This is a genomic window from Bacillus sp. Marseille-Q1617 (assembly GCF_903645295.1).
In the GTDB taxonomy this organism is placed as follows: Bacteria; Bacillota; Bacilli; order Bacillales; family Bacillaceae_B; genus Rossellomorea.
The window spans coordinates 575852-632326 of sequence record NZ_CAHJXM010000001.1; the positions used below are offsets into that span (position 1 = coordinate 575852).

General features: G+C 47.1%; 60 protein-coding genes and 1 riboswitch (1 of these 61 running past the window's edge). Of the genes, 43 read left to right on the plus strand and 17 right to left on the minus strand.

Translation table 11 applies throughout. The annotated features are described in order from the left end of the window. The 4 genes from HWX64_RS02860 to HWX64_RS02875 all read left to right on the plus strand — a co-directional run. Positions 1-1374, plus strand: partial view of an RND family transporter gene (locus tag HWX64_RS02860; RefSeq protein ID WP_175987089.1) — the 3' portion only. It extends 684 nt beyond the left edge of the window; 1374 of the gene's 2058 nt are visible here — the last part of the coding sequence; the start codon falls outside the window, past its left edge; its stop codon occupies positions 1372-1374. Between the two features lie 2 nt (positions 1375-1376). Next, entirely contained in the window at positions 1377-3167 is a 1791-nt protein-coding gene (locus HWX64_RS02865) for a YhgE/Pip domain-containing protein (RefSeq protein WP_254871023.1), read from the plus strand. A 748-nt stretch (positions 3168-3915) separates the two neighbouring features. Beyond that, complete coding sequence (locus HWX64_RS02870; protein ID WP_254871024.1) at positions 3916-4239, plus strand: helix-turn-helix transcriptional regulator; 324 nt, start codon at positions 3916-3918, stop codon at positions 4237-4239. A 12-nt stretch (positions 4240-4251) separates the two neighbouring features. Next, a complete protein-coding gene (locus tag HWX64_RS02875) occupies positions 4252-6852 on the plus strand; it encodes a heavy metal translocating P-type ATPase (RefSeq protein WP_175987093.1) in 2601 nt (866 codons plus the stop codon). 53 nt (positions 6853-6905) lie between these two features. On the opposite strand, the gene HWX64_RS02880 is transcribed toward HWX64_RS02875, so the two are convergent. Next, positions 6906-7463, minus strand: a complete 558-nt coding sequence (locus HWX64_RS02880) for a CBO0543 family protein (RefSeq protein ID WP_175987095.1) — start codon at positions 7461-7463, stop codon at positions 6906-6908. Positions 7464-7727: 264 nt separating this feature from the next. On the opposite strand from HWX64_RS02880, the gene HWX64_RS02885 reads away from it, so the two are divergent. The 7 genes from HWX64_RS02885 (at position 7728) to HWX64_RS02915 (ending at position 14009) form a co-directional block, all read left to right on the plus strand. Further along, positions 7728-7991 (plus strand): hypothetical protein, encoded by a 264-nt coding sequence (locus tag HWX64_RS02885; protein ID WP_175987097.1) that lies wholly within the window; start codon positions 7728-7730, stop codon positions 7989-7991. 214 nt (positions 7992-8205) lie between these two features. Further along, complete coding sequence (locus HWX64_RS02890) at positions 8206-8646, plus strand: cell wall hydrolase (protein ID WP_175987099.1); 441 nt, start codon at positions 8206-8208, stop codon at positions 8644-8646. Between the two features lie 204 nt (positions 8647-8850). Beyond that, the gene (locus HWX64_RS02895; RefSeq protein WP_175987101.1) at positions 8851-9156 is read left to right on the plus strand and encodes a PadR family transcriptional regulator; all 306 of its coding nucleotides are present in this window, start codon (positions 8851-8853) and stop codon (positions 9154-9156) included. Positions 9157-9173: 17 nt separating this feature from the next. Further along, complete coding sequence (gene chrA, locus HWX64_RS02900; protein WP_175987102.1) at positions 9174-10376, plus strand: chromate efflux transporter; 1203 nt, start codon at positions 9174-9176, stop codon at positions 10374-10376. A 572-nt stretch (positions 10377-10948) separates the two neighbouring features. Next, complete coding sequence (locus HWX64_RS02905; protein ID WP_175987104.1) at positions 10949-11347, plus strand: DoxX family protein; 399 nt, start codon at positions 10949-10951, stop codon at positions 11345-11347. 45 nt (positions 11348-11392) lie between these two features. After that, positions 11393-12331 (plus strand): ring-cleaving dioxygenase, encoded by a 939-nt coding sequence (locus HWX64_RS02910; protein ID WP_175987106.1) that lies wholly within the window; start codon positions 11393-11395, stop codon positions 12329-12331. Between the two features lie 556 nt (positions 12332-12887). Beyond that, on the plus strand, positions 12888-14009 hold the full coding sequence (locus HWX64_RS02915) for an NADH-dependent flavin oxidoreductase (RefSeq protein ID WP_175987108.1): 1122 nt from the start codon (positions 12888-12890) through the stop codon (positions 14007-14009). A gap of 68 nt (positions 14010-14077) precedes the next feature. Here HWX64_RS02915 and HWX64_RS02920 read toward each other — a convergent pair whose 3' ends face one another. Beyond that, entirely contained in the window at positions 14078-14854 is a 777-nt protein-coding gene (locus HWX64_RS02920) for a TerC family protein (protein WP_175987110.1), read from the minus strand. 596 nt (positions 14855-15450) lie between these two features. On the opposite strand from HWX64_RS02920, the gene abc-f reads away from it, so the two are divergent. Further along, positions 15451-17088 (plus strand): ribosomal protection-like ABC-F family protein, encoded by a 1638-nt coding sequence (gene abc-f, locus HWX64_RS02925; RefSeq protein ID WP_175987112.1) that lies wholly within the window; start codon positions 15451-15453, stop codon positions 17086-17088. Positions 17089-17250: 162 nt separating this feature from the next. Here abc-f and HWX64_RS02930 read toward each other — a convergent pair whose 3' ends face one another. Next, a complete protein-coding gene (locus HWX64_RS02930; RefSeq protein WP_175987114.1) occupies positions 17251-17958 on the minus strand; it encodes a DNA alkylation repair protein in 708 nt (235 codons plus the stop codon). 331 nt (positions 17959-18289) lie between these two features. Continuing rightward, positions 18290-19255: a YafY family protein gene (locus tag HWX64_RS02935; protein ID WP_175987116.1), complete on the minus strand. Its 966-nt coding sequence runs from the start codon at positions 19253-19255 to the stop codon at positions 18290-18292. Between the two features lie 95 nt (positions 19256-19350). Between HWX64_RS02935 and HWX64_RS02940 the strand changes: the two genes are divergently transcribed. The 5 genes from HWX64_RS02940 to HWX64_RS02960 all read left to right on the plus strand — a co-directional run bounded on the left by HWX64_RS02940 (position 19351) and on the right by HWX64_RS02960 (position 23976). Next, complete coding sequence (locus HWX64_RS02940; protein ID WP_254871026.1) at positions 19351-20202, plus strand: SDR family oxidoreductase; 852 nt, start codon at positions 19351-19353, stop codon at positions 20200-20202. 447 nt (positions 20203-20649) lie between these two features. Continuing rightward, entirely contained in the window at positions 20650-21078 is a 429-nt protein-coding gene (locus HWX64_RS02945) for a DUF6526 family protein (protein ID WP_175987118.1), read from the plus strand. 59 nt (positions 21079-21137) lie between these two features. Then, a complete protein-coding gene (locus tag HWX64_RS02950; protein ID WP_175987120.1) occupies positions 21138-22064 on the plus strand; it encodes an ABC transporter ATP-binding protein in 927 nt (308 codons plus the stop codon). Further along, on the plus strand, positions 22061-23152 hold the full coding sequence (locus HWX64_RS02955) for an ABC transporter permease (protein WP_175987122.1): 1092 nt from the start codon (positions 22061-22063) through the stop codon (positions 23150-23152). The genes HWX64_RS02950 and HWX64_RS02955 overlap by 4 nt, the downstream gene beginning before the upstream one ends. A 146-nt stretch (positions 23153-23298) precedes the next feature. Beyond that, positions 23299-23976 (plus strand): YdeI/OmpD-associated family protein, encoded by a 678-nt coding sequence (locus tag HWX64_RS02960; protein WP_175987123.1) that lies wholly within the window; start codon positions 23299-23301, stop codon positions 23974-23976. A gap of 379 nt (positions 23977-24355) precedes the next feature. Here HWX64_RS02960 and HWX64_RS02965 read toward each other — a convergent pair whose 3' ends face one another. The 4 genes from HWX64_RS02965 to ahpC form a co-directional block, all read right to left on the minus strand. Next, positions 24356-25489: a zinc-dependent alcohol dehydrogenase gene (locus HWX64_RS02965; protein ID WP_175987125.1), complete on the minus strand. Its 1134-nt coding sequence runs from the start codon at positions 25487-25489 to the stop codon at positions 24356-24358. Between the two features lie 104 nt (positions 25490-25593). Then, positions 25594-26217 carry a DUF421 domain-containing protein gene (locus HWX64_RS02970; protein ID WP_175987127.1) on the minus strand — a complete coding sequence of 208 codons (624 nt, stop codon included), beginning with the start codon at positions 26215-26217 and terminating at the stop codon, positions 25594-25596. Positions 26218-26471: 254 nt separating this feature from the next. Further along, the gene (ahpF, locus tag HWX64_RS02975; protein WP_175989609.1) at positions 26472-28004 is read right to left on the minus strand and encodes an alkyl hydroperoxide reductase subunit F; all 1533 of its coding nucleotides are present in this window, start codon (positions 28002-28004) and stop codon (positions 26472-26474) included. A 12-nt stretch (positions 28005-28016) separates the two neighbouring features. Next, positions 28017-28580 carry an alkyl hydroperoxide reductase subunit C gene (gene ahpC, locus HWX64_RS02980; protein ID WP_175987129.1) on the minus strand — a complete coding sequence of 188 codons (564 nt, stop codon included), beginning with the start codon at positions 28578-28580 and terminating at the stop codon, positions 28017-28019. 419 nt (positions 28581-28999) lie between these two features. On the opposite strand from ahpC, the gene HWX64_RS02985 reads away from it, so the two are divergent. After that, positions 29000-29188: a hypothetical protein gene (locus HWX64_RS02985; protein ID WP_175987131.1), complete on the plus strand. Its 189-nt coding sequence runs from the start codon at positions 29000-29002 to the stop codon at positions 29186-29188. Between the two features lie 60 nt (positions 29189-29248). Beyond that, a riboswitch (Lysine riboswitch) is annotated at positions 29249-29424 on the plus strand. Positions 29425-29542: 118 nt separating this feature from the next. After that, the gene (gene lysA, locus HWX64_RS02990) at positions 29543-30829 is read left to right on the plus strand and encodes a diaminopimelate decarboxylase (RefSeq protein ID WP_175989610.1); all 1287 of its coding nucleotides are present in this window, start codon (positions 29543-29545) and stop codon (positions 30827-30829) included. A 53-nt stretch (positions 30830-30882) separates the two neighbouring features. Here lysA and HWX64_RS02995 read toward each other — a convergent pair whose 3' ends face one another. The 3 genes from HWX64_RS02995 to HWX64_RS03005 form a co-directional block, all read right to left on the minus strand. Next, positions 30883-31344 (minus strand): GNAT family N-acetyltransferase, encoded by a 462-nt coding sequence (locus HWX64_RS02995; RefSeq protein ID WP_175987133.1) that lies wholly within the window; start codon positions 31342-31344, stop codon positions 30883-30885. Between the two features lie 302 nt (positions 31345-31646). After that, complete coding sequence (locus HWX64_RS03000; protein ID WP_175987135.1) at positions 31647-32138, minus strand: hypothetical protein; 492 nt, start codon at positions 32136-32138, stop codon at positions 31647-31649. After that, positions 32139-32513: a hypothetical protein gene (locus tag HWX64_RS03005; RefSeq protein WP_175987137.1), complete on the minus strand. Its 375-nt coding sequence runs from the start codon at positions 32511-32513 to the stop codon at positions 32139-32141. A 208-nt stretch (positions 32514-32721) separates the two neighbouring features. Between HWX64_RS03005 and HWX64_RS03010 the strand changes: the two genes are divergently transcribed. Both HWX64_RS03010 and HWX64_RS03015 read left to right on the plus strand, forming a co-directional pair. Further along, the gene (locus HWX64_RS03010) at positions 32722-33117 is read left to right on the plus strand and encodes a VOC family protein (RefSeq protein ID WP_175987139.1); all 396 of its coding nucleotides are present in this window, start codon (positions 32722-32724) and stop codon (positions 33115-33117) included. Between the two features lie 147 nt (positions 33118-33264). Further along, positions 33265-33876, plus strand: coding sequence for a LysE family translocator (locus tag HWX64_RS03015; protein ID WP_175987140.1), 612 nt, complete (start codon positions 33265-33267; stop codon positions 33874-33876). Between the two features lie 542 nt (positions 33877-34418). On the opposite strand, the gene HWX64_RS03020 is transcribed toward HWX64_RS03015, so the two are convergent. Beyond that, complete coding sequence (locus HWX64_RS03020; protein WP_175987142.1) at positions 34419-34634, minus strand: hypothetical protein; 216 nt, start codon at positions 34632-34634, stop codon at positions 34419-34421. Between the two features lie 151 nt (positions 34635-34785). Here HWX64_RS03020 and HWX64_RS03025 point away from each other — a divergent pair, with 151 nt between their 5' ends. The 11 genes from HWX64_RS03025 to HWX64_RS03075 all read left to right on the plus strand — a co-directional run bounded on the left by HWX64_RS03025 (position 34786) and on the right by HWX64_RS03075 (position 43316). After that, positions 34786-36033: a M24 family metallopeptidase gene (locus HWX64_RS03025; protein ID WP_175987144.1), complete on the plus strand. Its 1248-nt coding sequence runs from the start codon at positions 34786-34788 to the stop codon at positions 36031-36033. Between the two features lie 204 nt (positions 36034-36237). Beyond that, complete coding sequence (locus tag HWX64_RS03030) at positions 36238-37182, plus strand: cation diffusion facilitator family transporter (RefSeq protein WP_175987147.1); 945 nt, start codon at positions 36238-36240, stop codon at positions 37180-37182. A gap of 158 nt (positions 37183-37340) precedes the next feature. Continuing rightward, positions 37341-37709, plus strand: coding sequence for a YkvA family protein (locus HWX64_RS03035; RefSeq protein WP_175987149.1), 369 nt, complete (start codon positions 37341-37343; stop codon positions 37707-37709). Between the two features lie 150 nt (positions 37710-37859). Continuing rightward, positions 37860-38288: a DMT family transporter gene (locus HWX64_RS03040; RefSeq protein ID WP_254871027.1), complete on the plus strand. Its 429-nt coding sequence runs from the start codon at positions 37860-37862 to the stop codon at positions 38286-38288. 18 nt (positions 38289-38306) lie between these two features. Next, on the plus strand, positions 38307-39002 hold the full coding sequence (locus HWX64_RS03045) for a Crp/Fnr family transcriptional regulator (RefSeq protein ID WP_175987151.1): 696 nt from the start codon (positions 38307-38309) through the stop codon (positions 39000-39002). A 12-nt stretch (positions 39003-39014) separates the two neighbouring features. Next, a complete protein-coding gene (locus HWX64_RS03050; protein WP_175987153.1) occupies positions 39015-39497 on the plus strand; it encodes a DMT family transporter in 483 nt (160 codons plus the stop codon). 172 nt (positions 39498-39669) lie between these two features. Next, positions 39670-40875, plus strand: coding sequence for an IS4 family transposase (locus HWX64_RS03055; protein WP_175986849.1), 1206 nt, complete (start codon positions 39670-39672; stop codon positions 40873-40875). A 280-nt stretch (positions 40876-41155) separates the two neighbouring features. Then, entirely contained in the window at positions 41156-41479 is a 324-nt protein-coding gene (locus HWX64_RS03060; protein ID WP_175987155.1) for a DnaD domain protein, read from the plus strand. A 257-nt stretch (positions 41480-41736) separates the two neighbouring features. Beyond that, positions 41737-42216, plus strand: a complete 480-nt coding sequence (locus HWX64_RS03065) for a DUF2975 domain-containing protein (RefSeq protein ID WP_175989612.1) — start codon at positions 41737-41739, stop codon at positions 42214-42216. A 10-nt stretch (positions 42217-42226) separates the two neighbouring features. Further along, positions 42227-42442 (plus strand): helix-turn-helix transcriptional regulator, encoded by a 216-nt coding sequence (locus tag HWX64_RS03070; protein WP_175987157.1) that lies wholly within the window; start codon positions 42227-42229, stop codon positions 42440-42442. 58 nt (positions 42443-42500) lie between these two features. Next, positions 42501-43316 carry a DUF817 domain-containing protein gene (locus tag HWX64_RS03075; RefSeq protein WP_175987158.1) on the plus strand — a complete coding sequence of 272 codons (816 nt, stop codon included), beginning with the start codon at positions 42501-42503 and terminating at the stop codon, positions 43314-43316. Positions 43317-43332: 16 nt separating this feature from the next. On the opposite strand, the gene HWX64_RS03080 is transcribed toward HWX64_RS03075, so the two are convergent. Then, positions 43333-44094 (minus strand): DUF3891 family protein, encoded by a 762-nt coding sequence (locus HWX64_RS03080; protein ID WP_175987160.1) that lies wholly within the window; start codon positions 44092-44094, stop codon positions 43333-43335. 327 nt (positions 44095-44421) lie between these two features. On the opposite strand from HWX64_RS03080, the gene HWX64_RS03085 reads away from it, so the two are divergent. Then, positions 44422-45597, plus strand: a complete 1176-nt coding sequence (locus tag HWX64_RS03085) for an IS256 family transposase (RefSeq protein WP_175987162.1) — start codon at positions 44422-44424, stop codon at positions 45595-45597. A 355-nt stretch (positions 45598-45952) separates the two neighbouring features. Here the strand turns inward: HWX64_RS03085 and HWX64_RS03090 are convergent, their stop codons facing one another. Next, positions 45953-46447 carry a DUF4367 domain-containing protein gene (locus tag HWX64_RS03090; protein ID WP_175987164.1) on the minus strand — a complete coding sequence of 165 codons (495 nt, stop codon included), beginning with the start codon at positions 46445-46447 and terminating at the stop codon, positions 45953-45955. Between the two features lie 303 nt (positions 46448-46750). Between HWX64_RS03090 and HWX64_RS03095 the strand changes: the two genes are divergently transcribed. The 5 genes from HWX64_RS03095 (at position 46751) to HWX64_RS22050 (ending at position 50153) form a co-directional block, all read left to right on the plus strand. Further along, the gene (locus HWX64_RS03095) at positions 46751-46966 is read left to right on the plus strand and encodes a hypothetical protein (protein WP_175987166.1); all 216 of its coding nucleotides are present in this window, start codon (positions 46751-46753) and stop codon (positions 46964-46966) included. Positions 46967-47066: 100 nt separating this feature from the next. Further along, entirely contained in the window at positions 47067-47750 is a 684-nt protein-coding gene (locus HWX64_RS03100; RefSeq protein WP_175987168.1) for an adenine nucleotide alpha hydrolase, read from the plus strand. Between the two features lie 185 nt (positions 47751-47935). Further along, positions 47936-48982 (plus strand): lactonase family protein, encoded by a 1047-nt coding sequence (locus HWX64_RS03105; protein ID WP_175987170.1) that lies wholly within the window; start codon positions 47936-47938, stop codon positions 48980-48982. Positions 48983-49132: 150 nt separating this feature from the next. Continuing rightward, entirely contained in the window at positions 49133-49972 is an 840-nt protein-coding gene (locus HWX64_RS03110; protein ID WP_175987172.1) for an MBL fold metallo-hydrolase, read from the plus strand. Positions 49973-50024: 52 nt separating this feature from the next. Further along, positions 50025-50153 carry a hypothetical protein gene (locus tag HWX64_RS22050; protein ID WP_303049454.1) on the plus strand — a complete coding sequence of 43 codons (129 nt, stop codon included), beginning with the start codon at positions 50025-50027 and terminating at the stop codon, positions 50151-50153. Between the two features lies 1 nt (position 50154). Here the strand turns inward: HWX64_RS22050 and HWX64_RS03115 are convergent, their stop codons facing one another. The 3 genes from HWX64_RS03115 to katG all read right to left on the minus strand — a co-directional run bounded on the left by HWX64_RS03115 (position 50155) and on the right by katG (position 53553). Next, positions 50155-50670, minus strand: coding sequence for a DUF3231 family protein (locus HWX64_RS03115; protein WP_175987174.1), 516 nt, complete (start codon positions 50668-50670; stop codon positions 50155-50157). A 270-nt stretch (positions 50671-50940) separates the two neighbouring features. Beyond that, the gene (locus HWX64_RS03120) at positions 50941-51189 is read right to left on the minus strand and encodes a hypothetical protein (RefSeq protein ID WP_175987176.1); all 249 of its coding nucleotides are present in this window, start codon (positions 51187-51189) and stop codon (positions 50941-50943) included. A gap of 141 nt (positions 51190-51330) precedes the next feature. Beyond that, complete coding sequence (gene katG / locus HWX64_RS03125) at positions 51331-53553, minus strand: catalase/peroxidase HPI (protein ID WP_175987178.1); 2223 nt, start codon at positions 53551-53553, stop codon at positions 51331-51333. A gap of 182 nt (positions 53554-53735) precedes the next feature. Here katG and HWX64_RS03130 point away from each other — a divergent pair, with 182 nt between their 5' ends. From HWX64_RS03130 to HWX64_RS03150, 5 genes are all read left to right on the plus strand, one after another. After that, the gene (locus tag HWX64_RS03130; RefSeq protein ID WP_368495562.1) at positions 53736-54227 is read left to right on the plus strand and encodes an SRPBCC family protein; all 492 of its coding nucleotides are present in this window, start codon (positions 53736-53738) and stop codon (positions 54225-54227) included. A 51-nt stretch (positions 54228-54278) separates the two neighbouring features. Beyond that, positions 54279-54803 (plus strand): DinB family protein, encoded by a 525-nt coding sequence (locus HWX64_RS03135; RefSeq protein ID WP_175987180.1) that lies wholly within the window; start codon positions 54279-54281, stop codon positions 54801-54803. A 43-nt stretch (positions 54804-54846) separates the two neighbouring features. After that, positions 54847-55323, plus strand: a complete 477-nt coding sequence (locus tag HWX64_RS03140) for a GNAT family N-acetyltransferase (RefSeq protein ID WP_175987182.1) — start codon at positions 54847-54849, stop codon at positions 55321-55323. Positions 55324-55429: 106 nt separating this feature from the next. Then, positions 55430-55852, plus strand: a complete 423-nt coding sequence (locus tag HWX64_RS03145; RefSeq protein ID WP_175987184.1) for a hypothetical protein — start codon at positions 55430-55432, stop codon at positions 55850-55852. 63 nt (positions 55853-55915) lie between these two features. Beyond that, positions 55916-56416, plus strand: a complete 501-nt coding sequence (locus tag HWX64_RS03150) for a DUF1648 domain-containing protein (RefSeq protein ID WP_175987186.1) — start codon at positions 55916-55918, stop codon at positions 56414-56416. The last annotated feature ends 59 nt before the right edge of the window (positions 56417-56475 follow it).

Genomic DNA, 56475 nt, shown 5'->3' on the forward strand with positions numbered 1-56475 from the left:
CCGATTCTGCAGCTGGCGGTGTCGCTCGATTATGCGGTGTTCCTGCTGCACAGCTTTCAGGATTACCGGAAGGAGACCGATGATCCGGAGGAAGCGATGAAGCTTGCGATGAAGAAGTCTTTCCCGGCGATTACGGCGAGTGCAGCGACGACGTTCTTCGGCTTCATCGCGCTGACGTTCATGGAGTTCCAAATCGGGTCGGATCTCGGTGTGAACCTCGTGAAAGGGATCGTCCTGAGTTTCATCAGCGTGATGGTGTTCCTGCCGGCGTTGACGCTTGTTTTTTATAAATGGATGGATAAGACGAAGCATAGGAGCTTTGTACCGGACTTCAAGGGGATCGGCAACAAGGTCGTCAAATTGAAGATCCCGAGCCTGATTTTGGTGTTCGCGATCATTGTGCCGGCTTTTCTGGGGCAGACGAACACGAAGTTCATCTACGGTTCGGGTGAAGCGCCTGAGAACACCCGTGTCGGCAGTGACTTTAAGAAAGTCGAAGAGACGTTTGGGGAAACGACTCCAATCGTGCTGCTGGTCCCTAAAGGGGATATGGCGAAAGAGAAAGAGCTGGTTGAGGATATTGAGAATCTCGACTATGTGACTGGCGTTATGGCCTATGTAAACCAGGTAGGGACCGAAATCCCTCCTGACTATCTCGACAAGTCGATCACGGATGAATTCTACTCTGAGAATTACAGCCGGATCGTCATCAACACGAATCAGGGTACAGAAGGAGAGGTCCCTTTTTCTATAGTAGAAAAGGTAAAAAAAGCGGCCTCGGATTATTACGGGGATGAGGCCCTTGCGCTCGGGGAAAGCGTGACGCTGTATGATATTAAAACTACAGTCAATAAGGATAACGTGGTTGTGAATGTGCTGACGGTCGTGACGATTGCACTCGTGCTCCTGTTCAGCTTCCGGTCGATTACGATTCCGGTCATCCTGCTCATCACGATCGAAGCAGCGGTCTGGATCAATCTGTCGATCCCGTACTTTACGAATACGCCGCTCGTGTTCGTCGGCTATTTGATCATCAGTACGGTGCAGCTGGCCGCGACGGTCGACTATGGAATCCTGTTCACGGAAGCGTACACCCATTACCGGAAGGAGATGCCTGCGAAAGCGGCCATCGTGAAGACGCTTGATGAAAAGACGTTCTCGATCTCAATTTCAGCGGCGATCCTCTCGAGTGTCGGATTTATTTTATGGATCACGTCGTCCAATCCGATTGTCGGATCCATCGGGCTCTTGATGGGAAGAGGGGCGCTCCTGGCGTTCCTCATGGTATTGTTTGTGCTGCCGGCGATGCTTCTGGTATTTGATAAATTCAATAAGAAAACAACCTATAAAGCAAATTATTATGAGGAGAAATGATGATGAGAAAAAAAAGACTGACATACAGCGCTCTCGCTTTGATGCTGTTCTTGCCTTCATTTCTGAGTGTGCCCGCCCAGGCGGCGACGGAAGGAAAGGTGTCGTCAAAGGATGAAGTGGTTTACGCGACATTGAATGCGGAGGGGAACCTCAATCATATCTACATCGTGAATACATTCGATGTGGCCAGTGCCGGGAAGATCCTCGATTTCGGGCAGTACAGCAGTGTGAAAAACCTGACCGACCTGAAGGAGCTTGAGCAGGAGGGGCAAAAGGTTGAGATGGATGCCCCTGAAGGAAAGTTCACCTATCAAGGGAATATGAGTGAAGAGACGGAGCTGCCGTGGGATGTGAAGGTTTCGTATAGGCTTGATGGGCAGAAAGTGGATCCATCCAAGCTTGCCGGAAAGAGCGGTCATCTTGAAATAAACATCGATACTGCTGAAAATACGAGCGGCGACTCGGATTTTTACGAGAATTATTTATTGCAGGTGTCGATGAGCCTGCCGAATACGTATGAAAATATCGAAGCGGCTGACGGCATGGTGGCGAATGCCGGGAAGAATAAGCAGATCACGTTTACCGTCATGCCCGGAAAAGAGAAGAAGCTGACGGTGGAAGCGGATGTGAAGGACTTCGAATTTAAGGGAGTCGAGATCGCCGCGGTCCCGTCCACACTTCCGATCGATACGACGGGAACGGAAGGTATGACAGGTGATATGTCCGAGCTTTCGAATGCCATCGGGAAGTTGAATGATGGTGTGGCTGAGCTTGAGACGGGCGTGTCCCAGCTGAATAATGGGGCAGCAAGTCTGCGTGACGGTTCTGCTCAATATAAAAATGGACTCGGGGAATTGAACGGATCGTCGTCTCAATTGGTCGGTGCGTCCGGTTCGATCCGTGATGCGCTGGCGACGATCAATGGGTCCCTTTCCGGGCAGTCGGCTGAAGTGGACTTGTCGAGTTTGAATGAACTTCCTGCTGGACTCAATCAGCTGGCGGGCGGACTGAATGAAACGGCAGCCGGGATGACGAAGTTGAAGGATAATTATTCGCAGGCGTATGCTGCGCTTGATGCGGCAATCAAGGGGATTCCGGCCAGTCAGGTTTCTGAAGAAGATATTGCCGCTTTGCGTGAGAGTGCGGCAAATCCGGAAGTCGTTGATAAGCTGGCAGCGTCCCATGCAGCTGCACAAAAGGTGAAAGGGACGTATGACAGCGTGAACCAAGCTTTTGCAGCAGTCGAGCCGTCACTTAATCAAATGAACGGTGCGGTGACGGAAATCAGCGGACAGCTGACGTCGATCTCAAGCAATCTGTCTTCGTCTTTGAAGGAAACGGATATGAGCGGTCTGGCGGAACTTCAAAAAGGATTGAGTGAACTGTCAGCCAAATATGGTGATTTCCACTCTGGACTCGTGAGTTATACAGAAGGTGTGGGGCAGCTGTCCTCGAATTATGGAAAGCTTCATTCAGGGATTACTGAACTTGCCGGCGGAACTAGTGAACTGTCCGGCGGGGTGAACGAGCTTCATGACGGAACGTCTGAATTGCACCAGGAAACAAAAAACCTTCCTGAAAAGATGCAGGCGGAGATCAATAAGATGATGGACGAATACGATAAGTCCGATTTCAAACCTGTTTCGTTCGTTTCTGAGAAAAATGAAAAGGTTTCTTCCGTCCAGTTCGTGATCAAGACGGAGAGCATCGAGAAGGAAAAAAAGGAAGAGAAAAAAGCGGAACCTGAGAAGGAGAAAGGGTTCTGGGAGTTGTTTTTGGATTTGTTTAGGTAATAGAGGTGGTTGTGACTTCAGTGGTTTGTGCCAGGCACAAATTGAATGTTTTGTGCCAGGAACAATCAGGGTATTTTGTGCCTGGCACAATTTAAAAGGGTTGAGCCAGGCACCATAAAAAGAATTAAAAAATTTAAAAAGGACAGATACCGTGATTTCGTTGAAACCACAGTATCTGTCCTTTTTTACAGCCAATCTATCATCTGAATTTGCAGGTAAGCTGATAAACATATTTTTTTGTAACAAAAGGAAAGGCGGAAAGCTTTCTTGATAGATTAAATAAGGTGTTAGTGGGGCCTGGCCACGGTATGCTGATGATCTAGTGTACCGGGGGTCAGGCCTTTTTCTCTTTACCGGAAGTTTTTTCTTAAATAAAGCAGTAATTCTATTGAAATTCAACGTTTTTTCCAAAAGCAGACGATTTTATTTAGATTGGTGGAGACAAATGAATGGTTTTAGTTCATCAAGCCCCTTTTTAAACTAAAATAGTTTGTCTTTTTTGAGTTGATGGAATTTTATTATCGAAATCAATAGATTTTATTATCTGAAAAAACGATTTTATTATCGAAAAAGCGGAATCTATTATCGAAATCCAAGTCCATGGAGTATTTATTTTCAAATGGATAGGAATATGATCGATTACAGTATTTTCTTATCGATCTGAACTGTTTTGACACACATATTAGAAATTGCTAATATGTTAATCATAAACGTATTAGAAATACCTAATATGATGGAGGGGCACAAATTGGCTGAAACAATTGATTTAGATACCAAGGTAAAATTCCTGCAGGGATTTGCACATAAAATAAGGATTCAAATTTTGGAGTGTATTATAGAAGAAGAAAAGACGGTTTCCGAGATCATCAAGGACCTGGATGGGAACCAGTCAAATATATCCCAGCATCTGGCGTGCTTGAGGGGATGCGGCCTGATTGTCGGAAGGCAGGAAGGGAAGTACACATTCTATAGTCTAAGTAATCAGCACGTGCGGGACTTATTGGAGACGTTCGATGTGGTGCTGGGTGAAGTACAAAGTGACGTTGCATGCTGTAAAAATCATATCGTTTAGGGGGTGGAAGAGATGGCAGATTCATGGTGCAGTTCGAATAAAGGAGAACAACATGAGAGCCATGTTAAATCAACTTGCTGCGGTACTAAAGAAGAGCAGCAATTGGTTATAGCGAAAACAAGCTGCTGCAGCGGGGATGCGGAAGTTGAAAGAATGCCTGAAGCTGGGAAGTCCCAAGGATGCTGCAGCGGAAATGAGGAAGTTGTTTCAATGCCTGAAGCCGGCGATTCCAAGAGCTGCAGCAGTCAGACGGCCGTTGAAACGAGGGATGCAGCTGCTCAATCATGCTGCAGCAGTGAAACAGACTCTCCTAAAGGGGAGGAGGCCGAATACCGGATACACGGTATGGATTGCCCATCGTGTGCCCTATCCATCGAAAAAGGGCTGAGCAAGTTAGAGAATATAGCGGAAGCCAAGGTAAACTATAATTCTGCAAAACTGAAGGTCACGGGGAGCGATTTTGAACAAGTAGAATCTGAGGTTCAAAAGCTCGGGTTTAAAATCGAGCCCTTGAAACAAAACAAGAATATGAGGGTGTATTCTGTCGAAGGGATGGATTGCGGCAGCTGTGCGAAAAGCATCGAGAACCATTTGAATACAATTCCGGCAGTCAACCATGTAAGTGTCAATTTTTCAACAGGGAAAATGAAAGTGGAGCATGAGAACAGTGTGGAAGAAATCGTAACCGAAGTATCGAAAATCGGTTTTAAAGCGTCTCTGCTTTCGAAACAGAAGCCTTCAACAGAAGAAACACAAAAAGAAGGGTATGGCGGGATCATTACTTCAGGGATCTTGATTGCATTAGGATTCGCTGGATCTTTTACTGGTATTTCCACTTTGATAACCACATTCTTGTACGCATCGGCAATGGTCATCAGCGGGTATAAGCCGGTAAAAAGCGCCTACTACTCTATTAAAAGCCGTTCATTGGACATGAATGTATTGATGTCAGCGGCGGCCATCGGTGCAGCCTTGATCGGTGAATGGCTGGAAGGGGCAACGGTTGTCTGGCTGTTTGCGCTTGGAACGGCCCTTCAGACGATGTCGATTGAGAAGACGAGAAATTCCATCCGCAATCTGATGAATTTGGCACCGTCGGAGGCATGGATTATAGTAGGCTCGCAGTTAACGAAAAGACATGTTGAAGAAGTGGCTGTGGGTGACATCCTGGTTGTGAAACCTGGAGATCGGATTCCGCTGGATGGTGAAATCTTAAAAGGTGAATCAAGTATCAATCAGGCGCCGATCACAGGTGAGTCCATCCCGGTGGATAAGGAAGCCGGGGACACTGTTTATGCGGGGACGATCAACGAGAACGGGTCCCTTGAAATAAGGGTCACAAAGCTCGCTGAAGATACAACCATTGCGAAGATCATCCACCTGGTGGAGGAAGCCCAGGAACAGAAAGCACCCACTCAGGCGTTCATCGATAAGTTCGCGGCTGTTTATACGCCGATCGTGTTCGTTCTGGCATTGGTTGTGATGGTCCTCCCGCCTTTAATAGGATTTGGAACATGGGGTGAATGGTTTTATAAAGGTCTTGAATTGTTAGTCGTTGCCTGCCCTTGTGCGCTGGTCATTTCGACTCCTGTTGCGATTGTTTCCGCAATCGGCAATGCCGCAAGGAACGGGGTGCTGATCAAAGGAGGTACGTTCCTTGAAAAAGCAGGGGCGATTACGGCCATTGCATTTGATAAGACCGGTACCCTGACCGAAGGAAAGCCAAAGGTTTCCGAAATCAAGGCTTTCAACGTGTCAGAAGAAGAGGTATTATCCATCGCTCGGACGTTGGAGGAATATTCGACCCACCCGATCGCACGAACCGTCGTGGGGTTTGCGAAGGAAAAAGGCATTGAGCCAAAAGACGGCGAGTTATTTAAAAGCATAGTGGGGAAAGGCGTGCAGGCTGAGATTGACGGGGCCGTCCACTATGCAGGGAATGCAAGGCTTTTTGAAGAAAAGAACCTTCCTTTAGGCGAGGCTGAAACAGTCGTTCAAGCGCTTCAGAGCAAAGGAATGACCGTTGTGATCATTGGTACAAAACAGAAGGTCCTTGGAGTCATCTCTGTTGCTGACTCGATCCGGACCACGACCGTACATGCATTGGATGGCTTGAAGAAAGTCGGAATCGGCCAGGTCGTGATGCTCACCGGCGACAATGAAGGCACAGCCAGGATGATCTCAAAGGAAGCAAGTGTGAGTCGTTATTTTGCTGACCTTTTACCAGAAGATAAAGTGGATGCCATCAAGAAACTGCAAAGCGAAGGCCATAAAGTGGCCATGGTCGGGGATGGAATCAATGATGCACCTGCCCTGGCCACAGCGGATCTGGGGATCGCGATGGGCGGGGCTGGAACGGATACAGCAATGGAAACGGCAGATGTAGTATTGATGGCGGATAATCTTGAAAAACTGCCGTACACGATAAATTTAAGCAGAAAAGCGCTTAAAATCATCAAACAGAACATTTGGTTTTCATTGATTGTGAAGTTCGCGGCATTGGCATTGATCTTTCCGGGCTGGCTCACGCTATGGTTGGCAGTCTTGAGCGATACGGGGGCTGCTATCATCGTGATATTGAATGCTCTGCGTCTATTAAAGGTGAATCGTTAAAAGTGAACAATCAGAGGTCCTGCCCCCCGTTTTTATACTTAGGGGTCAGGCCCTTATTTTTCGCTGCTTTCATGCAGGCTGTTAAAGTGTGTTCTTGTGCTCAGAAAATGGGAGATTAAGTACATCACTAAATAAATCGGGAAAGAATAGATGTATTCCCAATTTGTATAGACAACAAAGTTACTCCAGACAAAAAAGGGTTCTGCAATGAAGGAGATGAAGCCTGCATAGATGATCCCTTTTAAAAAAGGATTTGCCACGGGTTTGACTTGAATGAATACAATCGTCAGGACAGGAATCAGGGTAATATCCCACGGTTTATACGACGGAGAAAATGGCAGGACCTCATAGTTATAGTGCCATAAGTCCAACTGCACCCCAAGGCTGTCGAGCCAGATTGCGACGACCATTACAAAAAAAGCGATATATAATAACCGGTGGGTGCTTCGCCGCGGATGAAATTTGGCCCATATGATCCATGGAAGTAACGTAAGCAATACCCCGAACCACCACTGCCACCCGAATACAATTTCCTGCTGCCATAGTTCAAATTTATCTAAATAGGCATGATGCATATCCTCATATATTTTTTCCATCTTTTGTTCTAACATGATGTATTCCTCCTGATTCGTGGCATTCACATGCCCCAATCTGCTTGCTTATTGTATAGTTTCTGTATTTATACTCGTACCACCGAACTGGTTTATCTTTTTAGTTTAAGAAAAAAATGGGGTTTTATTCAGGGCACATTTTTTCGTGATTTAATGGAATGGAGATTTAAACCAGATTGCAAGGAAAATTCTAAAGGCTTATAGTGCATTTTGTTCCGTGCATTGGGTATAAACTAACTTATACTAGCATTGAGGAGTGAGGCCATGAACATGCAGGGGTCCATCATCACAGGCGAATTTGATTCAGCCATGAATGAGTTTTCATTACAGAAAGTGAAGAATTTTGAAACAGAATCGGTCCTCAATAAAATTCAGATCGATCATATTTACCAATATTTAAAAAGACATCAGCATGAAGAGGATGGACAGATCATTACGTTATACGATCAAATGCCGTTGAGGTTATCACAGGCTGAAATCGATCAATTAATTCGTGATGTAGAGAAAGTGATGTCTATGTATCACTAGACAGGCGAGTTCACATACTCAGTGAAAATAGGTGAGAAGTTTAGGTCAGATCCCCGGAATGCACCGGGGGTCTGACCTTTTTGGAGGAATGCACGGATCACTCGCGGAAAGCGATGTCTTGCAAGGAATCCGGAAGAGGCATTTTTATAACCAAATTTGTAAATTACGACATCAATGAATTCTTTTTTCATACACTATTTCTGAGGTGAGAAATATGCCAAGAGTGAAATATAAGGATTCGGATGTTGCCTTGATGGCAAGGATGATGCGTGCTGAAGCAGAAGGTGAAGGAAAGCAGGGTATGCTGTATGTAGGGAATGTCATCGTCAACCGGGCTGTGGCGGATTGTTTGGACTTTAAGAAAGTAAGGACCATTTATGATGTTATTTTCCAAGTGCAGGGCGGCAACTATTCGTTTGAAGCGGTTCAAAAGGGAAATTTATTTTATAACAGAGCAAGATCGGTTGAGAAAAGGCTGGCTAAAAAGAATTTGACTTACTGGAGACAGCACCCGGCGAAATATGCTCTATGGTATTTCAATCCATACGCTCCATGTCCTCCAACATGGTACAATCAGCCATTTGCGGGGCAATTTAAAAATCATTGTTATTACGAACCGGCAGCGGGATCTTGTGACAGTGTGTATATCGGTTAATCAAAAGGGAACTTCCTGGTCTTTGGCAGGTGTTCCCTTTTGTGTTTCTCTTACATAATCGGCGGTTGATGCTTGGTTTTTTATGAAGAAATGTTAAGCATGTGTAAAGATTGCCGAGTCGCGTTGAAAAATGATCCTACTTGTTATAAAATCATAATCGAAATCCGATATCGAAGTTAGATAATGAAATTGAGGAGGGTTCGTTTGGAAAATAAAGTGCTGCGAAAACTGTTTCTGGGCTTCATCCATATTCATATCCTCCATCATGCCAAAGAGGAGCCGATTTATGGGTCATGGATGGTGGAGGAACTGCATGAGCATGGATATGATATCAGCGCAGGCACGCTCTATCCGATTCTTCACGGCATGGAGAAGGACAGGCTGCTCTCCAGGGAAGATGTCAACGTGGATGGGAAGATCCGAAAGTACTATCGGACCACAGATAGAGGAGAGGCCGTTCTGCAAGAAGCAAGAGCGAAGGCGTATGAGCTTTTTAAAGAGATTAAGTAAAAGGAAGGTGATTGAAGTTGAACCAACAGCTCAAAAATAAGAGTCGCTTGGCTATACTTTTAGAAATATTATTCACATCAACAAAACTGGGGTTAACTTCGTTTGGCGGGCCGGTGGCACACTTGGCTTACTTCAAAGATGAATATGTGGACAGGAGAAAATGGCTGACGGACAAGACCTATGCAGACTTGATCGCTTTATGCCAGTTCCTTCCCGGTCCGGCGAGCAGTCAGGTAGGGATATCGATCGGAATGCTGCGCGGGGGGATATTGGGAGGCGTCATTTCTTTCTTAGGATTTACGCTTCCTTCCGTCATTGTCCTTGTCATTTTTGCTTTGCTCTACCAAACCTTTACGCTTGGGGATGCCGGGTTCATCCACAGCTTGAAGGTCGTCGCAGCAGCCGTTGTCCTTCATGCCCTGATCGGTCTTAGGAAAAAGCTGACTCCGGATAAAAGCAGGCTGGCGATCGCCCTTGGTGCAGCGTTGATCATGCTGTTGTATCCTTCCGCCTGGATCCAGATATTGATTATCATTGCTGCCGGACTGCTTGGATGGAAGCTGTTCAAAGATAAAGCTGAATCGAAAATTGAACCATTCCACGTCAGTATATCGAAAAAGACAGGTGTGGCCTCCCTATCGGTATTGATTGGGACATTAATCTTATTGCCGATCCTGAATAACACATTCAACAGCTCCCTGCTCAACATCTTTGATATCTTCTTCAGGGTCGGGTCGCTGGTATTTGGCGGCGGGCATGTGGTCCTGCCGATGATCGAAAGGGAACTGGTCCCGCAAGGTTTGCTGTCAGCCGATGAATTCCTGGCCGGGTATGGAATGGCGCAGGCTGTCCCTGGTCCACTGTTCACTTTCTCCAGTTACTTGGGGACCATGATGGAAGGTGTCACGGGAGCCGTGGTGGCGACGGTCGCCATCTTCCTGCCTTCATTCCTGCTCATTGTGGCTGCCTTGCCTTTCCTGAGTGAACTCAGAAAACGCGCTGCCTTTCAAGGGATCCTTATGGGAGTGAACGCCAGTGTGGTCGGCATTTTGTTAGCATCTTTTTACGATCCAGTGATTAAAAGCTCTATCCTTGATGGGTCTGATTTTGCCCTGGCCGTGATTTTATTCGCCTTGCTGAATGTTTGGAAAGTGCCTGCATGGCTGATTGTGATCATCGGGGTTGTGGGGGGATATGTATTGCAGTTATTAGGGTTTTAATATGTACTATGCCCCAGGGACACAAGTGTTTAGTCTAAGTGAGCCTGACCTAATCTGCTTTCTAGGAAGCAAATTAGGTCAGGTTTTTAGTTTTGTAAATGTAGATAGATATTAGCTAGCGGTTGATTGGAGTGCAAGACGAAGACTCCTGCGGGAGAAGCGTGTTAGGTGAGACCCCGCAAGAGCATCGCGACGAGGAGGCTCAACAACCGCCCGCGGAAAGCGAAGTCTTGCACGGAAATCAATAGCGGCAATAGAAATTTATACTAAAATTGTGGTGGTTTTTTTGTTTTGACCCAGCTTTTATATTTTATTTAGGATATGTTAAAGCTCAGTACCGGGGCTGTAAATAAAAAATAACTAACGCCCATTGACAGCAGCGAAAAGATGCTATATTATTATCTCGTATTCAAGATATTTAATTTCGAGATAATTTATCAGGAGGTGACGCTGTGACAGATAAGTAAGAATTGGTAACGATACTCTGCTTTGTTCAATCAAAGCATGAAAGAATAAAATTTTTTTGGATAATATCTCGAATTCGAGATAAAAACAATTAGGAGGAATTCATTATGATAGATCTTGGGTTATTAATCATTCGTTTAGTTATTGGTGTGTTGTTCATTGGTCACGGAGCGCAGAAATTGTTTGGATGGTATGGGGGTCATGGATTGAAAGGCACGGGAGGCTGGTTTGAATCCATCGGGATGAAGCCTGGTGTGACGATGGCACTTGTGGCAGGGCTCTCAGAGCTGGCCGGTGGAATCTTATTTGCGCTGGGGCTTCTGACTCCGTTTGCGGCTATCCTGATTGCAGCGACGATGTTCATGGCGATCGTCAAGGTGCACGGCCAGAATGGATTATGGGCAACATCCAATGGATACGAATATAACTTGACGCTGCTTGCAGTGGCGATCGGGGTTGCGTTGATCGGTCCGGGTCAATATGCAGTGGATGCATTTTTATTTTAAACAATAAGGGTAAATACTAGTAGCAGATAAAGAGGAGTGATGAACATGAAAAAGAAGACGACGGGAATCCATCATATCACAGCGATCGTCGGCCATCCCCAGGAAAATGTGGATTTCTATGCAGGGGTGCTCGGGTTACGTATGGTGAAGAAAACAGTGAATTTCGATGACCCTGGCACGTATCATCTCTATTTCGGAAATGAAGGCGGGAAGCCGGGTACGATCATCACATTCTTCCCGTGGGCAGGGGCGCAGCAAGGCGTCATCGGCGGCGGCCAGGTAGGCGTGACTTCTTATGTGGTTCCGAAGGGCGCGCTTCAGTTCTGGGAAAGGAGATTGGAGAGGTTCGATATTCCTTTTACAAAAGTGGAGCGTTTTGGTGAAACGTATGTGGAATTCGATGATCCCCATGGTCTTCACTTGGAAATCGTGGAAAGGGAAGATGGGGAGCGCAGTACGTGGAGCTTTGGCGGGGTGACCCCCGAGGTGGCGATCAAAGGATTCGGTGGCGCCACATTATTGTCGGCACAGCCTGAAAAGACCGCTGGATTGCTGGAAAATGTAATGGGACTCGAGTTCGTCGGCAGAGAAGGGGATATGGCCCGTTATCGCTCTGCTTCTGACATCGGGAACGTCATCGATCTGAAGATGACTCCGACAGGTCGCGGCCGGATGGGTGCCGGCACCGTCCACCACATTGCGTGGAGAGCAAGTGACGACGAGGATCAGCTGGAGTGGCAGAAACTTGTGTCCGATAATGGATACGGAGTCACACCTGTCATCGACCGGAATTATTTTAATGCGATCTACTTCCGTGAGCAGGGAGAGATTCTTTTTGAAATCGCGACAGACCCGCCGGGATTCGCTCATGATGAGTCACAGGAAACGATGGGGGAGAATTTGATGCTGCCAGAGCAGTATGAAGCTCATCGTGAACAGCTGGAGCGGGCGTTGATCCCGATTGAGGTCAGGGAATTGGATTGATTTGTGTGTGGAGAGAGGATCGGATGGGAGTCCGGTCCTTTTTTGGGTTGATAGGATTTTTTTGTGGAAAGTGGGCAAAAATGATGATTCTAGAGTAGTGGTCATATTTAATACGATTCATTGTGCAAATTTACCCGTTTTAGCTTGTCAAAACCCATTTTTGACGGAAATGTTCTTTGATGGTCGACCGGACGTCAATCTTATTATCGATATTGAAAGGTTTATTATCGGAAAAAGCCGTTCTTTTATCGAAAATGAAAGATTTATTATCGAAATGGAAAAACGGAGAAAAATATATTTTTAAAAAGATCGGGGTTAAATCGATTTCAGGTTTTTATCATCGGAATATCCTTTTTATAATCAACTAACTTCACGGTCAATGTACGAGACGTGGTTGTGGAGTCGCCGACGCATATGGAAACGTTGGAAATCTTCCAGAACTATACGAAGCACTTTATCAGAAAAGGGATCGCAGCACATCCCATAAGCAGATAAATAGTCAAATCAATTTTCATCTACTAAGATAGCCCTTGTACACCAAGAAGGAGGCAAAATCATGAACGAACAATATAAAGAGTTATTATCTCCGTATATATTCAAAAACGGGGTCGAGTTAAAGAACCGCATCATCATGGCGCCGATGACTAATTTTTCGTCTGATGAAAACGGGAACGTGACGGATGCTGAGGTGGAATACTATGCGCGCCGCTCGAAGGATGTCAGCATGGTCATCACTGCGTGCACGTATGTGACACCGAACGGGAAAGGGTTTCCGGGAGAGTTCGGAGGGGATTCCGATGAGATGATTCCGAGCCTTGAGAGACTTGCGAAAGCGATCAAGGATCAAGGTGCAAAAGCGGTACTCCAGATTTTCCATGGCGGCGTGCAGTGTCCGCTGGATCTTGTTCCTGACGGGGACGTTGTGAGTGCGAGTGATGTGAAGGGTGAAAACGGTGAAAAGAAAGCAAGAGAGCTGTCAGAAGCGGAAGTGGAGGAAATCATCGAAGCGTTTGGTGAGACGACCCGCCGCGCGATCGAAGCTGGCTATGACGGCGTCGAGATCCACGGTGCGAACGGTTACCTCATTCATCAATTTTTCTCCCCGATGACGAATCAGCGTGAAGACCGTTTTGGCGGGAGCTTGGAGAAACGCATGGCGTTCCCGATGGCGATTGTCAACAAAGTGAAGAGTGTGGTTGAAGAGCACGCAGATCCTTCCTTCCTTGTCGGATACCGCTTTTCTCCAGAGGAGCCTGAGGAGGAAGGGTTCTCGATGGGAGATACGCTCGCTTTGGTGGATGCACTGGCGGACAAGGATCTCCATTATCTGCATGTATCCTTGTTTGATTTCTTCTCGACTCCAAGAAGAGGGGTGGAGGATACAGACAAGCCGAGAATGGAGTATCTGCTCGAAACAATCGGGGACCGTACGCCTTTAATCGGGGTAGGCTCTATTTATTCAGCAGAAGACGCCCGTAAGGCATTCGCGACAGGCGTTCCGTTATTGGCGCTCGGCCGTGAGCTCATCATCGATCCGGACTGGGTTAAGAAGGTTGCGGAAGGAAAAGAAGATGAGATTGTGACGGAGATCGATAAAGAGAATCAGGAGGAGCTTGTCGTTCCTGATCCGTTATGGAAGGCGATCATCAATACGCCGGGCTGGTTCCCGGGAGTGTAACGTCCTTTTTAAAAAAATGAAAAATGCCTGTCCCCATTATTAATATGGGACAGGCACTTTTTTATGATTTACATCAGTTCTTTATCAGGTGTTCTCTTGTTGCTAGGCGCGAACCAGCCTAGTAAAGCAATCGCCACAAGCACTCCGTAGAAAATCAGGGTCCAAAGGGTGCTGTGCGGGAAATCGTGGGACAGTATGTGAATGTCTTCATGGGCAAGTGTGATGACTGCAAGCTTCACACCGACCCAGGCAACGATCGCATAAGCAGTCGTTTCTAATGCCGGGCGTGTATCAAGCAGCTTCACGAACCAAGTTGCCGCATACTTGATCAAGATCAGACCAGCGATTCCGCCGAGGACGACAACGAGGAATTTCCCGCCGTCCATACCACCGAAATCCGGCAGCGGTGAATCCGGAAGACCAAGGGCAAGCGCCACTGCAGCAAGGATCGAATCGATCGCAAATGCAAGGTCGGCTAAACCGATCTTGCTGACTGTCGGCCAGAAGCCTTTTCCTTTTGCTTCTTCTTCCGTTTCTTCCCGTATATTTTCATTTTTCTTACCAAACTTCGCTTTGATGACATGCTTCAATCCTAAATAAAGCAGATAAGCCGCACCGATCGCCTGGATCTGCCAGACGTTGGCGATGAATGAAATGGCAAACAGCGCTCCAAAACGGAAGACAAACGCCATTAATATACCGTAGCTGATGGCCTTTCTCTTTTGATCTTCAGGCAAGTGTTTCGCAATGACGGCAAGGACAAGTGCGTTATCAGCTGATAAAAGGCCCTCAAGGCCGATAAGGATCAATAATGTCCATCCGTATTCTAACCAAATTGAATCCAAACGTAACTCTCCTCTCAAGTGAATATGGTCAATGGGTCCTATTTACAAAAAGCCAGAGAAAGAAGTGAATAAAACGATTGCCGTTTTACATCACACACAGTCATCCGGCCAAGAATGGCCCCTTCTCTTCTGTACGTGTCTTTTTTCATCCTGATTTTTAATACTAAACTTTTTGTAGGCAAGTCTCCAGTGTCTATCTTACCACTTATTGTGCGTCAAATCCTTTTTGAACATTACCCTTTTTGAATAAAATTAATCGATATGAAAAATTGTGGTGCCTGAGAGACTGTTGGGGACCGACGGATAAGCCTTGGGAACAATGGGCTTTCTCTTTTGGGAAAGTCGTGGTATAGTAATCTTACTAATAAATGACAGGAGTGATGGGTGGACGATGAAGAACTAATCTTATTTTCGCGGCGTTTTGAAATGAATGATTTCAACTCAACCAAAATAGGATTAGTCTGCCCATTTTTATAACATTGCCTGAGCTATCGAGTATGAATAGCTTTGTTTGCGCACATGACAGGTACGGCTGATCCTTCCAGATATTCTGGGAGGATTTTTTTGTCCTCCTTTTTCGGAAAGGGGAAGATTGTATGAGAGAAGTATTGAAATTGGTGAATATCCGATATGAGATCGTGGATCAGAAGATATTTGAAGAGATGAATGGGAGTGTACAGGAGGGAGAGGTCATCGGGATCATCGGCCGGAATGGGGCGGGGAAATCGACTCTTCTGAATTTGATTCATAGTGATATCAAGCCTTCGGAAGGAAGGATTCAGTGGCTGCAAAGCGGGTTGAGCATGGATATGGTCGTTCAGGAAACGGAGGAATATTCTTCAGGGGATATGACGCCTGCTGAGGTCAAGCTGCTGGAAAAGTGGCAGGTACCCTCGCACGAATTTTCACAGCTGAGCGGCGGGGAAAAGCTGAAGGCAAGGCTTGCGAAGGGGTTTGCCCGGAATGCGGACCTGCTCCTGCTGGATGAGCCGACGAATCATTTGGATCAGGAGAGTCTGACCCTTTTGACGGAACAAATCAAGGAGTATCGAGGGACGATCATTCTTGTCTCGCATGACCGCCATTTTTTAGATGAGGCAGTGACGAAAATCTGGTCGCTTGAACACGGCAGGCTCATTGAGCACAAGGGGAATTATTCGAGCTATACGGAGGCCTGCAAGCAGAAGCGGCTGAGCCAGCAGCGTGAATATGAGAAGCAGCAGAAGATGGTGAAGCGGATCGAAAGTCAGATGAAGGAGCTGACTTCTTGGTCGGAAAAAGCGCATGCCCAGTCGACGAAGCAGGAAGGTTTCAAGGAATATTACCGCGTACAGGCAAAACGGACGGACAGTCAGGTGAAATCGAAGCAGAAGCGGCTTGAGAGGGAGCTTGAGAAGGCGAAGGTCGAGCGGGTGGAAGAAGATCATGGAGTGCGGTTCTCGATCAACTCCGCGCATAAGAAGGGGAAGCGGTTCCTAGAAGTGAAGGATCTGGGGAAAGAGTTTATCGGGAACGGGAAGATGTTGTTTAGTGGAGCAAATTTCACGATTCAGCATGGCGAAAAGGTTTCGATCCTCGGTCCGAATGGGAGCGGGAAGACGACCTTGCTGAAGGTGATCATGGGTCAGGAAAAGGCCCGCGGCAATGTGTGGGTGTCGCCTTCTGCCGAAATCGGCTATCTGACACAGGAGGTGTTCGACCTGCCTCTAGATGAGACCCCTGAGGAACTTTTCTATAAGGAAACGTTCGATGAGAGGGGCAGAGTCCAGACGCTCATGAAACACCTGGGCTTCACGGCTTCCCAGTGGCGTGAACCAATCCGGGATATGAGCATGGGCGAGCGTGTGAAGTGCAAGCTGATGAAATATATTTTAGAGGAAAAGGATGTACTGATCCTCGATGAGCCGACCAACCATCTCGATCTGCCGTCGCGCGAACAGCTGGAGGAGACGCTGGCTCAATATGAGGGGACTCTGATTGTGGTCTCGCATGACCGTTATTTTGTGGAGAAGACGACGGATGTGAAGCTGGTGATTGAGCATGGAAGGGTTCGCAAACAGCTGAGTGAGCCGGCTGCTGAGCGGGATGATGCAGTGGAACTGCGGATGAAGCTTGAGACGGAGAGGCAGGAAGTGCTGGGGCGGCTAAGCTTCATGGTGCCTGGGGATGCGGAGTACGCAGAGCTGGATGCACGATTTTTGGAGTTGACGAAGAGGATGAATGAGTTGAAGTAGTGTGGTTGTGTCGGCGGTTGCGTTGGGCATGTTAGAGGAAGAAGATTCGACATGAAGAGCACAATCCGCTTTGGAAGGACATTTTATAAAAGACATTTAACTTTGTAATACAAAAAACACCTCCGATGGGTTATTCGGGGGTGTTTTCCTTTACCAGGATGGTCAGCAGATACACGTTTTCCGCTTTAGTCCGACACGATCTTTGTCCGCGATTTTCTTAATGTATGTTTTAGCAAGCGGTACCTTGCATGCGGTATTTCCGACGTCCACATGGACCTTTCCAATCGACTCGGCGACACCCATCGCTTCCTCATGAAGAACAGGGACATAGCTCCCGACTGATATGACAAAGCCGTTCATGACGTAGCGCACCCGGTTCCTCTCATTATGGACAGAGTTCTTCACCCGATTCAGGAGGACCCTGATTTCGTTCAGATCAAGCTCGTCATCCGGCGTGATGGAGAGATAATTCGAATAGGTACTCCAGCCGCATACCGCCATCATCTCTTCATCCGAATCCATCCATTTCTTTGCAAGCTCCCGCGCGTATTCACTTTCCGCCGTCACACCGGCTACCGTGTACTCGGCAATCATATACCAATAGGCTTTTTCGGACCAATCCTCAAGTGTTTCTTTTGAAACAAGCTTCGGATTGATGGAGAGACCGGCAAGATACATGGCATCGTGATTGCCGGAATCATAGAGCCTGAGAGCCAGTTCATGATCCTTTTTTACGTATTTGACGAGTTTTTTCAAATCCCCGATCTTCACACCGAAATAGGGTTCTTTCGCGCCGTGGTTCAGGTAGATCCGCTTTGTCTGGTCGGTCCCGAGTTCTTCTAATTTTAGCATGATTTCTTCGTAGGTCATGGTATCGCTCCTTTGGGAGAGTGTTATAGGTTAATAATACGGGATGGAGTGGTGGTATTCCTTTCCAGGTGGTCAGAACGTCGGGTAAAGGAAATTCGACAAGCGGCACAATAAAATGGAAATTGGAACAATTATTGAGATATTGGTTCAATAATTAAGAATCCGGTTCAATAAAGTAAAAAGAAGCGCTATAAATGACATGCCGGTATAATTATTCAGTAACCGAAACAATTATTGAAAAAGAGACGTCCCTGCCTGCCTATCGATTCGTGGGAACCTCCCAAGTTTACTCAAACTGATCAAAAAAAATAAAATTAGTATAAAGAAATAGCTAATCCTCCCGATAAAAAGCCACCGTCCTTTCAGCCATCTCCAAAATCCTGCGGCTCAGTCCCTCAGGCTCGAGGACTTTCAGCTGATCCGCGAACCCCAGCAGGTAACCCGCTGCCTCTTCTTCAGTATCGAATGAGAGAGTAACGGGTACCCGGCCTTCAGTGTTTTCAGAACCAACCTCGAGGACCCGGGCAAACCGCCCGGTGAAGGTGAGCCTTGAAACGGCGGCTGCAGCGGCCTCCACCTTCACTTCATAGTTGGGCAAATTCTTAATGAAGGCTTTGGTGGAAGCGTTCCAGTATTCGGCGAGATCGAAGTCATCCGGCCGTTTGAATGTTTCTTCGAGAAGTTCTGCGTGTTGGATCCGGGACGCACGGTAATTCCTTATGTCCCCGTTTTCTTTGGCGGCGATCAGATACCAGGGGTCACCTTTAGCGACGAGGCCGAGCGGGGAGACGGTGCGGTCATCGGTCCTCCCGTCTGCCCTCTGATAGGTGATCTTCAACTTGTTTTCTTCCCATATGGCTTGTTTCAGGATGTCGAACGATTCAGTTTTTCCCTTCTGTCTGCGCCAGGAACGGGTGTCGATGTGGATCCGGTTCCAGACATCTTTGGTGTTCTCCCGGTAGGTGATTGGAAGGGAGGCGATCAGTTTGTTTCTGGCTTCTTGTGATATACGGGTCAGCCCGAGATCCTCGAGCAGATGTGCAGAAGGTGAAACGAAGAGGGCCTGCACTTCAGCTTCCTTCAATCCGGTCAGGTCCGTTTTGTAGTTTTCAAGCAGTGACCAGCCGCCGTTTTTTCCGCGTTCCGCGACGACGGGGATGCCTGTCCCGCTTAATGCTTCCATGTCCCTGTAGATGGTCCTTTCCGATACTTCGAGCTCTTCTGCCAGTTCCCCGGCAGTCATTCGGCCGTGTGACTGCAATAATAGAAGGATGGAAATCAGTCTGTCGCCTCTCATTTCATTCACCTTTTTCATACATTTATTTGTTTTAATTTAATTAAATATGACAATGGATGTCAAGAATACAATCGTATAATGAGAGTATCTTAAACATGAAAGGAATGATTGTCATGAGATCATTATCAGGAAAAGTGGCACTCGTCACAGGAGCAAGCAGGGGAGCGGGGAGAGGTGTCGCGATAGAACTGGGGAAAGCAGGCGCGACCGTGTATGTGACGGGACGAAGCACGAAAGGGAACGCCACGAATAATTGGCCGGGGACGATCGATGAGACGGTTTCTGAAATTGAAGCTGCCGGCGGAAAAGGGGTTGCGGTACGGTGTGATCATACGGTGGATGCGGAAACGGAAGCCGTCATCAATCGGATTCGTGACGAACAGGGGAAGCTGGATATTCTCGTCAATAATGTGTGGGGAGCGCATGATATTGGCGTGGAACCGGGTGCTTTCTGGGAGCTGCCGCTTGCGAATTGGGACAAGATGTTCACGGCCGGTGTGCGCGCTCAACTCGCGACGAATCATTATGCGGTTCCGCTGCTTCGTGAGAATCCGGGAGGGGTGATCTTTCACACTACTTTCTGGGACGAAGGGAAGTATTCCGGTCAGTTTTTTTATGATTTGGCAAAAAATGCGCTTGTCCGCATGGCGTATGGCCTGTCTGAAGAATTGAAGGAGGACGGGATTGCGGTTCTTGCCGTTTCCCCTGGATTCATGAGGACGGAGCTTGTGTTGAAGCATCACGGGGCGGATGAGGAGAATTGGAAGAAAGCGGAGGATCTGAAGCAGACCGAGACGCCGCATTATATAGGACGTGCCATTACTGCACTCGCGGGTGACCCGGACGTGATGTTGAAGAGCGGGCAGGTACTGAAGGCCGGCGACCTCGCGAAGGAATATGGGTTCACCGATATCGACGGGCGGTATGTCCCGCCGTTTACGTTGTAGGAGGGGCGGACCTCTTTAGGGCTCCTCTCGCATAAATATGGAGATTCTTCCTTTATCACTTTGATGTGATAGGGGAAGAACTTTTTTTGATGGGATTATGGTAGTGGAAATTCGACAAGTTGCGCGATTAGTCGGGGAAGTGGCGCAATTAATAGGAAACCGGCGCAATTATCCTCCAAGTGGCGCAATTAAATGGATTCCGGCGCAATTATTCAATATTTGGCACAATGTTCAATAGGAAGGGCTTCTGTCCGTCCGATTCCCCGCTTGAATTCAGAATTTGGATTCGAAAGTATCATGCATAGCCCAAACTTCATAAAAAAACGAACCCAAATGGCCGCTTCCTCATAGAATTCCAACCGAACCAGCGGATTCTTTTTTTGTCACATTTCTCCAACAGCTCTCCAACTGGTATATAATGAAATTATCACTTTTCAGGAGGTACATATGAATCAGCAAAACTATGAAAATCATAGTAAGATCGATCCGGTGTATCACTATGGGATATCGCTGTTATCGCTTTCAACATTGATTTTGTCAATCATCTTTTTTGTGAAAAATGTCGCCACTGAGACACTTCTCAGTTTTATTGTGCTCTTTGCTGCAGTTACGTTCCTATTGATTGTGGCTAAACTGAGATTATATGCCCTGCAGCTGCAGGACCGGATCATCCGGACTGAAGAAAACTTCCGTCACTACCGGTTGACCGGGAGAGACCTGGATCACCGACTCTCAGTGAAGCAGGTGATTGCGCTTCGTTTTGCACCGGATGAGGAGTTTCCGGGGCTGGCGGAACGGACGGTTACAGAGGGTTTATCACCGAAAGATATTAAGAAGGCTGTACTGAATTGGCGAGGGGATCACCATCGCGTATAAGCAACTGAGAATGGACCGCTCGCTGAAGGGCGGTTACTTTTTTCAAAAGGAGGCTCGTTATGCTCAATGAAATAATGGTTGATGTAAAAAATCTTGTGAAAAAATACGGCACGTTTACAGCGGTGGATGGTGTCGCTTTTCAAGTAGAAAAAGGGGAAATCTTCGGATTGCTTGGTCCGAACGGGGCAGGGAAGACGACGACCATCGAGATGCTGGTCGGCCTCAGGAAGCCTGACGAAGGGACGGCAAGCCTCTCGGGTCATGATGTCCGGAAAGAGGTGAATAAGGTGAAAGAGGTGATCGGGGTTCAGCTCCAGTCGACCTCTTTGTTTGAGCTGCTGAAGGTGGAGGAGATCCTTCATTTGTATGCGAGTTTTTATCCGAGTCACGTGGATATTGACGGTCTGATAGCGGACATGCTTCTGACCGAGAAGCGGAGGGACCGGATCAAGGGGCTGTCGGGCGGCCAGAAGCAGCGGCTCGCAATTGCGCTCGCGCTGATCCACGATCCTGCGATTGTCTTTCTGGATGAGCCGACGACGGGACTGGATCCGCAGGCGAGGCGGACGCTGTGGGATATCGTGCTGCGCCTGAAGGAGCGCGGGAAGACGGTGCTTCTGTCGACGCATTATATGGATGAAGCCCATGTGCTCTGCGACCGCATCGGTATCATGGATCAGGGGGAGCTGATTGCGCTCGACACCCCGGCGAATCTGGTGAAAACCTTGCAGTCGGCGAGCACCGTAGAGTTTTACCTGAATGATCCCCCTGAACAGGAGTGGTTCATGAAAATGAACGGCGTCAAAGAAGCGGCAGTCAAGGATACGTTCGTTCAGCTCTATACAGACGATTTACAGATGGCACTGACGTCACTCATTGAAGTGTCTTCCGAGCACGGCCTCGAAATCAGGGACCTGCAGACGCGCCAGGCGACCCTGGAGGATGTATTCATCCATATGACAGGAAGGAGGCTGCGTGAATCATGAGAGCATATTGGCAGCTGACACTGGCACAACTACGGATTTTTGCCCGCAACAAGCAGGTTCTGTTCTTCACGCTGCTCTTCCCGGTCATCCTGATGGTGGCGCTCGGATCCTTCGTGGGCGGCGGGAATTCACTATCGCTGACGGCAGGGGTGGTCGACAAGGATGAAACCGGTGCCTCGAAGGACCTGAAAGATCTCTTTTATAAAAATGAAGGGATTGAAATGGCTGATTATGACTCGGTTAAAGCTGGTAAGGAAGCCGTTGAAAACGGTGATATCCAGCTTTTGATCGAGATCCCGGAAGGCTATGGGGAAAGCATTGATGCCAGGGATGGTGCCTTTTCCGTTCCTGTCTATTACAATGAGAAAAATCTGACCACCGCCGAGCTCGGCCTTACGGTGGTAAACGGGGTCATTGATCAGTACAGCAAGGAACTTGCAGGCTACGAGCCGCTGGTGACGGTCGAGAAGGTAGGAATCGAGGCGCTGAATATCCGCTATATCGATTTCCTCGTACCGGGGATCGTCGCGATGATGATCATGAGCAACAATATGAACGGGGTTGCAGGGCAGATCTCTGCTTGGCGTGAACGCGGGATCCTCCGCCGGATGCAGGGGACGAGACTGAAAGCCTCGACGTTCATTGCGGCGCAGATTACGGCGCGCCTCTTGTTAAATGGGACGCAGGCCATGCTTGTCGTGCTGATCGCGAATCTCATCTTTGATATCAATGTCGCCGGTTCATGGCTCGCGTTGATTTTCTTCATCGTACTTGGTACTCTTGCGTTCATGTCGATCGGTTTCATCATTGCCGGAATGGCGAAGAACCCTGAAAGTGCGGGGCCGATTGCCGGATTTGTGTCGTTTCCGCTTCTGTTCCTTGGAGGAGTTTTCTTCCCGATCAACAATATGCCGGACCTCATCCAGCCGATTGTGAAGGTGCTGCCGATCGCTCATCTGACGTCTGCGCTGCGGGAGACGATGAATATCGGAACCTCGATTTTTGCATTGGGGATGGAGACGCTTATTTTAGGAATATGGTTGATTGGCGGGTTCGCAGTGGCAAGCTGGGTGTTTAAGTGGGAGTAGAGATGTGCCCTTTGGCCGCTGGAAGGTGTCAGGTGCAAGGGGCAGCAATGGAAAAGGTACTTTGGCACCACTGAGCCGGTTGACCTGTCCCCCTGGAGAGGCTAAATCTTTTAAAATTTGGATATAAGATAAAAAGGAGTCAAGTTATGAATTCTACCAAACCCGTTACTGAAAAATTGAATTTCAGCAAATATCCTGAGAAACTCATTCTTAACCTCCCTGAGGACATCGATGACTTTCGCTCGATTGAATATGATGCTTCTGTTAAAAAAGATCGTTATGATCTTGTCTTTGTATTCATTTTCAATTTAGACGATTTTTCAAAACAACTGAAGGAAGTTGCCGAAAAGGGGTTGGTGAAGGATAACGGATATTTATACTTTGCCTATCCTAAGAAGAATAATCCGAAGTATGATGAATACATAGACCGTGACAGCATTTATAATGAGAAACATTATAATGTGGAAGGGTACGTTCATGGAAGTAACCTGAAGTTTTCAAGAATGATCAGTCTGAATGATGTGTTCACAGTGGTTGGCATGAAGGCAGCGCCGAAGAAAACGAAGAAAGCTGCCAGCACAAAAAAGAGTCAATGTGTGGATGACTACATTGTTCATATTGAAGATATCGAAAAATATTTGAGTGGAAATGATGAAATTTTATCTCTTTATTCGGGATTGACGCCGGGATACCGGAAGGATTGGGCACGATACGTCTATAGTGCGAAACGAAAAGAAACGCAGGAAAAACGATTGAAGGAAATGGAGATTGTCCTGAGTGAAGGGTATAAGTCGATGGATTTGTATAGAAGGAAGAATAAGTGATGGAGCATGGTGCCTGATTCGGATTTGATTCGAATTGGGCTTTTTTTTGATAAGAAAATTTGGTGAATCGGGGTGCGGCACCGGAATGGTGGAACGATAGGTGTGGGCAGGGTATAACCGGTGGCTTGAGGTTTGCCCTTGCAGAAAATTCGACAAGTGGCTCAATTATTAGGAAACTGGCGCAATTATCCGAACGCCGGCACGATTATTAAAAGGGACGCTGGATTTTCCGTGAGGATAGGGCAGAAAAAGGTACGGGAGCAGATTTTTTCTTCAAAATTGCTCTGCCAAGCTCACTTTTCATTTAAAAGTGTGAATCAGGCCCATTTATTTGGCGCCCGGTTCCTAACATTCTTATATTAGCGCCCGGGCACTTTTTTTACGGTTTGAGGATGACCTTGATGCAGTCGTCTTCCTTTTTATTGAACAGCTCGTAGCCTTTTGCTGCATCCTCAAGTTTGAGTTTGTGTGTGATGATGGAGGTGGAATCGATTTCATTGTTGACGACTTGTTTATAGAGGGGTTCCATGTAGCCCCTGGCATGTGCCTGGCCCATTTTCAGCGTAATGTTCCTGGAGAAGAATGCTCCGAGGGGGAACATGTTATAAAGCCCTCCGTAAACGCCTGTCAATTGAACGGTCCCGCACTTACGGACCGCTTTGGTCGCGATTTGAATAGGTCCGATCGTCCCGCCCTGCAGTTTTAGTTTTTGTTCTACAAATTCGAGGGGTGATTTTTTACCGTCCATCCCGACGCAATCGATCACCACATCTGCTCCGCCTTTGGTCAATTCCTTCAAGGTTTCCCCCATGTCGTCGTATTGGGTGAAATCAAAGGTTTCGGTGCTGTTCATCTTTTTGGAGTGTTGAAGCCGGTAGTCGAAGTAATCGACTGCTATCACTCGTTCAGCGCCTTTTTTCCATGCGAACTGCTGGGCCATCAATCCGACCGGTCCGCATCCGAGCACGATAACGGTATCCCCTTTTTTGACGCCGGCATTCTCTACACTCCAATAGGCAGTGGGCATTACATCTGAAAGCATGAGAAGCTGCTCGTCCTCTAACTCACAATCTGACGGTACGAGAAAGGGGGTGTAGTTCCCATAAGGGACTCTCAGGTATTCCGCCTGCCCGCCGGGATAATTGCCGAATTTCTCCGAGTAGCCGAATAGTCCGCCGGAATCGTAATGGGGATTGGAATTGTCGCACTGGCTTTCTAAATGGTGATTGCAATAGTGACACGTTCCGCAGGCGACCGTGAAGGGAATGATCACCCGGTCTCCTTTTTTCACTTTCGTTACGTCGTGACCGACCTCTTCGACGATCCCCATTGGCTCATGGCCGATGACATAGCCGATGGGGAGGGGGAAATTCCCTTGGTACAAGTGCAGATCGGAGCCGCAGATAGCGGTCGACGTAATCCTCACAATGACATCTTGCGGATCTTCTATACGCGGATCATCCACCTTCTTGACGGCCACTGAATTCTTTCCTTGATAGGTTACAGCTTTCATGATTAATTCCTCCAATTCAATCTCTATCCGTTTTCTCATGACCGCAGGTTTTAGAATACGAAATAAGGCACTCTTAAAAGAACCGTTCTAGATGAATAACAAAATCATTGAAGATGCTTTGGCGGGGTCTTCAATGATGAGTTATCTTTAATTTCTGCAAAAATATCTTCGGCAGGGCGTTCATGGCTTACTGGATGACTGGTTGCCGGCTGAATGAGGAGAAGATTTCTGATTTCCTGGATCTGCGCTTGGAGCTGCTGGAAATCTTTCATCGTCACGGGGTTCGCCTCCTGCATCAGCTCGACTCCGATTTGCCCGTTTGGTTCGAGGGTTGCCCATTTGACATCGGTGATTTTGCTGACTCCATTCTGCCTTAACTTCATTTCGAGCTGATCCACGGTCATGCGCAGTTTCTTTAAATTTTTTTCATTGAGAACGCCATTTTCCACGAGGATCTTAGATTTGCCGGTAATCATTTTTTCCACACGGTCCGATTTTACTTGTAAAAATTCCATCCCCATCAGCGTGAGGACTAGGATGAGCCCGACCCCGATGGTTGTCCAAATATTCTTCCCAGCTACGGGCTGAATCAATAACGACCCGATCCCGATCATGATGACCGTCTGAGCGAGGGTCATCTGGGAAATCGACTTCCTGCCGGCGATCCTTAACAAGAGTGTCCCGGCAAGGACGATGAGGACGGCTTTCCATATCCATGAGAACTCCATGCTGTGCTCAATCCTTTCTATAGAATGTCTATTTTTAAAAGGGAGTAAGGTACTAATATGGTCTTGCATACTTTTTACAGGTGAGGGGGGAATTATTCATGGGGCTAAAACGATCGGCCAATCGTTCAAGGGAGTGTGGAATGTAAGAAATCAGAAAGGTGGACGCGATTGCCGGGGTGAACAAGGGCGGGTGCTGCCCAATGATCATAAAAAAACCGCCTTCCTGCCAATCGGCAGAAAAGCGGTTATTCACATTAATTCCGGATGAGATAGTCGAACGCGCCTAGTGCGGCTGTCGCTCCAGATCCCATTGAAATGATGATTTGGTTATAGGCACTGTCCGTACAGTCTCCTGCAGCGAAAACGCCGGGAAGGCTTGTAGAGCCGTGCTTGTCGACGACGATCTCACCGAAACGTGTGCGTTCGATGGTTTCGTCAAGCCAGTCTGTATTTGGTACAAGACCGATTTGGACGAATACACCTTGCAGCTCGATATGGTGTTCCTCGTGTGTGTCGCGATCAGTATAGGTGATCCCGTTTACCTTGTCGGTTCCGGTGATCTCCTGTGTCTGTGCGTTCGTGATGACTGTCACATTCGGAAGGCTTTGAAGTCGTTTTTGAAGGACGTCGTCGGCTTTAAGTTCTGAGTTGAACTCGAGAACCGTTACGTGGTTGACGATGCCGGCAAGGTCGATTGCTGCTTCGACACCGGAGTTACCGCCGCCGATGACCGCAACGTCTTTGCCTTCGAATAGTGGTCCGTCACAGTGAGGGCAGTAAGCCACACCTTTGTTCTTGAATTCCTGTTCGCCAGGGACGCCGATGTTTCTCCAGCGTGCACCTGTCGAGATGATCAGGCTTTTACTCTTAAGGACTGCGCCGTTTTCAAGCTCAAGCTCGATCATGTCTTTCTTTTCAAGGCGCTTGGCACGCTGAAGGTTCATGACATCGATGCCGTAGTCCTTCACGTGTTCTTCAAGGCTTGCGACAAGCTTCGGACCTTCCGTCTGCTTGACGCTGATGAAGTTCTCGATGCTCATCGTATCCAGTACCTGTCCGCCGAAGCGTTCGGCTACGATCCCTGTGCGGATTCCTTTACGTGCTGCATAGATGGCCGCACTGGATCCGGCAGGTCCTCCGCCTACTACTAGGACGTCGTATGGGTCCTTGTCGGAAAGCTCGCTGGCATCAGGGCCTTCCACGATTTTAGAAAGGATTTCCTCAATCGTCGTGCGTCCGCCGCTGAAAAATTCAGCATTCAAGTAAACGGATGGAACGGCCATGATGTTCTTGTATTCTACTTCTTCTTTGTACGCAGCACCGTCGATCATCGTGTGAGTGATGTTCGGATTGAGCACACTCATGATGTTGAGGGCCTGTACAACGTCAGGGCAGTTATGGCAGCTCAGGCTGACATATGTTTCGAAGTGATGCTCGCCTTTGACGCTCTTGATTCGATCGATGACACTCTGGTCCACTTTCGGGGCTCTGCCGCTGACTTGAAGAAGGGCAAGCACCAGGGAAGTGAATTCATGGCCGAGCGGGATACCGGCGAAATGGACACCGGTATCTTCCTCTCCTGCACGATTCACGCTGAAGCTTGGTGTTCTTGGAAGGTCAGCATTTTCGACAGAGATCATAGGGGACATGGATGAAAGCTCTTCGACTAGAGCCAGCATGTCCTTAGAAATGTCATCATCACCTGCTGAGACTTTCAGGACGATATCGCCTTCCATCATTTGCAGGTACTGTTCTAATTGTGCCTTAATATCTGCTTCGAGCATGATTTACTGCACTCCTTATAATTTACCAACTAGATCAAGACTTGGCTTAAGTGTTTCAGAACCTTCCTGCCATTTAGCCGGGCAAACTTCGCCTGGGTTTTTGCGCACATATTGTGCAGCCTTGATTTTGCCGATTAGGATGTCTGCGTCACGGCCGATGCCGCCTGCATTGATTTCAACTGTTTGGATGACACCATCTGGATCGATGATGAATGTTCCGCGGTCAGCTAGACCTTCTTCTTCATTCAATACCTCGAAGTTGCGGGAGATTGTTTGAGATGGATCCCCGATCATCGCGTATCTGATTTTACCGATTTTTTCTGAGCTGTCGTGCCAGCCTTTATGTGTAAAGTGAGTATCTGTAGAAACGGAATATACTTCTACGCCAAGCTCTTTAAGAGCTTCGTAGTTATTTTGAAGGTCTTCAAGTTCTGTAGGGCATACGAATGTGAAGTCTGCAGGGTAGAAGCAGAAAATGCTCCATTGACCTTTCAGGCTTTCGTCAGTGACAGTGATGAACTCACCATCTTTGTATGCTTGTGCTGTGAATGGTTTTACTTCTGATCCGATTAAAGACATAGTGTAAATTCCTCCTAAAAGTAGTATGTGGGATTGAGAATTATTAATAGTTTATAATAATTCTAATTCGATATTTATTATTATATATGCTGGTGAAAAAGTCAAGGAAGAAGATTGGATTATTTTTTTGTGTAGTTTATCGGGGGAAAGAGAAAGGGGTTCTTCCGTTTTGTTTCATATGTAGAGAGTCTTCAATCGTTAGAGTCAGATAGAGATAAATCGACAAGTGGCACAATTATTTGGATTCCGGCACAATTATTTGGTATGGCTCCTCTAATCATAGCAAAAGGGGGATATATTTTTAGCTCGAAAACTACTTTTTCAAAAAATAGGTTCAAATCCACTGTGAAATGATAAAAGATTGGCTGTTTTATAAACTTTTTTAACGGTTTAAAAATCTGTTGGGCAAGAAGAGTGGAATGTATCCAATATGTTTCTATTCAAAGGGCAGAGTCACGGGTGGATGGTTAGATGAATCGATTGAAGACGTGAAAAAGGAATTAACGGAATATGTGAAGGAAGCGCTCCTTGGATGCATCGATGAAAGTATTCACTTTACGATCGACGGGGTTTCCCCTGATAAGGCTCAAAATAAGAATATAACATAATAGATTGACAATTTTTCCACCCGGGTGGTATAGTGTCTTTACAAAACTATAAACTTACTCTCTGATAATAGAGGCGCGAGAATGAGGAGTAGCTTTCCTGAGGATGATGGATCCCGGGACGGAAAGTGAAAGGCAGATCGCCGAAACGGGAAGCAGCCTATCGGTTTCCTGTTGGGCTGGCATTGAACAAGTGTCAGACTGTCACAATGGTCACGTTGTGGAGAACTATTGAAGAGATGTTAATACAGAATTCTTCAGAACGTTCTTCGTTTTGATCAGGAAACCGTATGAGCATCGCTTCATACGGTTTTTTTGTGTAGTTTTTTTCGGAGGGGTTTCAGGAGGAGATTCAATATGACAGCAATGGAAACGAATGTACAAGGACAATTGGAAATCGGCGGGATGAGTACGGGCGAGCTTACCGCATTGTACGGAACTCCGCTGATGGTCTATGATGAGAACATGATCCGCCGCAATGCACGCGAGTTCCGCGAGGCGTTCATCGAGAGCGGGCTCGAGTTCCAAGTGGCATATGCGAGCAAGGCGTTTATGTGCAAAGAAATGGTGCGCCTTGCGGAAGAGGAGAATCTGTCGCTGGACGTCGTGTCCGGAGGGGAGTTGTACACGGCGCTCGAAGCAGGATTCCCGGCAGAACGGATTCATTTTCACGGGAATAATAAGTCTGAAGAAGAGATGGTGATGGCGCTTGATGCGGAGATTGGCTGCTTCGTGGTCGACAGCTTCCTTGAGCTTGAGCTCCTGCATGAGCTGGCGAAAGAGCGTGAACACCAGGTGAACATCCTGCTACGTGTGACGCCGGGTGTCGAGGCCCATACCCATGACTACATCATGACGGGGCAGGATGATTCGAAGTTCGGATTCGGGATTTCGACCGGCCAGGCCGACCGCGCGATGCAAATCGCCCTATGCAAGCCGCATTACAATGTACTCGGGATCCATTCCCATATCGGGTCGCAGATTTTTGAGCTGGACGGATTTCAGCAGGCAATCACCGTTCTGTCCGATTTTCTTCAAAGTGTAAGGCTGGAATGCGAAGTTACGCTGCCGGTTTTGAATATCGGGGGAGGCTTCGGGGTGCGTTATACGGAAGAAGACAAGCCGCTTCCGATCTCCGAATATGTAAAAGCGATCACGGACTGCGTGAAGGAAAGCTTCGGCGAGAATGGGTATCCGCTGCCGGAAGTATGGGTGGAACCAGGACGCAGCATCGTTGCGGAAGCAGGGACCACGCTGTACAAAGTCGGGTCGAAGAAAATCATCCCTGACGTGCGCACGTATGTGTCAGTGGATGGCGGCATGACCGATAATCTGCGTCCGGCACTGTACGGCGCGAAATATCATGCGGTGCTGGCGAACCGTCCGAATGAGGAATGCACGGAGCTTGTCAGCATTGCAGGGAAGTGCTGTGAGTCAGGTGACATGCTGATCTGGGATCTGATGCTTCCGCCGGTGAACTTCGGGGACACGCTTGCTGTGTTCAGTACGGGCGCTTACGGGTATTCGATGGCGAATAATTATAACCGGATTCCGCGTCCGGCCGTGGTGTTTGTGAAGGACGGCGAATCTCGAGTTGTAATCGAGCGGGAAACGTATGCGGATCTGGTGAGGCTGGACCGTTAAATGGAAAGAACCTTTGCCGGGTTGGAAGGCAAAGGTTCTTTTTTAGATAGAAGTCAGAAAATTTCCTTCTCCATTACCACGTTGGTGGTTTTATAACCGATCTTTTCATATAATCCCCTGGCGATCTTGTTATGCCCGAATACATGCAGACCGATCTTATTCACCCCGATTTGTTTTGCTTTCTCTTCTATTTCTTTCATTGCTTCTTTGCCGTAACCTTTTCCCTGGTGCTCTTCCAGGATGCGGATATCATAGATGAACGCTTTTTCAGAAGATTGCTTGGCGAGCCATATGATCCCTGTATGTTCAGCGCTCTCATTCAGAATCGTGTATAAGTAGTTATTTTCGGAATTCTCTCCATCCGGAAGAAGATTGCTGAATTCTTCCTGTGCTCTTTGCAAAGATCCTTTTTCTTCCCAGTTTCCCGCTGACACTTTTTCCTTCGCATAATCTGCAACGGCTGTTTCGAGATATTGCTGAAATTCAGCGGGGGTCATCTTTTGTAAAGTAACCATATTTAGTTTCCCTCCATGAAAGTACAAAAATATTTTCTTCTTAAAAGGAATCCCGTTCGGCGGCTGAATCCCTAAAGTACCAGTAAAGATAACCCGCCAAGGAGCAGAAGTACAGCAGCGGTCAACAGAGCGATTTTCGTGAAGCGGTTTGATTTATGAAAAATCCTGAAAAACATGGTCAACACCTCACTCAGTGTATTTTACAGCTACTATAGATACGTTTGATGGGGGTGAAAAGATTCAGGATTATGGAAATTGGGTCTCTACATACAAAAAATACTTCATTTAAAATGAGTTTGCATCTAAAAAGTCCGCCCATTCGTCGGGATTCCCGTCCGCACTCCCACGAAGAACCAGACAATTTCGTGATTATCCCATTTAGCGACGAATTTTACTCCTTGCTCAGGGATATCGGAAGGAATGGCGATTTCCGCTCCGTCTGTTTTGATCATTTTCTTTTCGCTGCCGTCGTGGTAGTAGGCATGAAGCGTCGGTTCGCCCTTGCTGTTGTCGAATTGGAACTTCAAGGCAGTCGGTTCTTTCAGCTCGATTTCATCGACAAAGTCTACGCCTTCTTCCGGGAGTGGGAAGGGGTTCGTATCATATGAACAGCCGGTACCGTCCGATGTCCAGCAATAATAGCTTCTGATGGATTCAGGCTCCTCACCGGTCAGGAGGGTGACGGATGGCGGCCCTTTTTGATCGATTTGGGAAGCCGTATACTGCCCTTTTAATCCAAGAAAGTAATAAGGAGCTCCGAATACGGCGAAAAGAACCACCGGGATGGCGAACATCTATTTTGCCTTTTTTCGTTTGAGGCTGACTTTGTGAAAGACGATCTCATCGACGATAAAGAAGATGGAGGCTGCCATCAGCGGAATCCCGAAGAATGGACTGAATCCCATATCGCCGAACATGGAAAAGCTGATAACGATGGAAGGTCCGATATGGATAAGGAAGTTGACCAGGTGGGGGTGCCATTTGATCTTGGTGGTGATCATGCCCGCGATAATGGATACCGGTGCTCCGGCGATGATCATTAAAATTCCTCCATAGATGGTATACAACGATAAGGTTGTCAGAAGGGATTCCATTGGAAATAATAACGAGGTTACCAGGCTGACCGTTGGAATCGAGATGAGAATACTGGCTGCTTTTCTTTTTAACATGGAATCACCTGCTTGTCCTTGATACCTAGAGTATAGCAAAGTCTATGGTTTTGATGGGGTAATTCTGGTGATCCGGTATTTTGCCTGCCACGTATCTACGGAAAAGCTGCCAATCTACCATTGTACTGCTTGGACAAAATCGTTTACTATAAAGAGGCAGCTGTGATTTATCAGAATTATAAAACTATTGATTTGCGGAGGGGAAACAATGGGACGGATGGTGCATTTTGAAATTCACGTGGAAGATGTGGAAATGGGGAAGGAATTTTACGGCGGGGTCTTCGGCTGGAAGTTCGAGGACTGGAGCGAATATGCGGGGATGCCTTATTTCGGGGCGGTAACGGGGGATGAAAGTGTGCCTGGGATCAATGGGGCGATCATGAAGCGCCAAGGACCGCGGCCAGAGGCAAATCAACCGTTGAACGGGTATTCCTGTACGATGGGTGTCGAGGATTATGATGCAGCGGAGAAAAAGATTCTGGAGCTTGGCGGAAAAGTGGCGCTGCCTAAGCATGCGCTGCCGGGAATGGCGTGGCAGGGTTATTATACCGATCCTGAAGGGAATATTTTCGGTGTCCATCAGCCGGATGAGAATGCGAAATAGGTAGATGATAAGAAGCACCTTTCCTAGAGTGCAGGACTTGCACAAGGGGAGGTGTTTTTTTTGTTTAAATTTTCAAAAAAATTGTATCACCAGCGTACCGGCCCGTGTTAAAATGTATTTACTTTTTTATCAGGAGGATTGGCTGTCATGAATGAATTCCTTACGTTTCTCTTGCTGTCGTTATTTGTTGTGATGAGTCCCGGAATCGATACAGCCCTGCTTACGAAGAGGACAATTTCAGACGGGAAGGCTGATGGGTTCAAAATGGCCCTCGGTATCGCGGCAGGGTGCCTGGTCCATACGGTTGCGGCTGCGTTTGGGTTGTCCGCCATCCTGATGAAGTCGGCTGCTGCATTTGAAGTGGTTAAGTATGTCGGGGCCGTTTATCTTATCTATCTTGGTGTGACGTCTTTTGTGAAAAAGAAAGAGACATCTGCGGAAATCACGGATACGGCTGCGGTGAAACGGTCGGCCTTCAAGCAGGGGCTGTTTACCAATGTGTTCAATCCGAAAGTGGCTGTCTTCTTCCTGACGTTCCTTCCTCAGTTTGTCACGGCTGAGTCCCAGGCAGCGGGGCAGCTTGTCCTCATGGGAGGGGTATACAGTCTGCTTTCGATCGGCTGGTTCTTTGTTTATGTCTTCTTCATCAACTACTTGCGCAGCTGGCTCATGACTCCGAGCGTACAGGGCTGGATGGAAAGAGTGACCGGTGCCGTGCTGATCGGCTTCGGATTGAAGCTGGCTTTTGAAAAAAGATGACAATATGAGGATCGAAAAAGTGTCTCGGGCTGAAGAAAACCCAAACTTATTTGAATCTCAGGGCTCAAACAGGTTTGGGTTTCTTTAGTTTTGTTCAATTATGAGCTTAGTTATCAGCTTGTTACAGCGGTTGATTGGAGTGCAAGACGAGGACTCCTGCGGGAAGAGTGGCTTATAAGAAAAGCGGAAGGGCTTTGCTCAGAGGCGTGTGGCATAAGACGAATCGGCCACGAAGGCGTTCTTTGCCTTCTTGGACGGTTTGACTTATGACATGTGCCTCTAAGCCCTGCAGCTAGACAAGTGAGACCCCACAGGAGCGCAGCTCCGAGGAGGCTCACGCGCTACCCGCGGAAAGGGAAGTCTTGCACGGAAATCATTAGCGGTATTAATGGACTACACTGAGATTGGTTGTCTTAAGGTTGTAGTTTTTTAGATATTCCAAAGCTTTATTTCTTGTTATTCAAAATAGTAAAGATCAAAAAAGATATCAATAGTAAAAAGACGACACCCACCCCAAGGAGCAGGTCAATGATCATGTCCATTTACAGACCCCCAATCAGGAAGCGGCTACTTTCCATTATTCTCCTTTCTTCTTTCCCTTCATACATTCTCGAGAATAACAGTGTCAGAAATGCGGCCAGTACTACGATACCTATGCAGACTGCCAGCGGAAAATCCCACTTGATGTAAGCAGCAGACGTTGCTCCTAATACCGTGATCCATTCAAGGGCTAGAAATGGTTTAATGAATGTTTTCATGCGGATTCCCCCATGTTCTCTGATTCGAGATTAACTTAATTATTCCTCCCCGATTAGACGAACCGAATGACCGGGAAGTTTTCTTTTAAAAGGAAATCTCCGGACTTTGTCGAAGGGTAATAGAAATAGAGTTACGTGGAGGAGATGGACCATGAAGAATAAATCGATGTCTTTGATTATGCCGCTGAAGAAGAGGGAGGAAGTCCAGAACCGCTGGTTGTTCCACCGCTTGAATACACTCTTGCCGGCTTTGATGAAGAAGCATGAGTTCGATATGTGGATTGTGATCGGACGGGAGTATCATGAAGATCCGGTATTGAAGACGTTGTATCCTGCCGCCATCGACAGTTCGAGGAGGCTGACCATCCTGGTATTCTGGCTGGATGACAGCGGCCAGTTGAAGCGAGGGGCCATCCACCCGAATCAGAGCTTCGAGCCTTTTTATGAAAGGATTTGGAACAGGACGGAAGGGGATCAGTGGGAGTGTCTGAAGAATACTGTGGAGAGGTGCGACCCTGACAGGATCGGATTGAATTATTCCCATACGTTCGCTGCGAGTGACGGGCTGAGTCATTCTTATTTTGAACAGTTACAGATGGTCCTGAGTGAATATAATGAACGCTTTGTGAGCGCACAGCATCTCATCGTCAATTGGCTGTCGAACAGGAGCGATAAGGAGATGAAGGCGTATCCTGCCATTGCTGAACTCGCGAGGAAGATTGCGGAGGAGGCGTTATCGTCTAAGGTCATCCATCCTGGGATCACGACGACGGAAGATGTGGTGGATTGGATCCGGCAGCGGGTGCTGGACCTCGGACTGAAAACGTCTTTTTACCCTACCGTCGATCTTCAGCGGAAAGGCTCTGAGATGGACCGGATCGAGGGGGAGATCATCCGTCCTGGAGATATCGTCCACTTGGATTTCGGAATTGAGTATCTCGGGCTCGCCACCGATACGCAGCAGCTCGCCTATGTGCTGAAGCCGGGGGAAACGGAGGCGCCGGAAGGTCTTCAGTCCGCGTTTTTCACCGCTTTGAGGCTCGAGGACATTTTGAGTTTTCATATGAAAGAGGGCAAAACGGGCAATGATGTGTTCCGTGCGGCGAAGGCGTCTGCGAATAAAGAGCAGATCGATGCGATGATTTATTGTCATCCTGTCGGGCCCCATTGCCACGAAGCCGGGGCGCTCATCGGCCTCTATGATCAGCAGGGCGATGTGCCGGTCAGAGGCGATCTGCCGCTCACGGCAAATACTTGCTACGCGATGGAATTCAATATCCGTCAGTTCGTGCCTGAGTGGGGGCAGGAGGTTCCGATTTATCTCGAGGAGCCAGTCGCGCTCTTGGACGGGAAAGTGGAGTATATGGCGAAGAGGCAGATGGGATTTTATTTGATATAGGGTTTGGTGTTTAGGTCGAAGGCCCGTCCCTCGCTGCGGTAATGCGTTACCGGAACGAGGGACGGGCCTTTGACTGTGCCATTTGGTTGACAATGGATATAGTTGGTTTATAATATGTATATATGACTACATATTCACATATATAATATATACAGAATAGAATTTGGATATAAAAGAAGAATAGGAAGACAGGGAGGTATAAACATGGGACACGACCACGGACATGACCACACACATGGCGGAAACAAAAAGGCATTGTGGATCAGTTTTATCATCATCACGGGGTATATGATCGTTGAAGCAGCAGGGGGATTCCTTACGAACAGTCTGGCTTTGTTGTCCGATGCGGGTCATATGCTGAGCGATTCGGTGTCACTCGGGATTGGATTATTGGCCTTTACGCTGGGTGAAAAAGTGGCTGACTATAGTAAGACGTATGGATATAAACGTCTTGAGATTTTGGCTGCGGTCTTTAACGGGGTGACGCTGGTACTCATATCGCTCTATATTTTTTATGAAGCCTATCACCGCTTCATGGAGCCGCCGGAAGTCGCATCGACCGGGATGCTTGTGATTGCTTCGATCGGCTTGGTGGTGAATATCATCGTCGCATGGATCTTGATGCGCGGGGATACGGAAGAAAATCTGAATTTGCGTGCGGCATTCCTCCATGTATTGGGAGATCTGCTTGGTTCTGTCGGAGCGATTGCGGCAGCACTGCTGATCCTGTTTTTCGACTGGGGCTGGGCGGATCCGGCTGCAAGTGTGATCGTTGCACTGCTTGTATTGATCAGCGGATGGAGGGTCACGAAGGATGCGGTCCATGTATTAATGGAAGGCACTCCTAAGAATGTGGACCTGAACGATGTCATCGCTGCCATAGAAAACGTGGAGGGAATCGAGAGGATACATGACCTCCACGTGTGGAGCATCACAAGCGGGCAGAACGCCCTTTCCTGCCATGCGGTTGTGAGTGAGGAGTTGACGATATGTGAAAGCCAGGAGCTATTACGCAAGATTGAACAAGAGCTTGCGCATAAAGGAATCGGGCATGTGACGGTTCAGCTGGAAAGCAGTGATCATCCTCATGAGGATTCGGTGATGTGTGAGGGGAAGGGTGGAGCTTCTTTACATCAACATCATCATTGATTGGAGGTGAAGGACCTCATTTACTTTTGATGAGGGTTTTTCTCATTTATTTGAAGTATGGGAAAGTTCGTTTGCCGCTCAAAAGTTTGTCTATTTCAATCAATCCTTCTACAATGATAAGTAACCAGGTCAAAACTATGGTGGAGGTATAAGGGAAAATGAATGATACAGAGAAACATTTTTCAGAGGAGAAATTCTGGAGCAAGCTGAAGAAGTTTGGTTTGAAAGCAGGCCACTCAGTGGTTTACACGGCGCTGCTCCTGTACTTTGTCCTGCAAAAGCCGGATGTGCCGAAGAAGGCAAAGATGGTGATCATCGGGGCTCTCGGGTACTTCATTCTGCCGACGGACCTCATTCCTGATATGGCAGTGGGTGTAGGATTCACGGATGACCTAGGGGCGCTGGGTGTTGCTTTGCTGCAGGTGGCCATGTACATCGATGACGATGTGAAAGCGAAAGCCAAGGCGAAATTGAGAGATTGGTTCGGGGATAATGTGGATACGTCAGAGGTCGATAAGAAAATATAAAAGCTGAAGGCCCGTCCCTCGCTGCGGTAATGCTGTACCGTGACGAGGGACGGGCCTTTGAATTTTGGCTGGCATTGGGTATGCTAAGGACATATGTCCTTTCGGGAAATTCCATTCTCCTATTTAATAAGGTTCAGAATAGGAGGATGTATGATGAAAGGTGCTATATTTGCGCTGCTTGGGGGATTGTGCATCACCATGCAGGGCATTTTCAATGCCAGAATGAGTGACGCGATCGGCGGATGGCATACGACGTCCATCGTCCATATCGTCGCTTTTACGATCGCGATGGCGATCTATATGAAAGAAAGATATGGAAAAGGGAAAAGCTTCAGGCAGGTGCCGTTCCTTTATTTGATCGGTGGTTCGTTCGGTGTCGTGGTGGTTTTTTCTGAACTGACGGCGATTCATATGATCGGGCCAGCATCGGCCATTGCCATCCTTCTCGTGGCACAGATCGGAACGGCTTTTGCCATCGAGTCCAAAGGATGGTTCGGGGAAAGGAAGGTCCCCGTTACGCTCAGGCAGGGTGTCGGATTGATCATGATGCTTGCCGGGGTGGTTCTTTTCCAATTGTAGAAAGAAGGAGTCCATACGGTGAAAGAAATCCAGGCTGCCAAATCAGAACAGTATATAAGAGGGACCGAACTGGAGGATTTATTTCCGGTGCATTTCAGAAAATATATCAAAGTCTACCGGTTTGAAAAGGGGGACGTGCTGTTTTCGACAGGGGATGAGCTTGACGAACTGTATTTCCTTATGGAAGGGAAGATCAAGATCTTCACGCACACCCCTGAAGGGAAACTCCTGATCAACCGGTTCAAGCGTCCGCCCGCTTTGATCGGAGATGTGGAATATTCGAGGGGGAGTGCAGTCATCAACTCGGTTGAAGCCGTCACAGACGGGGTGTTCCTTGCCGTGCCTTTTGCTGATTTGGCAAGGATCGAGGGGGAACATCCGGCGATGACCCGTTTCCTCTTCGATACGATGGCTCATAAATTCTACACGGAACTGCATGCGACGAGCATGCACATGCTGTACCCGGTCGAAGTGCGGCTGGCGAGTTATCTGTTATCCATTTCAGAAGTTGCTGAAGGGACTGTGTTTCATGAGGAGATGAGGACCTCCAATCTCATGGAACTGGCAGAATGGATCGGAACGAGCTACCGCCACTTGAACAGGGTTTTAAAAAATATGGCAGCTGAAGACACCATCGAACGGGTGAATGGTTCTATAAAAATAAAAAATCTAAAGAAACTCAGCGCACTTGCAAAAGGGAATATCTATGAATAAGGAGGTGCTCATGTGATTGGTGTGATTCTAGCGGTGATTGCAGGCATCTTGATCAGCCTGCAAAATGTATTCAATGCACGAGTAAGCGAGAAGACAGGTCCTTGGGCGACGACGAGCCTGGTCCTAGGTCTCGGCCTTGTCTGTTCACTGCCGGTCTTTTATGGAATCGAGCAGCGAAGTTTGTTCGAGGTTGGCAATATGAATCCCGTATTTTTGTTCAGCGGGGTATTTGGCGTCGGGATCGTGTTTTTCCTGATGAGGGGCGTCAGCTTGATCGGCCCTGCCTATGCGATCTCGATAGCGCTCATCTCACAGATCATGATTGCGTTCGTTATCAACACAGGCGGATGGTTCGGCTTTGAAGCCGCTCCACTGTCATGGGAGAAGCTTCTCGGCATCGCGCTCTTGATTGGGGGAGTGCTGGTGTATAAATTGGAGAAACGAACAGAAGATAAAGTTGAGGATAAGGTAGAAGTGGAAAGAATGAGGGCGTAAATACCAATTGATTAAGTTAAAAATCAAGGCCCGTCCCACTAGCGTTGCACGACTTCAAAAATATGTAAAATAACGCAAAATGGTAAAATTTCTTTACAAAAACAAAAAAAGCCCTAATGTAGAAGATAGTGACCTAAACGTTCCCTAATCTTCTACAAAAGGAGCTCACGCAATGAGTAAAAGTATAGGTCAAAGAATGTTAATTTGTCAATGTTTATCCCAACTTCCTACGGAAGATTTACAATGTCCTCTTCTTGATTATGGAAAGAAGCTGACTACCGAAGCCCTATTAAGGATAGGTGTGGCTGCGCACCTGGATCAGATGAGTTCGTATTCTCATATTGAAGAAAAGATCCGAGCGTATACCGATCTAATGAAACTATTGAATGTCAACGGGATTAGTGGCTCTCAAATAAGCCGGCGGATCAACGATCTTTCTACCGAGGTAGTACAAAGTGTTTTTATCAAAGTAATGGCTAAAGTTCGTCACTACACTCGGAAGCAAAACGGTATTTCGAATGCGATTGGACGTTTGAACATCGTGGATTCTACAGAATTTCGGTTACCTGAAAACATGTGTGACTGGGCCTTTATTTCAAAGGGCCATAATGCTGTTAAAATGCATACACGATTGGTTGTCACTTCCAAAAATACAGTGTTTCCAGATAAAATCGTCCCTTCAACGGGTAATGTGACAGACTTTGAAAGCTCAGATGTCATCATTGAAGAGGCTAACGCTACCTATGTCATGGATAGAGGGTATGGATCGAAGAAAAACTTGATGGACTGGTTGGACAAAGAAATTGATTTTGTTGCCCGTATTGGAAAGAACTTAGTTCTTTACACATTGGAAGAACGAGAACCAACTCACTCGTCTGTTCTAAAAGACGAGACCGTTAATTTTGGTATTTCAAATGAACCCGTTCGCTACATTGAGTTTGTCGATGAAAAGAATCAAGTATATCGGATTTTGACCACTCGCTTTGATTTAACGGATGTGGAAATCCTCGAAATCTACAAAAACCGATGGTTGATTGAACTCTTCTTCAAATGGATAAAGGGTCATCTCAAGATGAAAAAGATATGGAGTACCAAACCGCAAGGTATCTGGAATCACATGTTTCTAGCACTAATCGCATACGGGCTATCACTGTTAATCAAGCTTCAACTGAACTCAACGAAGACGGCATGGAACTTCTTTCGAGTCTTACAGATTTATTTATTCCAACCGGCAGACAGAATCTTGAATGAGTTAAACCGAAGGAAGAAACCATCCAAAGGAAGGCAGAAAGTGCAAAAACCTCTGGGGAAAAAGAATCTGTTTTTTGGTGATACTGGGATTGTGATGGTGAAAGAAAAGAAAACGAAGAAGAAATAACAATGGCACATTATACATATGTAAAAAAAAGGGAACAAGGTTGAGTTAACACCTTACTTCCCTTTTTTAATTTAGAAACTCAAAATAGATGTAAAATAATTGAATATATTCAATTTAATTACTTTCGTGCAACGCTAGTGGGCCCGTCCCTCGTTGCGGTAACGCTTTACTGTATCGAGGGACGGGCCTTAAATCTTTTTTTCTGAGAAGCACATTTAAGCTTGTATATACCTCTTTTTACCACTATAATTGGAATAAGATTTGGGAAGGAGGTTTTCAAATGAATTTGAATAATTTAAGCGAAGAAGAAAAGAATTTGATTTATAGCGCAGATCCTTTCCAAATGACAGAAACCATTTTAAAGAGTAATCTACGGGGTCTTGAAAAGATCTCGATTAAATCGATAAACAGTATGGACCTGCTTCCGGTTGAAGTGGTGAACGTTCTGCTGGTGTACTTTTACGGAAACTATGGGACCCAGGTCTATAATCGCAATGATTTGAAGAAGCTGTACCATCTATGGGCTGCACAGGGTGTGAGGACGTTTGATGATGCGGTGGCCATGGCGGAGAGGGATATCCATGCTGAATTGGGATATAAATAATTGATTCTATACGTCCCATAACGGGCGGACGATAAAAAACGTGCAGATCATTCCTGCACGTTTTTCTTCGTTTAGGATCCGAGTGGAACCATAAGGTGTGACGTATTTCCCTATTGTGTGGAATGCTTTTTTACTTGAAAAAATGAAAAGAATAATTTTTAAGTAATAAAAATATAATTATAATCAATAATTATTTATTGAAAAACAATAAATTATGTGGTAAATTCAAGGAGACATTAATGAGTGAGGTGCTTTTTATGAAACGGGAAACGCTCTTTTTGAAGGTCGTTTTAATTCTTATGGGACTTCCGGTTCTTGCTTTGTGCATTTTTGTGCTCCCGGAGATTGCAGAGTTTTTTGCTGAACTGAACCCGTCACTGGATTATTTGCAATATCCATTTCTAATCGGGTTGTACATTACGGCGATCGTGTTTTACGCGGCGCTCTATCAGACGTTCAGGCTTTTGGGGTATATAGACAGGAATGAGGCATTTTCGGAATTATCCGTAGGGTCTTTGAAGACAATCAGGAATTGCGCGGTCACAATCGGCGCGTTTTACACGGCGTTCATGCCGCTCATCTATTTGATGGCAGAAAAGGATGACGCGCCTGGAATAATCCTGATCGGGATGGTCATCATTTTCGGCTGCATGGTGATTGCGGTATTTGCGGCTGTGCTGAAGAAGCTGCTGAAGAATGCCATCGAAATAAAATCAGAAAATGATTTAACGGTCTGAGGTGAATGAAATGGCGATTATTATCAATATTGACGTGATGCTGGCCAAAAGGAAAATGAGCGTGACCGAACTTTCCGAGCGGGTCGGGATCACGATGGCGAATTTGTCCATTTTGAAAAATGGGAAGGCGAAAGCGATACGATTCTCGACGCTGGAGGCGATTTGCAAGGCGCTTGATTGTCAGCCTGGGGATATTTTGGAGTATCGGGATGATGGAGAGGCGTAGCAGTGCAGGCTGCTCGATATGAATTGGGGAATCTTAAAAAAACAAGGAGGCAAAAATCATGAGAGCATTCAAACAACTCGTTCGCTTTGGCTGGCAGCAGGCGCTGTCATGTTTGTTTCCTGTCGTCATTTTTGCCTCTTTGGCTTTGACGCAGGTGATCCCGCTTCCTTTACTGCCGAGATATGACTGGCTTCTCATCATCTGCCTCCTGATGCAGTGGGGGATGCTGCGGTCAGGGCTTGAAACAAGGGATGAACTCAAGGTCATCACCTTGTTTCACCTGATTGGTCTCGCACTTGAGCTGTTCAAGGTACATATGGGCTCTTGGTCTTATCCGGAGGAAGGGTATTCAAAGGTGTTCGGGGTGCCTTTGTACAGCGGATTCATGTATGCAAGTGTGGCGAGCTATCTTTGCCAGGCGTGGAGAAGATTGAAGGTCGAACTGGTGGAGTGGCCGCCGTTTTGGCTAGTCGTGGCCCTTGGGGCTGCGATTTATCTGAACTTTTTCACCCACCATTATTGGATCGACATCCGCTGGTGGCTGTCAGGGCTTGTCATCATCGTTTTTTGGCAGTCTTGGGTCCTGTACGAGGTCGGCGGCAGGCAGTACCGGATGCCGATAGCACTTTCGTTCGTACTCATCGGGTTTTTCATATGGGTCGCCGAGAACATCGCCACGTTCTTTGGAGCCTGGAAGTATCCGAACCAGACCGATGCATGGAGTCTTGTCCATCTTGGAAAGGTGAGTTCTTGGCTTTTGCTGGTGATTGTCAGCTTTCTGATCGTGGCGTCGCTCAAGCGGGTCAAAGGGGGAGAAGCCGTAAAGGCAGTATCCTCCGGACTGCATGATGCTATCTCCCGTCCATCCCCGTAGCCGGTGAATACTCCGGCTATTTTTTTATGAAAAATGTCTTCTTCTCCCAGTTGCTGGCTTCATAGGCTGCCGCAATCCCCATTTCGTGAATGGCCGTTTTTGATACCACTTTAAACGTTAACGTCAAGAGAAAGTCTTCGTTAAAAGGGAAACGGTCTACCCTGATTTCCTTGTCGTTGAGCCACTCCCCATTGAGCAGCCGGTCCCCTCCATTGAACCATTCCGTATTTTTGAAACCATCCCTGAACCACGGATGCTCATCCTCTTTGGTAACGCCGGGTTCGTTCAGGCACATGTATAATGACATGTCATCAGAAAATTGAAGCAGACGGAAATGCTGTTGCAGAAGTTCTTCATCAAGTCTCGGGAAGAGCTTCTTGAGTCTTGCCTGCCTTTTCGTCTCCTCGTTCATGAAGGCAATGCAGTCGGTCTTTTTCGATTTAGTGAAAAAAGAGTAAAAATGCATGCTGCAGAGGAGAGCAGCGTAGGGACTCACCCTCTCGATTTCCTCGAGACCGATTCTGTAGAAGGCCATCTTGGGAAGCAGCGGATAGTCTGAAAAGGTGTAGGGGATGCCGTCCTGGTCATTCCAGATCGGCGTATCATCGAGTCCGATCCAGCTGCGGTCGTGCTGATAGCCAGCGTAGATCATTTCTTCAAAGTGCTGGTCTGATTTCAGGAGACCGGTGTTGAAATGCTTGATGATTTCCCCGGAGAGGAAGGCGTGATCATGCTGTCTGATCATGATGAAGGAGTCTTGGGTTTGGCGGATGATCATGGTTTGAACCCCTTTCTATGAAAGTAAGGTGTGCTGCTTTGATTATATCAAATGACATGGTGGGGATTTATAGATTATTTTGAGGGGGAAGGCCGATTATCGATTTTATGGGGCGGGACGTGTTCAACGTTAATGCGAAGAAAATTCGAAAAAAGGCACAATAAATTAAAATTCGGCACAATTATGGGGAAAACGGAACAATAATTTTGATTCCGGCACAATTACGGATGGTTTATAAATGTATGTGTAAGGTCTTTTTCTAGACAACAGAAAAAGGACAAAGTACTCTCTGAATATCACCACATAATCGAGAGGAGTCCTTTGTCCATGTCCAATGATAACACAAAAAACCTTAATCTTTCTAGTCTGTTAGAGTCCACTATGAAAGAAGTCCTTAAAGAAAAAGTAGAATTCATCCTCCAAGAAGAAATTAAAGAGGTCCTTAAAAATGAACCTGTGGGACAAAACAACTCTCGGAATGGATATTATCCACGTACGCTGGATACTGTCTATGGACGTGTTGAAGACCTTGATGTTTCAAGAGATCGTAATGGCGAGTTCCAAACGGAACTCTTCGAGCCTTACAAACGCAGAATGGTGGCTGTTGATGAGCTAGTCATCCAATTGTATCGTCATGGCGTTGGGGTTCGTCAGGTCGGTAAAATTATGAAAAGCCTGCTTGGCGACTCTTATTCTCCAGGCACCATTTCCAATGTAACAGATACTGTTCTACAAGATATCCGGGAATGGCAGAACCGTCCTTTGAAAAAACGGTATTGTGCCCTTTATCTTGACGCTTTATTTGTAAACGTTCGTCGTGACACGGTTGGTAAAGAAGCTGTCTATATTGTTCTTGGTATTTCGCCGGAAGGAAATCGTGAAGTTCTGGGATTTTATATTGGTGGCAGAGAGTCTTCCAACGGCTGGAGTGAAATTCTGAATGATCTTCGTGAGCGTGGAGTGGAACAAGTCCTTCTTGGGGTATTTGACGGCTTGTCTGGATTAGAAGATGCATTCCTTCGTGCTTTTCCAAAAGCGGATGTACAGCGCTGTGTTGTACACAAAGTAAGGAACACGCTTAACAATGCGCGAAAAAAGCATCAACCCGAATTAGCCCAAGATCTAAAGACTATTTATAAGGCAGACAGTTACGAAGAGGCTCAAGCTGCACTCCAAGAACTGAAGGAGAAGTGGAAGAAAACGTACAAACGAGAATTTGAATCCTGGGAGAATGACCTTCCTGTACTTCTCACGTTCTTCAAGTATCCTAAAGATGTTCAAAAATACCTTTATACAACAAACCTGATTGAACGTTTAAACAGGGAAGTCCGAAAGAGACTGAAAACAATGGATAGTCTACCGAATATTGAAGCAGCAGAGAAAATCATTTATATGAATGTGTCAGATTACAATGATCGTTGGGCTAGAAGAAAATTAAGCGGATTTGGTTTAGCGAAAGAGGAATTCAACGATATGTTTGATGAGCGTTACGATGAAAAATGATAGTGAGCGATTTTTCCCCTCCGGAGGCTTCAGCCTCCGGAGGGGAAAGGCAACCCCCATTACCCAAGAGAAGTATATATGCAGGGAGTACTCTCTTACACATAATTATTGACACTACCCAATTACGGGGATATAGGAACAATTATTCTGATAGCGGCACAATCATCAGGATTAGGGAGCTAAGGAGAGGCTGACGGATCTAAGAAATCCAGGTCCGGCTGATGGCTGATTACAATAATGGTTTCTTTGATTTTCTTAAAAAAATGGACAAAATGAATGGTTTTTATGTGAGATTTTTCTGTTTTTATAAAGAGTCTATAGATGAGGGCTGTCCCGTCCCCGACCACCAACAATTTTATTGGACGATTTTCATCGAACGTGCGATTTCAATCATTTCTTGTTTGGATATAACGTGACTATACATTTCTAGAAATGTCCCATCCTGCTTCCAGGAAAGTATGCCGCCCGGAGCGTTACTGAAGGTCTTGAAAAATCCGTTGTTCCCATTGATCAACACGCTTTCCGCATCTTGAAACGTAGAGTCAGGATAAGCATTGGGTGCTTTCCTTTGTTCAATTCCAATCGATAGATCCGTATCTTCTTTGTTCATATAGTGTAACCTGATGCTTTCAGGATACATTTTAATCTCCAATGTATACTCCTGAGGTATTCGTTCAGGGATGAAGATGCTAAAGTCGGCTTTTTTTACGAGATCTTCAATTTTAATGCTGTTGTGATTATATCTGTTCTCTTTCGCCTGAACACGTAGGGGAGCTTGAATCATGCCCTGTACTAGAGTTAATGTAATTGTTGAAACTAAAAATAGTAAAAGCAGTCTTTTAAAAGGCATTTCTTATTCTCCTTTTTTACAGATTGATTTGTTTGAAATACAATTGATTTAGCTTGATACATGTTATGGAGGTATTCATAGACGATAACCATTTCGCCTATAAACCTGCTGAAATCTGACGCAGTCAAATTTGTAAGAATCAGGTTTAGTGTTCCCAAACTTGTTTCCTTATACTGGATTCTGATGTAGCTGACAGATTATCAGCAAACTCTTCAAAATAGCATTACTCAAAGGCAATAGGGAATTTATGTTAAACTTTTTGAAGATCACTTCAGTAACGTTAGTAGGAAAGGATCAAATAAGATGAAAACACTGTTTGAAAAAATCATTTATTTTGTTTTCACGATCTTTATCTTTATTATTTTGTGGAAGGTTACCTTTGCGTTGTGGGAAATTTTTGTGCCGTGGAATTATAAAACGGATTTGATTGGCATCTTTGTGGGAATTCCGGCACTGGTGGCAGCTGCCTTTATTTTATCGGGTTTTTGTTTTAAAGGTATCAGGGAATCTGGAAAGTAGCTATCTAATAAATCTTGGTGTGAAACTACATTTAAGTAGGGACTTTTTTAAAAAAAGTTGCATTACTTGTTAAAATCTATCAACTAAAGGAGGGGTCACCATGAAAACAGTAATCGCATTCAGCGGCGGGAAGGATTCGACTCTCGCTCTCTATAAAATACAACAGGATCCAGCATACGAAGTGGATTCTCTGTTTGTCACGCTGACAGAAGGATTCGACCGGGTCTCGATTCACGGAGTCAGATATGAGCTCCTCAAGAAGCAGTCCGAGTCACTGGGCATTCCGCTGAGGGAAGTGTGGATCCCGCAAGGATGCACGAATGAAGTGTATCAGGATCGGATGCAGAAGGCGGTTGCCGAGATGAGGGATGACGGGGTCACCCATATCGTATTCGGGGATATCCACCTGAAGGATGTCCGCGAATACAGGGAAACGATGATGTCAGGGACAGGCATCACGCCGGTCTTTCCGTTATGGAACCGCCCCGTGGGGGAAATCTCCCTGGATTTTATCGACCTTGGATTTAAAACCGTTATCACCTGCATCGATATGGATCAAATTGACCGGTCCTTCTCCGGCAGGGTCTATGATGAGTCGTTCATAAAAGACTATCCAGTCGATACACGCGATATCTGCGGCGAGAACGGGGAGTTCCATTCGTTCGTGTTTAACGGCCCAAATTTTTCCTTTCCCATTGAGTATGAGCTGGGAAAAGAAAGGGTAACGCCCGATCCCGGGACGGAGCGGGATCGGTTTGTGTATATTGATGTCATTCCGAAGTAGGGACAGAGGGACAGGTTCAGTGTCCCGGCTGGCATTCACAACAAGGAATAATGTGACGAAGAAATTTTAATAAGGATAAGAAAATCAGGCGGTGCAGTTTTTATGCTGCCTGATTTTTTTGTTATAGTGGTATAAGAGTAATTGCGGTATTTTTAAAAATACTAGCTAACAGGGAGTGTGTTCAGATGACAAAATATATCGGATATGTTGGTACATACACAAAGCAAGAGAGCAAAGGCGTCTATCAATTCACGCTGGATACTGCTAAAGAAGAAATCACGGATGTAAAGCTGGCCGCTGAAGTGGACAACCCTACTTATGTAACGGTTAGTGGCGATAAGAAGAATCTTTACGCGGTCTCCAAAGAGGGTGAAAACGGCGGCGTCACTGCGTTTCACGTCGATCCTGAGAATGGTGCGCTGACAGAGTTGAACAGTGACAGTACGCCAGGGGCGAACCCGTGCCATGTGAGCGTGGATCATGAAAGCCGTACGGTGGTGGCGGCCAATTATCATACGAAGATGGTGGAATCCTACCTGACGAATGAAGACGGCTCCCTGAAAGAGCTTGTTTCAAGCATCGAGCATGAAGGGTCCGGCCCGCATGAGAGACAGGAGAAGCCTCACATGCATTATTCAGGTTTCACTCCGGACGGGAAGTACGTGATCGCGATCGACCTGGGGAGCGACCGTATTTATACATATTCCGCCAACCAGGGTGAGTTAACCGAGGTTTCTGTATTTGAAACAAAGCCTGGAAGCGGCCCTCGCCATATAGCGTTCCATCCGAACGGGAAATTTGCCTATGTGATGACGGAGCTCAGCTCTGAGGTCCTTGTGCTGCATTATGATGAGAGTGACGGCAGCTTTTCGGAACAACAGTATATCCCGACGATTCCTGGGAATTTCAATGAGACGAATGACGGAAGTGCCATTCATGTTTCCCCTGATGGCCACTATGTGTACGCTGGCAACCGCGGGCATAACAGCATCGCGGTATTTAAGGCAGATCAGGATTCAGGTGAATTGATGTTTGTGGAATGGACATCGACGGAAGGGAACTGGCCACGTGATTTTGTGATGGATCCGACAGGGGATTTCCTGGTCGCAACCAACCAAAAATCGAACACAATGGCATTGTTCAGAAGAAATAAGGAAACCGGCAAGCTTCACCTTCTCCAATCAGGCGTCAAAGTACCAGAGCCTGTGTGCTTGAAGTTCCTGGATGCTTAAAAAGGAAAGCAGCCCGGCCCCCCTCATTGTGACGGGGCCGGGCTTTTTTGTATTTTTTTAAAAATAGCACATAATCACCCCAGGGAATGAGGATAGATAAAGAGACAGGCAGGCACTCTTCGGTACGAAAATGTAAGGGAGGGTATCTTTTTGAAACCATTGGATAACGATTTTTCCCAAACGCATCTTCCTTTTTTCAGCGTGAACAGCGGTGAGGGAAGGGAAGTGTGCGGGGATGTTTATTACTGGACGAATCAGATTGTGAATGTGTGCTTTTACGGTGTTCCGGAAACCAGGGACTGGGTGTTGATCGATTGCGGGATGCCCCGTTCAAAGGAAAAAATCATGGAGGCGGCCGCAGCGCGTTTTGGCCATGATGGGGAGCCGAAAGCGATTGTGCTGACACATGGCCACTTTGACCACGTCGGGGCGCTCGAGCCTCTTTTGAAGGAATGGGACGTGCCGGTTTATGCGCACGAGCTTGAGATTCCTTATTTAAACGGAGAGCACGATTATCCTGAGGGGGATCCAACGGCAGATGGCGGATTGGTCAGTGAGTTGTCCCCGTTTTATCCACATCATGGGATTGATGTATCAGGCTCCGTTCAGAAGCTTCCTGAAAATGGGGAAGTCCCGTTTATGCAAGGCTGGAAATGGATCCACACGCCAGGCCACACACCGGGGCATGTTTCGTTTTACAGGGAAGAGGGTGGTGTCCTGATTGCCGGCGATGCGTTTGTGACGGTGAAGCAGGAGTCGTTGTACCGGGTGATGGTCCAGAAGAAGGAAATCAGCGGACCGCCGCGGTATTTTACGATGAATTGGGACGCTGCGGAAGCCTCTGTCGGGAAGTTGGCGGCATTGGATCCGAAAATCGCTGTGACAGGACATGGGGAGATGATGGCAGGGGCAGAATTGGAGCGTTCGCTGAAGATGCTGGTTGAGAGATTTAGTGAAGTGGCGCTGCCGCCGAACCGGAGATCTCATTGATCCTGCGGTCCTCTAAAACGTGAACCCTCTTCAGTCGAAGGGGGTTTTTTACATGGAGCAAGGTATGGAAGCCTTGATGGGCAGTGTAGGAGATGAATCGACTCGACTCGACCGCTATGAAAAAGAAAAGATTCTCAAACTGCCTGGAAACGTCCCGCAGCCTGAGAATCCTCTATTATGAATTATTCACAATGTTCATTCTTATTCTTGTGAAGCGGAGGAGGGATCAACCATCCTTTTTCTTTGTTTAACTTCAGAACTTTGGCACCCATTTGTGCTTTTTGCATATGGAATTGACCGAACATCATGGCCACGTCTTCACGGATGCTTTGTCCGATAATCGCGCTGCATGCCACGAGTCCTGCCGCGATGTTGCTTGATAATGCAGCTGCAATCGCAGGATCCGGCATACGGGCACCTGTCGGAATATCATCCAGGCAGGCACTAGGAGCCTCTGGTGGAGTAGGGGGTAACCCGATTCCATTTTCCTTCAGAAGTTTCTCCACTTGCTTGATTTCTTCCTGCCCAGCTTCTATGCTGTCTTTCAACAATTTCTTCAGATCATCATCCCCAGCATGGTTGAGCTGCATTTGATAACCTGCAACGGTAGACTTAGCAGTCAGCAAATAGCTCCATGTTCCAAAGACTTCGCCATAATGAAGCGGTTCTTCCTGTGGATTTCCACTTAAAATTCCCATAATCATCCTCCTGAATGTCATACTTGTGCCACCCTTCAACACCATATGTCCGAGCACAAGGATTATTTTTCCCTGAGGTGATTCAAAAATGTATACCATTCTTTTCATCGGGTTCGTATTTTTTTCTATGTATATTTTTAATGCACTTTAAGAAGCGGCCGCCGCAAGGGCACGGGATGGTATGGCCGATGATGTAGAATATGTAGATGATATGTTGTGTAGGACTCCGGGGGGCTCGGATTTTTGGATTTCATGATGGACTGTTTGATTTTAAGTGGCTAGTTCCGATAAAGAGAGGTAATTCGATAAAAGTGCTGCACGATTGATAATGGAAAAAAGCGGATGGAATTCATTCGATAATAGAATGGCGATTTTCGATAAAAAATGATTAAATGTCGATAATACAGTTGAAGAAATCGATAATAAATGAATGAACGCACGTGAGAAGATGACGATTCCAGGTGAAATGGGGAAGAACTGCACGATTCCGACTGGTTGTGATGGCGGGGAGCCACTCATTTATGAGACTTCAGGCTATTTTTGATGATTTTAGCTTGTTTTTTCTCATTTTAAAGCGTTTTTACAGCTTTTCAGGGCAGTTGATGGATGTGAAAAAAAGAGTCCGGCCCCGGTGCAAACCGGGGCCGGACCATTGTTATCTTATTTACACTTCACATCAAACCGGTCTGCATCCATCACCTTCCCCCAGGCTGAAACGAAGTCACGGACGAATTTCTCTTTGTTGTCGTCCTGTGCGTAGACTTCGGCAAGGGCGCGAAGCTCGGAGTTCGATCCGAAGACGAGGTCGAAACGGGTTGCCGTGCGGACGGCCTCGCCAGTTTTGCGGTCGCGGCCTTCGTATTGGTTGAAGCCGGCCGGTTTCCATTCGATGCCCATGTCAAGGAGGTTCACGAAGAAGTCGTTGGTCAGGGCGCCGACTCTGTCTGTGAAGACACCGTGTGCTGTGCCTCCATGGTTGGCGCCGAGTGCGCGCATGCCGCCTACTAATACGGTCATTTCAGGCGCGGACAGGCCAAGGAGCTGGGCTTTGTCGACGAGCATTTCTTCAGGACTGACCGAATACTCCTTCTTCTGGTAGTTGCGGAATCCGTCCGATACCGGCTCCAGCACCTTGAAGCTGTCGACATCGGTCTGCTCGTGTGTGGCGTCGCCGCGGCCCGGTGTGAATGGGACAGTGACGTCGAAGCCGGCATCTTTGGCCGCTTTTTCGACTGCTGCACATCCGCCGAGGACGATCAAATCAGCGAGGCTGACGTTCTTGTCCAGGCCGCTTTGGATGTCTTCGTAGATACCTAGGAATTTTTCAAGCTGGTCAGGTTCGTTCGCTTCCCAGTCTTTCTGCGGGTCGAGGCGGATGCGGGCACCGTTTGCGCCGCCGCGCATATCGGAGCCGCGGAATGTGCTGGCGGATGCCCAAGCCGTTTTCACGAGCTCGCTTACGGATAATCCTGAATCCAGGATTGTTGCTTTTAATTCAGCGATTTCGGAATCGGACAGGTCATAATCGACTGCCGGCACCGGGTCCTGCCAGATCAGTTCTTCTTCTGGAACCTCAGGCCCGATATAGCGTGCTTTCGGCCCCATGTCGCGGTGAAGGAGTTTAAACCAGGCGCGGGAGAAGGCGTCGGCGAATTCATCCGGGTTCTGATGGAACCGGCGCGATATTTTTTCATAATCGGGATCCATGCGCAGGGCCATGTCGGCTGTCGTCATCATCGTCTTCACGCGGATGGACGGATCTTCGGCATCAGGGGCCATATGTTCTTCCGTCATATTGACCGGTGCCCACTGGGATGCGCCTGCGGGACTCTTCGTAAGCTCCCATTCATATCCGAACAGAAGGTCAAAGTAGCCGTTATCCCATTTCGTCGGATTTGTCGTCCACGCCCCTTCGACACCGCTTGAAATCGTGTCGCGGCCTTTCCCGCTCTTGTAGCTGCTTTGCCATCCAAGTCCCTGTGCATCCATGGTTGCAGCTTCCGGGTCATCGCCGACATGAGAAGCGTCGCCTGCGCCGTGGGCTTTGCCGAATGTGTGTCCGCCTGCGATGAGGGCGACGGTTTCTTCGTCATTCATCGCCATCCGTCCAAATGTATCGCGGATGTCTCGCGCGCTGCCGAGTGGATCCGGTTCACCGTTCGGACCTTCCGGATTGACGTAGATCAACCCCATCTGTACGGCGGCAAGCGGATCTTCAAGGTCGCGGTCCCCGGAGTAGCGGTTGTCCGCCAGCCATTCCTTCTCGGTTCCCCAATATACATCTTCTTCAGCATGCCAGATATCTTCGCGTCCGGCACCGAAACCGAACGTTTTCAAGCCCATCGACTCAAGGGCGACATTCCCGGTCAGCACAAGCAGGTCGGCCCAGGAAATCTTGTTGCCGTACTTCTGTTTGATCGGCCACAGGAGGCGCCGTGCCTTATCCAGATTGACGTTGTCCGGCCAGCTGTTCAATGGAGCGAAACGCTGTGAACCCGATGAGCTGCCTCCGCGACCGTCTCCTTCTCGGTATGTACCTGCTGCATGCCAGGACATGCGTATGAAGAATGGACCGTAATGACCGTAGTCGGCCGGCCACCAGTCCTGGCTGTCCGTCATCAGGGAGTGGAGGTCTTTTTTCAGTGCATCGTAATCGAGCTTCGAAAATTCTTCCCGGTAGTTGAAATCTTCCCCCATCGGGTTGGCTTTCCGGTCATGCTGGCGGAGGATGCCGAGGTTCAGCATGTTCGGCCACCAATCTTTATTCGTCGTCCCCCGCGGATCCGTCGTTGTCGTGATCGCAGTGTCCTTGTGGTGGGTAACAGGGCATTGCCCCGAAGCTGCCGAGTGTTCTTTCTGATCTGGTCTGTGATTGTTTTCCATTCCCATTCCCCTTTCTTTTTTGAAAAAATGACAATTCGTACAAGAAGTAGAATAATTATGAAAATTCTTACTTTCTATTATATTGGACAGCACTCTGGATGAAAAGCGGGAAGCTTTTGTACGTGCACTATATTATATACAGGGCCTGTTTATAGAATTCGTATTTTTTGGTAGGAGAGTCTTTGATTGTTATCGAATTGATAAAGGAATGGAATTTCCGCGTAATCAAACTGGAAAGCGAGCTGAGGAAAGTGAACAATTTGACGAAAATGAACATTCGGAAACCGGCACACGAAATCTTTGAGGTCTTTGTCGATCCTGAAAAAATCGGACACTTCTGGTTTTCTTCGAGTTCAGAAAGATGGGAAGAAGGGAAGATGATTACCCTCAGGTATGAAGAATACAATGCCGAGGGCGAGATAGAGATCAAAGAGATCCTGGATAATGAAAAAATTGTGTTCGAATGGGCAGGCGGCCGTGTGGTCACCATCAACTTCCTCCCGTCAAAGCAAGACAGCACCATTGTGGAAGTCAGTGAAGAGGGTTTCGATGAGAATGAGGAAAACTTCATCGGGCAGCTGGCGGATAATAAAGAAGGATGGGTGTATATGTTGAGCTGTTTGAAGGGATATATGGAGTTTGGAGTGAATCTGAGGGCAGGTTTGGTTAAGTGATTCTGAGACATGACTGAAATTCGATAGTTGTTTTTAAAAGGGGAGAAGCTTGTGAACTTTGAACTAAATGAGGCAATCGAGATTCTGGAGAGGACGTCGAAGACGTTGGAGGGCTTGCTTTCAGGTTTGTCGGCAGGGTGGCTTGAATGTGATGAAGGGGAGGGGACCTGGAATGTAGACGGGGTAGTCGAGCATTTAATCGAAGGTGAGAAGTATAACTGGATACCGAGGCTGAAGATGATTCTGCATGAGGGGGAGAGCAGGGTGTTTCCGGTATTTGACCGGTTTTCACATGTGGATGGGTCGCAGGATAGGGGACTAGAGGAGAAGCTCGGGGAGTTTGCTTCGCTCAGGTCGGCGAATGTGGCTGAGCTGAAAAAGTTAATCGTTGAACAGAGACATTCCCTTGATAAAACAGGGATGCATCCTGCTTTTGGGAAGGTGAGCGCCCGCGAATTGATTTCGACCTGGGTGGTGCATGATATGACTCATATTTCACAGATCGTAAGGGTGTTTTCGAACCGGTACCGGGAGGACGTTGGGCCTTGGGCGGAGTATTTGAGAGTGTTGAAGTAGAGTTTGGGTGAAAATTTGGGAAAGAAAAGTTGGAGGATTGAACATGGGAACAGTCAGATTGACACAGTACAGCGAGAAGTATAGGAGTCAGTTATCGGGTTTTCATCTGCCGGAGGAGCAACTGGAATTTACGAGTTTGCCTCTGGAGAAAATACATAATCCGCATATCTCTGATAACACAGCACATGTGCTGATAGTGGAAGATGAAGAGCCGGTCGGTTATTTTGCATTGGAAGACGGGGAGAAATTACATAAGTATAGTGAGAATCAGCAAGCCAGGTTATTGACTTCGTTCTCGATCGATTCAGCGCAGCAAGGAAAGGGCCTTGCTAAAAAGGGACTGAGTTTATTGCCGGTTTTCGTCCAGGATCAACTTCCGGGGATCGATGAAGTCGTGCTTGGTGTGAATAAAAGGAATACAGCCGCGATCAGTTTGTATTTGAAGACAGGGTTTGTGGATGAGGGAGAGATATATGTGGGGCCTAAGGGGCCGCAGCATGTGCTGCATTTGAGGGTTTGAATTGTGTCGGGGCCGTATGGGCCTCTTTTTTATGTAAATAGTAATTGGATTATTATGGAATAACCTGTAAGATGGATGGGAGGAATGACGCAAAGGGGGAGATCAATTGGGTGCGAAAAAAACCGCTCAAAGTGTCAACTGGACAGTGTTTGGACTAATGGCTTTATGTGGAATGGTGTTTGCCGGGGACACATTCGGCAGTTTGATGAATGCGACCCCTGACGAACTTGACGGGATGCAGTCACGCATTGAAAATCGCTGGACTCAGGATCTGTGGGTATTTGCTGGAATATTGGGTGTCTGTACACTTTTGCTTATTGTTTTATGGAAGAGGTTGTTTCCGTATAATGTGCCTCTTGCCATCATCCTGGGTGGATTTGGGTTTGAACTCCTTTTTCAGGCGACGGTCACGGGATGGGCTGGGCTGGCGGGATTGATCGGGCTAGCTGTGGCACTTGTTGTCGGTGTGCTGATGATGCTGGTGTATGCGGTGGGGGAGAGATGGTGGAGAGTGCGGGGAACCCGGTAGCTGGCCGCGGTTTAAGCCGGAGCAGAAAATGTTAAGAGTTTTGCAAAGCAAGGGGTTGTAGAAATGTCTAAGAAAAAACCCAAAATCAAATTAGCTAAGACGAAAGTGGAATGGGTCTGGGATATCATTGGATATTCCATCTATATAGGTTCGATGATCTTTTTGGTCTACAATTGGAGCAAGCTTCCTGTTCAAGTCCCGGCCCATTACAATGCGCTAGGGGAAGTGGATCGGTGGGGATCAAAAATGGAGCTTCTCATCTTGCCGGTAATAGGTGCATTCCTTGCAGTGTTCATGCAAGTTGTTGAAGAATTTCCGGAAACACATAATTATCCAGAACGGTTAAATGAAGAGAATGCAGAAGAGTTTTATTTACTGAGCAGAAAAATGATCAACAGTTCAAAGAATATATGTCTTCTCATTTTTTCTCTGGTTTTATTTGAATCGGTTTCTATCGCACTTGGCTGGTGGAACGGGTTTGGAGCGTGGTTTCTGCCGATCATATTACTTTTTGTCTTCATTCCGATTGTCACAGGGATCATAAAGCAGCAAAGAATAAGATAGCGGGTCAGGGGGACAGGTACCATGACCCACTTTTCCCGTGAGCTGAGGCTGACGGCTTT

Excerpts from the sequence above, each read along its gene's own strand:
- HWX64_RS03020 (WP_175987142.1), bottom strand. The coding sequence starts at position 34,634 with ATGAAAACATTCATTAAACCATTTCTAGCCCTTGAATGGATCACGGTA.
- HWX64_RS02960 (WP_175987123.1), top strand. The coding sequence starts at position 23,299 with ATGAATTCTACCAAACCCGTTACTGAAAAATTGAATTTCAGCAAATAT.
- HWX64_RS02955 (WP_175987122.1), top strand. The coding sequence starts at position 22,061 with ATGAGAGCATATTGGCAGCTGACACTGGCACAACTACGGATTTTTGCC.
- HWX64_RS02965 (WP_175987125.1), bottom strand. The coding sequence starts at position 25,489 with ATGAAAGCTGTAACCTATCAAGGAAAGAATTCAGTGGCCGTCAAGAAG.
- ahpC (WP_175987129.1), bottom strand. The coding sequence starts at position 28,580 with ATGTCTTTAATCGGATCAGAAGTAAAACCATTCACAGCACAAGCATAC.
- HWX64_RS02875 (WP_175987093.1), top strand. The coding sequence starts at position 4,252 with ATGGCAGATTCATGGTGCAGTTCGAATAAAGGAGAACAACATGAGAGC.
- HWX64_RS03010 (WP_175987139.1), top strand. The coding sequence starts at position 32,722 with ATGGGACGGATGGTGCATTTTGAAATTCACGTGGAAGATGTGGAAATG.
- HWX64_RS03100 (WP_175987168.1), top strand. The coding sequence starts at position 47,067 with ATGAAAACAGTAATCGCATTCAGCGGCGGGAAGGATTCGACTCTCGCT.
- HWX64_RS02865 (WP_254871023.1), top strand. The coding sequence starts at position 1,377 with ATGAGAAAAAAAAGACTGACATACAGCGCTCTCGCTTTGATGCTGTTC.
- HWX64_RS03025 (WP_175987144.1), top strand. The coding sequence starts at position 34,786 with ATGAAGAATAAATCGATGTCTTTGATTATGCCGCTGAAGAAGAGGGAG.
- HWX64_RS02930 (WP_175987114.1), bottom strand. The coding sequence starts at position 17,958 with ATGACCTACGAAGAAATCATGCTAAAATTAGAAGAACTCGGGACCGAC.
- HWX64_RS03040 (WP_254871027.1), top strand. The coding sequence starts at position 37,860 with ATGATGAAAGGTGCTATATTTGCGCTGCTTGGGGGATTGTGCATCACC.
- katG (WP_175987178.1), bottom strand. The coding sequence starts at position 53,553 with ATGGAAAACAATCACAGACCAGATCAGAAAGAACACTCGGCAGCTTCG.
- HWX64_RS03120 (WP_175987176.1), bottom strand. The coding sequence starts at position 51,189 with ATGAGTGGCTCCCCGCCATCACAACCAGTCGGAATCGTGCAGTTCTTC.
- HWX64_RS03055 (WP_175986849.1), top strand. The coding sequence starts at position 39,670 with ATGAGTAAAAGTATAGGTCAAAGAATGTTAATTTGTCAATGTTTATCC.
- HWX64_RS22050 (WP_303049454.1), top strand. The coding sequence starts at position 50,025 with ATGGAGCAAGGTATGGAAGCCTTGATGGGCAGTGTAGGAGATGAATCG.
- HWX64_RS03060 (WP_175987155.1), top strand. The coding sequence starts at position 41,156 with ATGAATTTGAATAATTTAAGCGAAGAAGAAAAGAATTTGATTTATAGC.
- HWX64_RS03140 (WP_175987182.1), top strand. The coding sequence starts at position 54,847 with ATGGGAACAGTCAGATTGACACAGTACAGCGAGAAGTATAGGAGTCAG.
- HWX64_RS02950 (WP_175987120.1), top strand. The coding sequence starts at position 21,138 with ATGCTCAATGAAATAATGGTTGATGTAAAAAATCTTGTGAAAAAATAC.
- HWX64_RS02880 (WP_175987095.1), bottom strand. The coding sequence starts at position 7,463 with ATGTTAGAACAAAAGATGGAAAAAATATATGAGGATATGCATCATGCC.
- HWX64_RS02945 (WP_175987118.1), top strand. The coding sequence starts at position 20,650 with ATGAATCAGCAAAACTATGAAAATCATAGTAAGATCGATCCGGTGTAT.
- HWX64_RS03035 (WP_175987149.1), top strand. The coding sequence starts at position 37,341 with ATGAATGATACAGAGAAACATTTTTCAGAGGAGAAATTCTGGAGCAAG.
- HWX64_RS02885 (WP_175987097.1), top strand. The coding sequence starts at position 7,728 with ATGAACATGCAGGGGTCCATCATCACAGGCGAATTTGATTCAGCCATG.
- HWX64_RS02970 (WP_175987127.1), bottom strand. The coding sequence starts at position 26,217 with ATGGAGTTCTCATGGATATGGAAAGCCGTCCTCATCGTCCTTGCCGGG.
- HWX64_RS03000 (WP_175987135.1), bottom strand. The coding sequence starts at position 32,138 with ATGTTCGCCATCCCGGTGGTTCTTTTCGCCGTATTCGGAGCTCCTTAT.
- abc-f (WP_175987112.1), top strand. The coding sequence starts at position 15,451 with ATGAGAGAAGTATTGAAATTGGTGAATATCCGATATGAGATCGTGGAT.
- HWX64_RS03030 (WP_175987147.1), top strand. The coding sequence starts at position 36,238 with ATGGGACACGACCACGGACATGACCACACACATGGCGGAAACAAAAAG.
- HWX64_RS03070 (WP_175987157.1), top strand. The coding sequence starts at position 42,227 with ATGGCGATTATTATCAATATTGACGTGATGCTGGCCAAAAGGAAAATG.
- HWX64_RS02935 (WP_175987116.1), bottom strand. The coding sequence starts at position 19,255 with ATGAGAGGCGACAGACTGATTTCCATCCTTCTATTATTGCAGTCACAC.
- HWX64_RS03075 (WP_175987158.1), top strand. The coding sequence starts at position 42,501 with ATGAGAGCATTCAAACAACTCGTTCGCTTTGGCTGGCAGCAGGCGCTG.
- HWX64_RS02915 (WP_175987108.1), top strand. The coding sequence starts at position 12,888 with ATGAACGAACAATATAAAGAGTTATTATCTCCGTATATATTCAAAAAC.
- HWX64_RS03015 (WP_175987140.1), top strand. The coding sequence starts at position 33,265 with ATGAATGAATTCCTTACGTTTCTCTTGCTGTCGTTATTTGTTGTGATG.
- HWX64_RS03095 (WP_175987166.1), top strand. The coding sequence starts at position 46,751 with ATGAAAACACTGTTTGAAAAAATCATTTATTTTGTTTTCACGATCTTT.
- HWX64_RS03115 (WP_175987174.1), bottom strand. The coding sequence starts at position 50,670 with ATGGGAATTTTAAGTGGAAATCCACAGGAAGAACCGCTTCATTATGGC.
- HWX64_RS02995 (WP_175987133.1), bottom strand. The coding sequence starts at position 31,344 with ATGGTTACTTTACAAAAGATGACCCCCGCTGAATTTCAGCAATATCTC.
- HWX64_RS03090 (WP_175987164.1), bottom strand. The coding sequence starts at position 46,447 with ATGCCTTTTAAAAGACTGCTTTTACTATTTTTAGTTTCAACAATTACA.
- HWX64_RS03150 (WP_175987186.1), top strand. The coding sequence starts at position 55,916 with ATGTCTAAGAAAAAACCCAAAATCAAATTAGCTAAGACGAAAGTGGAA.
- HWX64_RS03065 (WP_175989612.1), top strand. The coding sequence starts at position 41,737 with ATGAAACGGGAAACGCTCTTTTTGAAGGTCGTTTTAATTCTTATGGGA.
- HWX64_RS02905 (WP_175987104.1), top strand. The coding sequence starts at position 10,949 with ATGATAGATCTTGGGTTATTAATCATTCGTTTAGTTATTGGTGTGTTG.
- HWX64_RS03105 (WP_175987170.1), top strand. The coding sequence starts at position 47,936 with ATGACAAAATATATCGGATATGTTGGTACATACACAAAGCAAGAGAGC.
- HWX64_RS02940 (WP_254871026.1), top strand. The coding sequence starts at position 19,351 with ATGAAAGGAATGATTGTCATGAGATCATTATCAGGAAAAGTGGCACTC.
- HWX64_RS02985 (WP_175987131.1), top strand. The coding sequence starts at position 29,000 with ATGTATCCAATATGTTTCTATTCAAAGGGCAGAGTCACGGGTGGATGG.
- HWX64_RS02890 (WP_175987099.1), top strand. The coding sequence starts at position 8,206 with ATGCCAAGAGTGAAATATAAGGATTCGGATGTTGCCTTGATGGCAAGG.
- HWX64_RS03080 (WP_175987160.1), bottom strand. The coding sequence starts at position 44,094 with ATGATCATCCGCCAAACCCAAGACTCCTTCATCATGATCAGACAGCAT.
- HWX64_RS02910 (WP_175987106.1), top strand. The coding sequence starts at position 11,393 with ATGAAAAAGAAGACGACGGGAATCCATCATATCACAGCGATCGTCGGC.
- HWX64_RS03005 (WP_175987137.1), bottom strand. The coding sequence starts at position 32,513 with ATGTTAAAAAGAAAAGCAGCCAGTATTCTCATCTCGATTCCAACGGTC.
- lysA (WP_175989610.1), top strand. The coding sequence starts at position 29,543 with ATGACAGCAATGGAAACGAATGTACAAGGACAATTGGAAATCGGCGGG.
- HWX64_RS03085 (WP_175987162.1), top strand. The coding sequence starts at position 44,422 with ATGTCCAATGATAACACAAAAAACCTTAATCTTTCTAGTCTGTTAGAG.